Raw genomic sequence first — 57,671 nt, forward strand, 5'->3', positions numbered from 1 at the left:
TACCTGTTAGAAAACTTGGCTTCGCCAAGCCTCTGGCGAAGCCAAGTTTTCTAACACTGATAAAAAAGTATAAAAAAATTAAAGATTCAAGGAAACGAGTGTAAGTGCAACTAAGCCTCTGTCTGCGCCAAGGCTTGCCAATCGGCAAGTTTTCTAATAAATCATTTTGATCCTTAATTAAGTAACGCGGCCAGGATGCAAATAAGCGGAGATTTTCCGGTTATATGCATCCTGGCGCTTGTTTTACAGGTACATAAGGGTAATTTTTCCGCTTATGCACAGAAAAACCCTCCATTTTCACGTTTTTTGATTCGATAAGCGGACTTTCTCCGTCTATTTAAGCGATTTTTTCATTCATTTTCTAATTAAGCGGAATTTTTCCGTTTATTTCTAAGATTGGGCCCCAGTGTTAGAAATAATAGACAGAAAGAGCAACATGTTATGCAGCATGCTTCTTGTGGTAGCTTAACAAACGCATCCCGTTCATGATGACCACTAAAATGCTGACTTCATGGACGAACATGCCGCTCGCCATATAAATATAGCCAAAGATCAGACCAATCAATAAGAACGCAACGGTAGCAATGGCAATAATAATATTTTCTTTCATATTTTTTACCGTTTTCTTCGTTAATCCATAAGCATGGACAAGTTCGGTAAATCTGGACTTCATTAAAACAATATCTGAGGTTTCCACCGCAACATCGGTCCCGCTGCCCATGGCAATGCCAATATGTGCCGAGGCAAGGGAGGGGCTGTCATTGACACCATCCCCGATGAAAGCGACCGTATGACCCGCCTTCTTCAACTTTTCTACATAACCCACTTTATCTTCCGGCAACAGCTCTGCATGAACTTCATCAATACCAAGTTGCTGGCTAATCGCCTGCGCAGTCCGCACATTGTCACCCGTCAGCATAACCATTCTTTTGATGCCCATTGTTTTTAACGCTGCTAAAGCTGCTTTAACCCCGTCTCTTGGCGTATCGGCGATACCAAGCATAAGCGCCAGTTGCTGATCGACCGCAACTAAAACGGTGGATATTCCTTTCTCTTCCATCTCAGTTAATTTTCGTTCCTGTTCATGGTTCAGTTGAACCCCGGCTTCAGTTAACAGGTTACGATTACCAACCAGGACGGTCTGGTTTTCCACAACTGCCCGGATTCCCTTACCCTTAACCACTTTGGTTTGCGTCACCTTCAGATGACTGTAATCAATAGCATGCGCCTCGGCATAGGCTAAGATCGCCCGACCAAGTGGGTGATCGGATTCCTTTTCAATAGCAGCTGTATAGGCTAACCCGCGTTGCTGACCAGGCATGGCATTCATTTCTACGAGCTCAGTCTGTCCTTTCGTTAGCGTGCCCGTTTTGTCAAAGACTAACGTATCCACCTTACTGAACGTATTCATGATCTCGCCGCCTTTGATCAGAACGCCGCGTTTTGCGCCATTACCGATACCGGCGACATTGGATACCGGAGCACCGATCACTAAGGCCCCCGGGCAACCCAGGACTAAGATTGTGATGGCCAGACGGATGTCCTGCGTGATCCCCCAGACAATTATTCCCAATAAGAGAACGGCTGGCGTATAGTAGCGGGCAAAATGATCAATAAACTTTTCCGCATGTGATTTCGTATCCTGAGCTTCTTCAATCAATTCAATGATCTTACCGAATGTGGTATCCTCACCCACACGAGTTGCCTTAATGCGTAACGTTCCATTGTCTAAAAGAGTCCCGGCAAAAACGGTCGCGCCCACTGACTTATCAACAACCCGCGATTCGCCCGTGACACTGGCTTCATTCAGATAGCCGTGACCTGAGGTGATCACCCCATCCACCGGGACCTGTGCACCCGTCTTCACTAAGAGCTCATCACCCTCATTGACTTCATCACTATCCGTTTCCTGCACCTGACCATTCTCTTGATAAACCCAAGCTTTCGTCGGAGCCATTTCAGTCAGGGTTTTAATTGAGTTGCGCGTTTTCTGCAAGGTTTTCTGCTCCAGATAACTCCCGAACAAAAACAGAAAGACAACGATCGCCGATTCGTTATATTCACCAATGAAAAGGGCACCGATCACAGCGATACTGACTAACAATTCGATGCTGATGACCTTAACGCTCAAGGCCTGCCATGCATGAATCAAAACCGGTAAAAAGCCGACAAGTGTAGCCGCGATAAAGGTCGCCGTATAACCTAATTCCCATTGAAAAAGTCCTTTACTTAAAAAGCCGAGGACAATCAATGCACCGGTCAAATAGGTGATGTGTTGGTTATGTTTCTGTACCCATTTCTGGACGTTCATACAGCCTCCCCCTCCTTTTTATAACTCAAGGATAAACGAAGACCAAGGATATAAAATTGACCGCTGTCAAGAAGTAACGATTTATTGTAAATTAAATGATTCGATTTCATTCCTGAAGTTCGCGCGTACCGCTTAGCTTCTCGCAAAGCTTGAAGCGGGAGACATCTCGCCAAAATATTGTTAAAACAAGTGTTTTTTCATTATAAGATCAGTTTGTTCCTCATCACCCATATAAAAAGAGTGAGCGCCATTTTGAACAAAACCAATTTTCTTATAAAAGGCAATTGCCTTCTCATTCTTTTCCCAAACACCTAGCCAGACCATTGTTTTGTTTTGACTGCGGGCCATATCCAACGCTTGATTAATTAGATATTTTCCAAGTCCTTTTCTTTGAAACGTGCGTCTTATATAAATCCTCTCTATTTCAAGTGATTCATCGCCCATTTTTTCAGATTGGGCATCATCGGTATTGATCTTTAAATAGCCAGCAAGTTCCTGATTGAAGTAGATGAAAAAAAATTCTGAAGAGGGGTCAGACAATTCTTTTTCCAGCTGTTTCGCATTAAAAGCTCTTTCTAAATAGGCTTTCATCGTTTCAGGGGAATTCTGATCCCTAAATGTTTGGTCAAAAGTTTCAATACTTATTTCTTGGAGTATTGGTAAATCTTCACGGCAGCACTTGCTGATACTTATAGTCATTTTAAAATGGCGCTCCTTTTTTACATCAATAATTTCTCTTGTTTCCCTTTTTTACGAATTCCCAATCTTTTTCTATATTTTTCCTTACTCTTTGAAGGAGATTGAAAATAGTCTCCACCTCTGTTTCAGAATATCCGGCTAATGAAACGCCATTGGAATAGTCATTTTCTCGTTTTATAATCGGATAAATGTTTTTCCCTTTCTTTTTTGGAAAGAGTTTTTTTATTTTCTTATTCTCTTTATCGTCTTTTTTTTCAATAAAGCCATTCATTTCAAGCTTTTGAATAGCACGAGCTGCTGTTGTTCGATCCACTTTTATCATCTCAGCCAACTTTTCTTGAATGATTCCCGGGTTTTCACATATTCGCACAAGGTACAAATACTGTCCTTTTGTCAGTCCATATTCTTTAAATTCTATATTACTTATTGAATCGAGTGCCCTGGCTATCATGCCAATTTCACGAAGAATTTCCTTCATCATGAACTCCTTTGTCATATTTTTTGTTGTAAACACAACAATAAGGGTTTATATTAAATTTAACTTAATTTTGTTGTAAATGCAATAATAAGACAATTTTAATGAGGGGGAATAAAGTGAAATTTATTTTTTTCGTATTAGGCCTTTTAATCGTAACGCTTGGTATTTCTTTCACAATACAATCAAATCTTGGCGTTTCACCTTTTGATGCCCTATTGGTGGGACTATCCCAAAATGTGGGACTGACCGTAGGAAGTTGGGAAATTATAATCGCTTTACTATTAATCAGTTTGAATTCCATATTAATCAGACGAAAACCAGAAATCTTTGGGTTGTTAACATCCTTTATAACAGGGATGGGTATTGATATGTGGCTCTTTTTATTGCACCATTTGCCAGCACCGGCGTACTGGTACAGCAAAGCAGTTTGTTTTGGAATTGGTTTAGTTGCTATAGGACTAGGAACCGCCATCTATTTACATACAAATTTTGCACCAATTCCAATTGACCGATTAACATTAATTATAAAAGAATTAACGCAAACAAATATATTTTTTGCAAGAACATTGATTTACCTCTTATTCTTGATTATCGCAATCATTCTAAATGGACCAATTGGTAGCGGAACTTTGTTAACGGTTTGTTTAGGAGGACCAATACTCAATTACTTCATGTCACTAACCAAAAAAATAATAGATCTCACAAAAAACAACGTTTCGTCAAGAAAATATGAAAACCAAGGTGCACGCACGTCCCGAAAGAAATGATGCATAATTGTGTCTTATTAAATATCAATAGACATGCTAATATAATTTAAGATAAACAGATTCAAATTTAGTAAATGAAGGAGGGATTCGATGTATCTACCAAAGCAGTTTCAAATTGATGATAAAACTACGATCCATCGTCTAATCAAAGAAAATGGCTTCGCTACACTCTTTTCCCAACACAAGGGGCATCCCTATGCAACACACCTCCCCTTGACAATAAATGAAGATGGAAACTGCCTGTATGGGCATCTTGCACGGGCCAATAAGCAGTGGACAGACATAGTAGAACAGGAAGTGCTAGCCGTTTTCCAAGGTCCACACTGCTATATCTCCCCTTCTTGGTACGAAACTGATCGGGCGGTTCCAACATGGAATTACGTTGCTGTTCATGTATACGGAAAAGTCGAGATTCTTGAAGGCACGGAGTTAATGAATACCTTACGCGATTTAGTACTGAAGTATGAAGATCGAAAAAGTTCCTATAAGTATGATCAAGTGGACGTGCGATTTCTTGAAGGAATGACGAAAGGGATTGTGGGCTTTAAAATTAAGATCTCAAGTTTCGGACAAGAAAAATAGTCTTCAATACTTGGTATTAAAGGGCTGAGAACAGTTTCATTATCATGCTGCACCTATTTGAAGTAATGGATTTCGTAAATAATCAGGCAACTTGTTGAAAAATCGCTCAAAGAAGTTGTTTATTTGCTCATCCGTAAGCAGGTATTCTTCTGCCATGGTTGACCCTAATAGTTCCAAGATCGTCATCAACACCTGCGCAAATCGAAGATCTTCCATTTCATCACAGCACAAGAAGAATAGCTGCCCGATCGTTCTAGGATCCTCTTCTTCGCGCACGCTTAGAGAAAGCATCATATAACGGAGAAAAACAATGGTTGTGTGTGCAGTCATTGAATCATAGCTGCGGCACTGAAATTCTTTGGCCAACCACAGGTTGGATTTGGCCACTTTGAAAAAACACTCGATGGCCCAGCGTTTACCATAGATTCTCACTGCATCCTCTTCTGTGTGCTCAAGGTTGGTTGTTAAAAGGGCAAGCCACTTCCTGGAACGGTTGCGATCACGAACGAATACAATTCGTGCTTGGATTTCATGACCATTTTCGTCATCGTGGCCAAGACCAACAACAATGCTGGCAAGAATTTTGGCACGTCCTCGTTTTTTGCGAACCTTTTTGTACAGCTGGCTTAATGTGTATTTCTGATCTTCAAAGGTGTAGTGGATCTTAGGTGAGTTCTTGATCATACACACGGCATGCAGCGAGTAGTTTTTCACGATTTTCGATAAGATGGCCGGATAAGCGAACCAGCTATCAAAAAGAACTGTTTTCGCACCAAGCCTTTTGGGGTTGATGGAATCAAGAAGATCGAACATCGTCTCGGTACTCTTTTTCGTTGCCTCTTGACGTCTCCGATAACCAACCGTTCGCTTATCTATACTGGAATTGATATCCTGGTAACGATTTTTATCATTTTTTGAACTCAGCAACGAAAAAGCAAGCGGCATAAAAGATCCACCATCTGACCAGCCGAGTGTGAGCATACGAAATCCCTTAAAATACCTTCCCGTTGTGTGGTCCTTCACTTTGGCAAGCAGTTCGACCGCCTTACTGCGATTACGGCTGAACAAAGAATCATCAAAGATGAGCACACGATCACGATCATCAGAAGTTAAGGGGAGTAAGAATTTCGCGATAAGATATGAGCCAACACTGGCGAGAAATTTACGCCAGTTGTAGGTAGGACTTTTTAAGAATGCATAAACCGTATCCTTTTCGAAATCCTTTGGAAGGCGATCGGATTCAAGCGCTCTAGAAAAGCCCATACCATGTAGAACAAGTGTGAAGATGAATTGCACGATCAAACGCGGCGAAAATCCTTTAGCCTTATGAATATTGGCTTGATGTAGGAACGTTCCAATCTTTGCTTGCGTAAAAAATTGCAGCATACGAGAATTTGATTTTTCATTTTCTTTTTCTTTGGAGTTTGGTAAAATGGTAGACACAGAAACATCCTTTCTTTGGGTTGGTGTGATACCTTTATTTTACCAAAGAAAAGGGTGTTTTTTGTATTTTATCGATAAACATTTTGGCCTAAACTTAGATCCGACAAGGGATTAAGCGCTTTTTTTAACTCCGAAATTTGAGTTAAGATTAACAAAATCGAAGCTAAAGCAAAATTGAGCCAGAATCATTCAACGGAACGTCTCGAAGGTGTTATTCGGCAATTAAAACAATCAACAAGTGAATACAGCCAAAAAATTGCTCAACTTATGAAAGAAAGCTTAGAATAAAGAGGCAAGTGAGTTCTTGACTTTACAAGCCCTTTCTCTACCTCACCTAAAAACTACCTTTTTCAATGTACAAAGCAAAACAAGGCATGATTGACGGATTGCAAAATCGATAAAGTGGGTGATGACATGAACATTGACGTAGTGAAGCACGTTCCTTTTGAGGGGCTCGCATCTATTGAAGAATGGGGCAATAGCAAGGGCCATACCTTTCGCGTGCATAAACTTTATGAAAATCCCTCAATACCGCAGATCGATGATCTTGAATTTCTGATCATACTCGGCGGACCAATGAGTGCAAATGACCGGGATAAACATTGGATTGAAGAAGAGCGCCAATTAATCTGTAAGACCATTTCCGAGAATAAACCTGTATTTGGCGTCTGTTTAGGTGCTCAACAAATTGCTAAAGCATTAGGAGCCTCTGTTATTCAGGGGGATAAAGAGGTAGGCTGGCATCCGATACGTTCTGTTTCTTCAAGGTTACCGTTTGTACCTGAGGAACTGACTGTTTTTCACTGGCACGGGGAGCAATTTGAACTTCCCGATCGAGCTGAACGATTAGTTAGCAGCGCGGCATGTCAAAATCAGGGATTTATCTACAGTGAAAAAGTGATTGGCTTGCAATTTCATCTGGAAATGACCCCTACTAGTATTCAGGGATTACTCACCCATGACGGAGATTATATTGACCACTCACAATTCGTGCAAAGCGCTGAGGAAATAACCGACTTTGGTATTCCTGAACAAAACAAAACGGTTTTATTCAGACTTCTAGACTACCTAGTGAAGAACAAATAAATTTAAAAAGAGCTACTCCTCGTTGAAGTAACTCCTCAAAAATCCGATAGGAAAAAGCGTTAAAAACATCAGCTGAAAACCAATGATAGAAATCCTGCAGCCCTTCAGGATTTTTTATTTTGCGATCAATTCATTTAGCGATACCATTTCAAGTAATCCTTGCGCCGCTTCACTCCCCTTGTTTCCACTCTTCGTACCTGCGCGTTCAATTGCCTGTTCAATCGTTTCTGTGGTCAGTACGCCAAACATGACGGGTATATCCGAATTTAATTCGATTTGCGCTACGCCTTTGGCTACTTCATTACTTACGAGTTCATAATGTGTGGTTGCACCACGAATGACAGCACCTAAAGTAATGACCCCATCATATTTTTGAGTGGCTACTACTTTTTTGGTGATAAACGGTAATTCAAAGGCACCCGGTACCCAGTAAACATCGATGTTCTTCGCATCAACGCCGTGTCTTATCAAATTATCCTTAGCACCTGCAAGTAATTTTGATGTGATCAATTCATTAAAACGAGCAATGGTAATGGCAACCTTGACATGTTCTCCTTGATATTTTCCTTCATAAACAGTCATTATTTAATCCCCTTTTCTCGTGATAACATGTGATGAAATTTTTCTTGCTTCGTCTTTAAATAATGCTTATTTTCTTGATAAACCGTTGTTTCGAGTGGTACACGTTCGACAACTTCAATATGATGTTGCTGCAGCTCTGTTATCTTTTCCGGATTATTGGTGAGTAACTTAATTTTTGAAACCCCTTCATTTTTTAATAGCCATGCCGCTTGCTCATAGTGTCGTTCATCAGGTAAGAATCCTAAAGCGACGTTCGCTTCATAGGTATCCATGCCTTCTTCTTGAAGTTTGTATGCTTTTAGCTTATTTCGTAGGCCAATTCCCCTGCCTTCTTGACGTAAATATAAAACGGCGCCCGTTTTCGCTTCAGCAATTTGTTTCATTGCTTGATCTAATTGTTCGCCGCAGTCACAGCGATGCGAACCAAATACATCTCCAGTCAAACATTCTGAATGAACGCGAATCAAAGGGGGTTCCTTGCTCTTCTTTAAGTCGCCCATTGACAGGACCAACTGTTCTTTTCCTTCATGGTCAAGGTAGAGCGATAATTTAAATTCACCGTATTTAGTAGGTAATTTAACTGTGACATCGGCGGACTTATTTTGATGCGTTAAATAGTCACTTAACTCGGCAATAGTTATAAAATCGAGTTGCCATTTCTGAGCCAACGTTTTTAAGTCAGCCGTTCTCGCCATTTTGCCATCTTCTTTTAGAATTTCACAAATATAAGCGGACTCTTCATGAGCCAGTCTTGCTAAATCAACCGATGCTTCCGTATGGCCTCTTCTTTTCAAAACGCCCGCATTTTCAGCAACTAGCGGAAAAATATGTCCCGGGCGTAAAAAGTCGCTTGGCTCACTAGTCGGATCAGCGAGCGCCTTTATCGTTTTCGCTCGGTCAAATGCTGAAATGCCTGTAGTCGTATCTTTATGATCGACACTGATTGTAAAAGCTGTTCCAAAGGCATCGGAATTTTTAGCAGTCATCGCATGTAAATCTAACCGTTGTGCAACCCGCTTTGTTACGGGCACACAGAGTAATCCTCGAGCGTTTTTGGTCATAAAATTAACCGCTTCGGGTGTCACTTTACGCGATAACCCGATTAAATCGCCTTCAGCTTCTCTAGTGTCATCATCAGCAACAATGATTAACTTACCTGCTTTTAACGCTTCAACCGCATGTATGATCTTTTCTTCACGCATGATACCCTTCCTCGTTTAAATGAATTGTCGTTCTCAATAGTGACTTCACATATTTACCGACTACATCGGTCTCCAAATTGACGTAATCGCCTTTTACTAAACGGTCAAAATTCGTATTTTCTAAAGAATGAGGGATCAAAGATACGGCAAAGGTTCCCGGTTTGACATCATCAACCGTCAAACTCGTACCATTGATCGCAATTGAACCTTGTGGAACAATTTCACCTTGTAGTTCTGGTGGGTAATAAAAGGTTAATTTAAGTGAGTTTTCGTACTTCATTTTTTGAATTAATCGAGTGGTTCGATCAACATGCCCAGAGACGATATGCCCTTCAAATCGATCATTTGGAGACATTGCGCGCTCTAAATTAACTAAAGTGCCCTCTTTCATTTGCGAAAAAGTCGTTTTCTGAAAGGTCGCCGGCATAACATCAACTGAAAAGCTGTCCTTTTCAACAGTGGTTGCCGTTAAACAAACACCGTTAATTGCCATGCTGTCGCCAATTTTGAAACCGTTTAATCGATCCGTATCTTCTACGGATACCGTCAACTTGATGTGATGTTGCTGCTTATTCATCCGTTTTATTTTCCCGACCGTTTGAATTAACCCTGTAAACATTACTTCACCTTCTCACTGACAATTCGTAAATCCTCACCAACACGTTCGATACTTTTGAAGGTCAAATTAGTTTCACGATCGATCATTCCGTTGCCAGAAAACGCTGATAAACCGATACCGCCAATTAACTTAGGGGCGATATAAGTAATAACTTCCTCATAACAATGCGCCTGCAGAAATTCATGATGAATCTGCGCCCCGCCTTCAACATAGATGGATTGCACCCCTTGCTGGCCAATATCATCCACAATCTTTGGTATTGAGAAATCATCCGTTTGGATAATTCTCACATGATCGGGTGCCTCTTCTTGTAATGCACTTCTCGTAAAAATCCAAATCGGCTCTGGATGCTCAAATAATTTAAACGCTTCAAAATGCAACGTCTTCCCGCTTCTGTCTAAGATTATTCGAATGGGTGGATAGTCACTGTTTTCACTGGGCAATAAGATAGGATTGTCTGCTAAAACCGTTCCACTTCCGACTAGAATCGCTTGATAGCCTAGTCGCTCTTCATGCACAAATTGATTCGCCCGTTTACCAGTAATCGCCGTTCTTTTACCTTGTTCAGCTGCTATTTTTCCATCTAAACTAAGGGCTTGTTTCAACACAATATACGGTTTCTTATGCCGATAAAAATAGTTATAGTGCTTATTTAGTGATTCGGCCTCACTCGTGAGACAATTAATTTTCACGTCAATCTGATGTGCTTTTAAGATTGCTGCACCTTTATGAGCAACAATCGGATTAGGGTCAAGTTGGCCAATGACCACGCGCTTAATCCCACTGTCAATAATCGCTTGCACACACGGCGGTTGTTTTCCGTAATGTGTACAGGGTTCTAAAGTGACATATAAAGTTGAATCGTGCAGTTCTTCGGGGTGAGCGCAATGATCAATGGCCATTCTTTCCGCATGTTTTTCACCAAATTTAGCATGATAGCCGGTTGCAATAATGCGATTATTTTTCACAATAACGGCACCTACTCGTGGATTTCTATACGTGTTTCGACCACCTTTTTTAGCCAGCTCAATTGCTTTTTTCATGAACCGTTCATCCATTTGCACGTCCCCCTTTCTTTTAAAGATGCAAAAAGCCCCGTAGTAACCTACGGGGCAACACAAACTAAACTTAGTTTTATTATTTTCTAACTAGACCATAGCAAAAAAGATACAATCCTAGTTAGAATTGTAATAATACTAAATTCTTCTCCCATCCAGACTTTAACTGTCGGCTCTAGACTCTCACTAGATCCACCGCAAACTTGCGGGTCACGGACTTTAAGCTTACTTGCTTATTACCGTCGGTCGGGAATTACACCCTGCCCCGAAGAATATATTCAACTTTACTAAGTAATACTAAATCATTACATTTGATCTGTCTACTCGTTAGCTTTTTCAAATGTGCATTACGGATTGCGCATGATCGTGCATGATCTTGACTTTCAATAGTTTCGGCAAGAGACATAATCCATTGACTATTTGACCATAATAAATCCTCCTAAAGTTGAATTTGTTCGTTCACCTTAGGAGGTTCATTCACTTTCTTCACTTGTTGCACGCAATAAATCCGGAACAGGCTTGTTCAACCCCTGTAGAATCGGACTATTGTTTCAGCTCTACTTAAATGCTAATAAACATATTCATTAAAACTGGTCAATCAGCAATTGTCTTATTTCATCCAATCCCGGCTGACGTGGATTCGCCGGTGTGCACTGGTCGTTATAAATCAAATCAACCAATTTATCAAGTGCAGCGTCAAATTGCTGCTGAGTCACACCATTGGCCGACAGTTTAGGCACAACATCCAGAGCTTTCATTAAAGCCGCTATCTTATCGCAAAATGCTTCAACCAGCTCTGCATCGCTCGTTCCTTGCATGCCTAAAGAACGTGCAATGTCGGCATAGTCTTTTTGACCGCGATATACTTCGTAACGCGGGAACGGCGTCCGTTTTACTCTGCCGGAGACACCATTGAAACGAATAACATGCTGCATTGCGATTGAAATGGCCAAACCATGCGGTAATCCAAATTCCCCACCAGTTTTATGCGCAAGCGAGTGATTGATTCCAAGGAAGGCATTGGCAAACGCCATACCACCCAAAGTAGCAGCATAATGCATTTTTTCGCGTGCCTGCTCACCCGAGAGTGTCGGGTTCTTAGGATCATACTTATACGATTCTTCCAGGTTCTCAAAGACAAGCTTAATTGCCTGCAGTGACCACGGACGTGTAAATTCAGATGCCATAACTGAAACATAGGCTTCCAAAGCGTGAGACAGTGTATCCAGTCCGGACAGCGCAACGGTTCTTTTCGGAACGGTCATGACAAATTCCGGATCGACGATGGCAATTTGCGGTGTCAGTTCATAATCAGTCAATGGGTATTTAACATGTGTGTTATCGTCTGTGATTACCGCGTACGGCGTTACCTCAGACCCTGTTCCGGATGTTGTCGGGATGGCAACCAACTGGGTCTGCGTTTGATGATGGAACTTAACGATTCGTTTGCGGATATCAATGAATTTCTGTTGCAAACGCGTGAACAACTCACTGACTTTTTCGTAGCTGTCTAAGAATCCGGGTTCTTGTTCCAGTGAGTACTCATAGATAAAGCGGGCAATTTTAGACGCATCCAGCGCAGATCCACCGCCGATCGCAATGACTGTATCCGGTTGGAACTCGCTCATTTGTTTTGCAATTTCGATCGTCTGCCCCAGTGTTGGGTCAGGTCGAACGGTCCCATAGATCGACGTTTTTACCACATTATCTCGAATTTCCAACTGTTCATAAACCTTGTCAACGAAACCGAATTTAACCATTCCCGGATCCGCAACAATAAATGCCCGTGAAACTTTTTCAATGTCCTGGAGATAAGAAATTGCATTTTTTTCATAATATATTTTTTCCGGTAAACGAACCCATTGCGGACGATTACGACGTTTTGCGACGGTTTTGATATTCAATAAGTCTTCAGTTGATAAGTTATGCGACAATGAATTTTTCCCCCATGATCCTGTTCCTAAAGTCAAGCTTGCACGCAGTGCATCTGTGTAAATATCGCCAATGCCTCCGATTGAATCCGGTTGATTCACTAGAATTCGAGCGGCCTTAGTCTTTTCGCCGTACTCATTGATAAACGGATCTGCCTGTGAGCCGATTTGAATCGCTGCATTGTGTCCTGCTCCTTGGTAATCCAAAAGAGCTGCAATAATTTGAACACCTTGATCACGATCCTTAGCTTTATAAACAGACAGCAACGGAGACAGCTTCTCAGAGGAGAGTTTTTCGCCAATGTTCTTCGGGTCAAGCTCAAACAACATAACATCCTTGCCCTCCGGAAGAATGACACCTGCCTGTTCCGCAATCCATCGAGCAGGTCTGCCGGCAACCGGTCCGTTTACCCCATGGTTGTCATTGAAAACGAAATCAGCTATTTTTTGATAATCTTTCTTAGGAACAAGGTAGGCGCCTTTTTCCAGCATTCTGTTCATCCATTGATCATAGATTGGTGCTTCAACAACCACTGAGTTTTCAGTAGCGCAGATCATTCCGTTGTCAAATCGTTTCGACAACAGCAAATCTTCGACTGCCCGGTCAAGATGCGCTGTGTGGTCAACAAATATTGCCCCGTTACCGGCACCGACACCCATGGACGGATTACCTGATTGCAATGCCGCATTAACCATCCCCGGACCTCCGGTTGCTAATATAGAAGCGATTTTGGTATTGCGAATGAGCGCTGTTGTATTGTTAAGCGACGGTTTTTCAATCCATTGAATAACATCTTTAGGCGCGCCGGCGGCTACGGCTGCCTCATATACTATTTTGGCCGCATGAGCAGAGCACTTTTGCGCTTGCGGATGAAAGGCAAAAACGATTGCATTTCGTGTTTTCAATGCCAGTAATGATTTGAACATTGTCGTTGAGGTCGGATTAGTCGTTGGTACAATCCCCGCCAATACCCCCAATGGAGCCGCGATTTGAACTTCGCCGGCAACTTTATTCTCATGAATCACACCAACTGTTTTGTCATTCTTGATTGTATTGTAAACGTTTTCAGTTGCAAAACGATTTTTCGTGTCCTTATCTTCAACAACTCCGCGTCTGGTTTCATCAACTGCCTCATGTGCAAGCATCAAAGCTGCTTCTGATCCTGCCAGAGCTGCTGCAGCAACAATCTTATCAACCTGTGCCTGTGTGAACTCGGAATATGCTTTTTCTGCTTCCAAGGCTTTATCGACCAATCCGGACGTATATTTTTTCGCTTCTTCCATCAAAGCTTTTTTTTCATCATCAGACAACACTTTTTTTACCCTTGGTTTTACTTCTTGTACCATTGTAAACACTCCCTTTTTCTACTTTTTTAAAAAAATCCGCTAAATAGCAGTCTTTTTACACCTATGTTAAGATGAAAAATTCAAGACTTTTTTTCCAATTCAATAACTTTCGGTACATCAGGAGACCTTGCAAACTACTTTGATTCCAATAAGATGAAACGTGTGTGCAACAGTGCGAGATCTGAGTGATTTTCAATTTCCCTAATAAATTCATCCGTCATCAATGCATTGAGCAGAATGTTTCACTGCTCATTTCTCTGCAAGCAGATCCAATAGTTGATCCTTTAGTGATGAGCTGCTCTTAACATAAAGCCCATCTCCTTTATTGTGAATCATTTCACATGATATTGATAAAAAAATAGCTATTGCACTTACGTATGTTTTTGAAAACGTTTTCTTTACACCATCTATAATAGCCCTCAGATCCCCAAAGTCAATGCTTTTTTTAAAATCGTCAAAATTTTATTCATCATGATCTTTTTAATCTTAAATCCCGACTACTTAGCCAATCTGATCATTCAATTGTGCGATCACAGCAATCATTAATGATTGTGAAAAGTAAAAGGAGGCTGTCCCCATGTTGTCAATGCAACATAGGGACAGCCTCCTGTCATCCAGTCGATTTAATTTCTTATCTTAATCCAAGTGTCTGTGCCGTTGATGCATGGACTTCCTTGATGAGATCCGGATTTTTCGCCAATGAGATTCCATACGAAGGAATTATTTCTTTGATCTTTGCTTTCCAGCCCGGCATCTGCTCAGTGAAGCATCTCTCTAAGACATCAAGCATGACAAATACGGCTGTGGAAGCGCCGGGAGATGCACCAAGTAAAGCTGCAAGCGATCCGTCGGCACTGTTGACGACTTCCGTGCCAAATTGAAGGTTCCCCTTGCCGGCTGCCGTGTCTTTGATTACCTGCACCCGTTGACCGGCGACGACGATCTCCCAATCCTCGCTTTTGGCATTCGGAATAAATGTGCGAAGTGCTTCCATCCGTTTTTCATTGGAAAGCAGCACTTGCTGGATTAAGTATTGGGTCAGTTTTCTCTGTTTCATTCCGGCAGCCAGCATGGTCAGCACATTGCTTGGTTTGACTGAGCGAATTAGGTCCAGATTAGAACCTCTTTTTAAAAATTTCGGTGAGAAACCGGCAAATGGTCCGAACAGTAAGCTTTGTTGCCCATCAATATATCGCGTATCAAGGTGCGGAACAGACATCGGCGGTGCGCCAATCTTCGCCTTGCCATATACTTTTGCATGATGCTTGGCGACGACTTCCGGATTTCGGCAGACCATGAATAGACCGCTGACCGGGAAGCCTCCAATATGTTTGGACTCAGGAATACCGGTTTTCTGCAGCAAAGGAAGACTTCCACCGCCAGCACCGATAAAAACGAATTTTGCAGTGTGGTACTCGATTTCTCCGCTGTCCAGATCCTGAACCTTCACTTCCCATAAGCCATCGCTCATGCGTTCAATATTTTTTACTCGATGCTTGTAATTGATCGCACCCTGTTCATCCTTTAAGTGCTCAAACAGCATGCGTGTCAACGCGCCGAAATTGACATCCGTCCCCGAATCAATTTTGGTTGCCGCTATTGGTTCATTTGCTGTACGGCCCTCCATGATCAGCGGAATCCATTGCTTCAGTTTGTCCGGATCAGCGGAAAATTCCATTCCTTGAAACAAAGGATGGTTTGATAATGCCTCAAAACGCTTCTTCAGAAACGTTACATTTTTGTCTCCTTCAACGAAGCTCATATGCGGAATCGGCCGGATAAATTCCTGCGGATTTTGAATCCGTCCGCTTCTGACGAGATAGGACCAGAACTGTCGCGACAGCTGAAACTTTTCATTGACTTTGACCGCTTTCGTGATATCGATTGATCCATCCGATTTTTCAGGTGTATAGTTCAACTCGCACAGCGCCGAATGGCCCGTACCAGCGTTATTCCATTCATTCGAGCTCTCTTTTCCCGGACCGCTGAGTTTTTCAAACACGCTGATCTTCCATTCCGGGGCGAGTTCCTTCAATAGAGATGCCAATGTCGCACTCATGATACCCGCACCGATTAAAATCACATCTGTTTCTTTGTACATGCTGCTCATGATTACCTTCCTTATTTCCTATTTCGCTAAATCACTTGGCTTCGCCAAACCGCCATTCAAAGACAACGCAGCCGTTTCTATTGTTTTGCGGAACGTTGATTTCCCTCAAAATAGCCGATACTGCACATAATAATCAAAAATGGCGTCAAGCTGACCAGATAACGCGATCGCGTTTCCCAAATGATCAGGAACAAGAAGAAGCCGATCACCGTGAGCATGAACATAGTAATCATCGGATCCGACTTTTTCATCCGTACGGCAAACAGAAAAATACCTGCCATCAGGATGAGCGACTGTATCCGTGCATAGCCCTGCACGAAAAAGCCTAAGGGCTCGGCAGTCAGACGTTTAATCACATTCGGCCTGACTGGTTCTCGCTTCAGTACGAACAATGCATAATAGGTCCCGTCGGTCCAGGTCTCATTCAGTTTCTCCAAATTAAAACGTCCATTGCCGAGCCAGCCTCTTGCCATAATCCGGCGCCTGAACTCTTTCAATTGTGTCTGCTCAACCTGCTTGCGCGGTTCGTTCTTCAGCATTTCCCGTGTCCAATTGACGTCATGCATCGTATGCTTGCCGTATGTCCATGGATTTTGCCCCATCATCAGCCAATGTGTGACCGGAAAACGCTGGTTTGCCAATTCATTACTGTTGATGATCCCGCTTGTATATACACTCTGGTTGAACAGGATCTGGACGATCAGCACAATGATCACAGGAAGAAGGCTGTAAAGCTTTTTCCAACGAGGCAGAAATAAGAGCAGCACGAGCAGATAAGCAATGACAAAGACGATTAATGTCCCCTTTAGCAGCAGACAGAGCGAAAAGAAAAAGGAAACGAGTACAATGATGAACAACCGACTCTTGAACTGCCCGTTCCGATCTATCAACAGATTGATAGGGATCAGCAAGAAAAGCAGCGACAGTGTATCCGTGTAGACAATCGGCGCATAAAAAATATATGGAAAAAATAAAATGCTGATCAACAGACTAATCAGCCCAAGCGATGCTCCCGCCAGCTTCTCCGTCACGCGATAAATCAAATATTGACTGATTACAATCGCGAGGATATTACAAATCTGGTAGATGATCAGCTTTGGCGCCAGCAGCTTTCCGATCAGCGCCAGCACATAGGTAATGAAAATATTATTAGGGTACCTCAGATAGTAATCTAAAAGCCTGCCTCTTTCAATCAGATGTTGAGCTCCGTTGATCACCCAGCCGAAATCCCATGAGGGCGTCACATTTAACAAGGAGAGGGCTGTGAATTGCATAAGAATACTTATACCTAATAAAACAGCGACAGCCGCTTTTACCGGTATTCGGCCGGCTGCGTCGACTATTGACTCTCGGAATTTGATCAGCACGCAGATCATTACCACTGCCGCCAGCAAGGTGATCCATTTAAAAGAAAGCGAAGCTGTCAGACCGATCGACTGGTAGCCTCGGGTGAAAAAGATATTGATAAGGAGCAGGAAAAACGATACGCTCAAAAAAAGAGAAGCGATCATTTTCCTAAGTGAATTCAACTCGCTCTCTGCCAATCCATGCCCCTCCTGAAGTAAATCTTACGATCCTAATCTAATCAACATCATTGTGTCTATTATACAGCAAAAGCATGGCCGTCCAATGATCAGACTTATCCCATATTTTTACACCTTATACTAACAGTAGGAGTAACTAGTCAAAATCATGATTTTATAAAAGATACTTTGCTGTAACGGATTGAGAGGCACCTGAAATTCCTTCTACCGGTCCTTCGTAAATAATCTCACCACCGCGAGAACCGCCGTCCGGGCCAATATCAATAATCCAGTCGGCACTGCGCATCACGTCTGTATTATGTTCAATGACGAGAACCGTGTTTCCCTTCTCGACGAGATCATTGATAATACGAATGATATTTTCGACGTCGGATGTGTGTAACCCCGTTGTGGGCTCATCTAAAATATAGATGTTCCCTTTTTTATTCAACTCAGTTGCGATTTTCAGGCGCTGGCTCTCGCCACCGGAAAGTGTGTCCAGTGATTGTCCCAAAGAAAGATAACCTAAACCGACATTTGAGACATTCGCTAACTTGGAAGTGATTTTTGAATCATTGAAGAAGTCAAAGGCTTCCTCAATCGTCATATCCATGATCTCAACAATGTTTTTATTCTTTAACTTGTAAGACAGAACCTCAGGATCAAATCGCGTTCCGTGACAAACCGGACATTCAACCTCGGAATTGTCCATGAAGGCCAAATTCAGTTCAATGACACCCTTGCCGCCGCATTCTGGACAAGCCCCCTTCGAGTTGGAGCTGAACAACCCCGCATCAACCTGATTATGCTGAGCAAACAATTTACGAATGATATCCATAATTCCGGTGTACGTGGCAGAATTAGACCTGCTGTTGGCGTGCAAAGCGCTTTGACTGATGATCACCGTTTCTGGAAATTGTTTTGCAAAGACTTGTTCAACTAACGTACTCTTCCCAGAGCCGGCAACACCTGTGATGACGGTAAATAATCCAACCGGCACTGTTAAACTGACGTTTTTCAAATTGTGTAAGGAGCTTGGCTGACTGCTGATCAATTGCTTGGGCTGTCTTGGCGTCTTGTTAAGCGGCAATTTGTGCATTAAGTAGTTACCGGTCAACGTATCCGTTTTTAATAATTCCGGATAGCTGCCTGTGAACATAATTTCACCGCCATGAATTCCGGCTTTTGGACCCACATCCACCACGAAATCCGCGATTTTAATTACGTCAGGATCATGCTCCACGACAATGACGGTGTTGCCCTTATCGCGCAGTTTCAGGAGCAGCTCGTTGAGTCGGTGAACGTCTCTCGGGTGAAGCCCTGTACTTGGTTCATCCAAAATGTAAATCAAGTCGGTTAAACTATTGGATAAATATTTAATGGTTTTGACGCGCTGTGATTCACCGCCTGAAAGGGTCGTCGTCTCACGTGTTAAACTCAAATAGTCTAATCCAATGTCAATCAAATCGCCAATTCGCTTTTTAAGATCACTAATGATGGGCGCCATACCCTCGTCATTGAATTGATCTAAAGTTCGTGCCAGGTCATCCAATTGCATATCGGTGAGTTCAAAAATAGTCAATCCGTTTATCTTCGAAGCCAAAACCTCTTGATTATAGCGCTGACCATGACAGACATCACACGTTGCCATCTCCGCAAAGCGATCAATGGTTTTCTTTTTTGCGGGAGTCATATCCTTATTGGCCATAATGTTGAGACGCAAGAACTGCTTTTCAATCCCCTCAAAAGTGATCTTTTGTTTCGTACCCTTATAATCGACTGTAATTTTTTCCTCACCGTTAAAAAAGCGTTCCAATTCATCTTCAGAAAAGTCTTTAATGGGCTTATCGTTGTCAAACAGTCCCGAATTCATGATCATCTGAAGATAAAATGATTTCGTTGAATAGCCGGGTAATTGAATGGCGCCTTGTGTAATCGATTTTTCAAAATCAACGGCAGCGTCTCGCTTCAAAACGTAGCTTCGTCCGATTCCCTGACATTTGGGGCACATCCCCGCCGGATCGTTAAATGAAAAGGCATTACTACCGCCTCCGTAGTGTGGATGAGCAAAACGTGAGAACAACAAGCGTAAGAGCGGATTAATATCCGTTATTGTGCCCAGCGTCGATCGGGCATTACCGCCAAGAGGTTTCTGATCAATGATGATCGCAGTTGAAAGATTTTGGATGTCATCTGCATCCGGTCGCTTATAATGGGGCAGGAATGTCCGAACAAAGCTGCTATATGTACTATTCCACTGCCTTCCTGCCTCTTGAGCAATCGTATCAAAAACAATCGATGATTTTCCGGATCCGGAAACCCCAGTAAACACGGTCAGCTTGTTTTTTGGAATTTTTAAACTCACATTTTTGAGATTATTCTCGCGATCATTAACGATTTCGATAAATGGATGATTGACCATGGAAACCTCCGGTGAATTATTTTTATGACTGATCCAAAAGTTACCAGAAGCTGAACAGCAAAGCAAGCCTCAAGTCCTCATAGTAAAAAGCGCGACCTATGATCGCGCTTCAGCTTACTTTCTTACAATTGGAATCCAAATCTCACCGTTAATTTTGCCATTCGTTTCACTCGTTTTTACCGACGTGTTCGGACCGCCGACATAGGCAAAATCAGTTGCATTGGCCAAAACTTGTCCAAAAGCAGCACCTTCTAATTGACCGAATAATTGACCCGCGCTGTCTGCTGAACCGGCAATGACGAGATAGTCACCAGCGGGGAATTGAATGGTGCGGGAATCTTTTCCATCGGGCAGTTCTGCACCGCTTTGCACACCGGAATAATAGCGCATCTCACCATTAATCGCTTCATTGACTGCAAATTCTAAGTCGTTATCCGCTAAATGCTTTAATTGATCCCAGCGTCCGTCCTCCATGATCTTCTCCCACCAAGCAGCTTTAGCGGCAGGAATTTGAGCGTAATCATCAGGAAGCTTTGTACCATATGCAATTACTGTGAATGCTTCTTTTGTTTGAATTTTGTAATCGGGCATGTTTTGTGTCTCCTTTAATTTGATATACTTAGTGTAAAGCTTAATTGTGTCAAAAAATGATACCTTTAAAAGGAATTCAAAGAAATGAAACGAACGGAACGTTTAAATACCATGATGCGGTACATGAATAACCGACAATTCTTTACCATCAGCGAATTGATGCGCGAGTTTGATATTTCGCGTTCAACGGCGATACGTGATGTGCACGATATTGAAGCACTAGGAATGCCGCTCGTTGCCGAAGTCGGCCGTGACGGTGGTTATTCGATCCTGTCAAATCAATTATTGCCTGCTGTGCAATTTACCAACAATGAGCTCAAAGCATTGTTTATTGCCTTTCTAGGAACGGCGAATCAACAACTGCCCTATCTGCAAAATCGTAAAACGTTAAGTGAAAAGTTACTCGCCATTGCCTCAACCGGTCAACAAGACGAGTTAATTGAGTTAAAGCACTTGCTGCACTTTGAAAATACCAATCCAAACAATCCCGACTTGCTGGAACTAGCCGACTTTCCCACACCAATGCTTAAAACGGTACTCGAACTCGCGTTAAAGAGCCGTTATCTCATCTTTGATTACCAAAAACCGCACGATGAACCGATGATGCGGCGCGTGTATCTGCTCAATTTTTTCAATCGAAATGCAAATTGGTACGCCGCAGCCTTTGATTTTGTGCGCAAAGCGCAGCGGACATTTCGCGTTGACCGCATTCAAGCAGCGCGTATTGATAATCAACCACCAATGTCACAAAAACAGCTCACTGAGCAATTAAAAATAAATCGCCTCGAACCTAATTTGATTGTCACGTTAGGCAGACTCGCAATTAATAAGTTCAAACAGCTACACCCGCCAACACTTAGTTTGAACTATTTAGATCCTTTTCAACAAACCGCAAGATTTTCCGATTTTATCGAGGTACACAATAAGGAACGATTAGCTTATTACGCTGAGTGGCTGCTGTTTTTAGGAGATGAATTAAACGTTGTGATGATGCCCGATGAACTGCGAAACGCGATCCAGAAAAAACTGTCTAGGTGGTAAAAACACTGCACCCATGGCTTTGTCTGTTGATTCATCGTCAAAAATGAGGCCTGTGATCCACCAGCATATTATTGGAAAAATGTAACTGATCGAGAAATAATAAAGAGGAACTGTTTTTAGGGGAGCACAAAAGGGATTACAAAAGGTAATGCATGAACTCATTGAACTGGACGAGAACAGGAGGGTGAATAATGACGAAAAAAACAGCACTTATTGCCGGCGCAACCGGAGTGATTGGCCGATATCTTGTTTCCCATCTAGCAAAACGTGAAGACTGGGAGGTCATTGGGGTCTCCAGAAAAAAGCCGGAGAATTCTGATGGGGTACGCTATATTGAGGCGGATTTGCTTCAACCGGAGGAGTTAAAGGTAAAATTCAGTGATCTGAAGCATGTGACTCATTTAATCTATGCGGCGTATCAGGATCACGAATCGAATCCGGAGCAGCAAGTCGCGATCAATCTTGCCATGTTCCAGAACGTACTGAACGCGACGGAACAGGCCGCACCAGGTTTGGAACGTGTACTGTTAATGCAGGGGGTCAAGGCGTACGGCGTTCATATCGGTCCATTTAAGACCCCTGCTCAAGAAACAGATCCCCGCCATATGCCGCCTAATTTCTATTATAACCAGGAAGACTATATGCGAGAGGCACAAAAGGGAAAATCGTGGTCGTGGACGATCCTACGTCCCGACGTTGTTTGTGGATTCTCAGTCGGTAATCCGATGAATATTGCCATGGTCATCGGTACTTATGCATCAATTTCCAAAGAGCTCGGCTTGCCGCTTCGTTTCCCGGGAAAAGCCTATCCTTATCTTGCTCAAGTTACCGATGCTGAACTCCTCGCACGGTGCACGGCATGGGCAGTCACGGAAGAAAAATGTGCTTTTGAAACGTTTAATGTAACCAATGGCGACTTTTTTCGTTGGGAAAATCTGTGGCCAATCATTGCAGAACACTTCCAGATGAACGCAGCCTCACCTCAGCCGATACAACTGGCCCGAGTCATGGTAGACAAACAGCCGCTCTGGTCGGGAATCATTGATAAATATCATCTTCGTCCGATTCCTTACCAAAAATTAGCGTCCTGGGGATTTGGCGATTTCATTTTCAACTGCGATTACGATGTCATGTCGAGCACAACCAAGCTCCGAAAATTCGGTTTTCACGACGTGCAAGACAGTCAAACGATGTTTCTCCGACTTTTTACCGAATTCAAAAATGAAAAGATCCTTCCGTTCTGACCGTTTTGTGGGACGAGTAAAATAAGCGGAAATTTTCCGATTATATGCATCATGGCACTTGTTTCGCCGGTAAATAAGGGTAATTTTTCCGCTTATGCAAATCAAAACCCTACCATTTTTACGTTTTTCGATTCGATAAGCGGAATTTCTCCGCCTATTTATCAAAATTGGACGCTTACTTGATCGCCCATCCGATAAATGCGGATTGGGCATCAGCGACGTATAACCTTATCGTCGTACCAGCGGGGCAAAATCTTATACTTTCTTTACTAGTTAAAAAAAGCGCCGCTTAGGCGCTCTTTTTGATTTTCTATGTCGCTTTGAAGCGTTCACAATCGCACGGCCGAAAAGCTTTGATCGATGAGATCGTATTCATCTTTTGAGAGCTTCACTTCTGCTGATTGCACGATTCCCGGAATCTGTCCGGCATTGCGTGCACCGGGAATCACTGCAGCTAAATCAGGATTGGCTAAATACCACGCCAACACAATCTGGAGCACATCAACATGATGCCGCTGGGCGATTGGACGAAGGTTGTCAACCGCCGCCATCGTTTTTTGGAACGCTTCCCCCGTGAATTTCTCACTTTTACTACGCGGATCATTCTCAGCAAAGGTGGAATCCTTCGTGTATTTGCCGGTCAGCAGACCTGACTCAAGCGGGAAATACGGAACAAAAGAAATATTCTCGACTTTCAAATACGGGAATAAATTTTCTTCCTCATCACGATGAATTAAGCTGTAGTAATTCTCGACCACATCAACATAACCGTCTTGATTTGCTTCCTTCGTCTGCTCAAGCGTGAAATTTGAAATACCGATTGCTCGTATTTTTCCCGCTTCTCTCAGTTCCTGAAGTGCGCCGACCGCCTCGCTTTTCGGTGTCTTTTCATCAGGAAAATGAATATAGAAGATATCAATATAATCTGTTTTCAGTCGCTCTAGTGCATCTTCCACCGATTTTTTCAGAAATTGTGGTTCATTATTCAGTACCATTTCACCGCTGGAGAGATCGTGGGCCGCTTTGTCGGCAATAATCACTTGATCCCTTGGAAAATCGGCAATGACTTCGCCGATCAATTCCTCAGAGCGTCCCTTACCATACATAAATGCTGTATCGAGCAGTTGAATTCCTGATTCAAGAGCGCAACGAACGGTTTCCCGACCATCTGATTCCGATAAATTGGGAAACAAATTGTGTCCGCCGACTTTATTTGTACCGAGTCCAAGTGGTGCTGTTTCAACTTGGCTTTTTCCAATTTTAATCTTATCCATCAGCAAGCCTCCTCAAAAATTCTTATCACTATGAATATAGCATAGCAATTACTAGAAATCCGTAATTGTGTTTGCCATTAGGGACATGTATCAAGGATTGCTCGTGGTGTGAGGATACTACGAAATCTTATCCAGCTTGATTCAATCATAGGAACAGACAAGCTGATCGAGCTCTACTGATGAAGGCATCTACACTTGCATATCTGAACAAGACTCTAGTCAATCACAGCAGGACAAGTTAAACTTATAAAAACAATAATAATTGGTGAGGAGCAATGCAATGAAGGATTTAGCGAAGAACTGTCGGATCGCTTTAGTACAAGGTTCACCGGTGCTGTTCAACAAAGCCGCTACGGTTGACAAGGTTGTCTCAGAGATTCTTGCCGCCGGAGAGCAAGGTGCCGATTTAATCGTATTTCCGGAGTCTTATGTGCCCTGCTATCCTTTCGGCATGAGCTTCGGCTTCAAGGTCGGGAGCCGAAACGAAGACGGACGCAAGGATTGGAAAGTATATTATGATCACGCGATGCTGGTGCCAAGCGAGGATACCGATCGAATTGCCAAGGCTGCGCGTGATGCACACGCCTTTGTGAGTCTCGGTATCACCGAACGCGATGCAACCAATTGCTCGCTTTATTGTACGAACCTGTTTTTCTCCCCCGAAGGTGAGCTGGTCGGCAAGCATCGTAAAATTAAACCAACCGGCGCCGAGCGCTATATCTGGGCCGACTGCCATGAGCGTGAGTTTATGTTCCCTATTGTTGATACGCCTTGGGGCAACATGGGCAGCTTGATTTGTTGGGAAAATTATATGCCGCTTGCACGTGTGGCGCTTTACCAAAAGGGCGTAGCGCTGTACGTTGCGCCGAACACCAACAACAATCCCGAATGGCAAGATACGATCCGCCATATTGCCATCGAGGGCCACTGCTATGTCCTTAACTGCAATCAATATGTAACCAAAGAAATGTACCCGGACAGCCTCCACTGCCCGGATGAAATTGCACAACTCCCGCAAGAGATTTGCACCGGCGGCAGCTGTATTGTCGATCCTTACGGCCATTACGTCACCCAGCCGGTTTGGGATCAAGAAGAAATCATTTATGCGGATATCGATATGGACCAAGTGCCGATGAGCCGCATGGAATTCGACGCCACCGGCCATTACTCCAGACCGGATATTTTGGAACTGATCGTTCATGATAATTAAGTTTTAAGTAAGCCTAAAACAGTAAAAACGATGACAAACGAACATGATCCCTTCAGTGTACATGAGAGAGAAAGATACATTCTCTTAGGTATGGTGGAGGGATTTTATTTAATAGTAAAGAAAGATATGTGTTCTAAAATGGGCTAAAACTAATTAGAAATAAAACGAAAAAAACTTTTTTAAAATCCCTTAATCTGGCTCTCGCTAGTTACGTTCAGAATATAAGCACCCGATGTTACCGTATTTAGCAGCCTAACCATCTGACTCTGGGGCAAGGAGACGCATCCGGCGGTATAGCCGCCATTAGAAACATGAACGAAAAATCCTGATCCTGCCCAAGGAGTTCGAGCAGTATTATAGTTGATGACAATGGCGTACTTATACTGAACAGGATAGTCGGCTAGATGCTCACTTGGTTTATTGAAATGATCCCCTTCTTGCCAAGTGTTATAATTTGGATCATGGCTGTCTTCTACCCACCAAGATTTTGATGTAATCTTTCTAAACGGCAGCTTCGTTCCAGGATTGCTCGTACCAAATGCGAAGCCTAACGAATAAGCGCCATATGGCGTTCTCATTGATCCTTCGTGAGTCTTGCCTACTCCGTATTTCCCGACAAATCCATTTGTTTCCAAGGATTTACCCCACGTATCTCCGTTCTTTGTCCAAAGAGTTATATGGGCATGAATACCGCTGGCAACAACCGTTAAAATTTGATTGGTCCGTTTCGCCAAATTCGTTTCTGCAATGATCGGCTGATTCTGAACATTTGTCTTCTGAGACTCTGATTTTGGCGATTCCGGCTTCGTTTCTGCCTTTTTATTTTCTGCTTGATTCACACTATGATCTTCACTTTCTGAACTCTTATTACTAACGGTTTTCTTTGACGTGCTTGAATGGTTAGTGGATGAACTACCCGTTTGATTACTGCTTTTCGTGCTCTTGCTACTTGAAGCTTTTAGCGGAACCGTATTATTACTGCCATCATCTTTTTTTGCTGTCTTCTCTTTATCTTGCTTAGACTGGGTACTCTCTTTTTTCTCAACCGATGAAGCGGCCTTATCCTTATCTGATTGCTCAACTGCGCTGCTACTCTCCGGCTTGCTATTCGTAGGCTTAACAGATCCTTTGTCTGCACACGCGGTTAGTGACAGGATCAACGTGCTTAACAACAGCAGTATTAGTATTTTTTTCAATTAGTTCACCTTCGCTATTTTTCTTGTTCTATGTATGATCAATAATTAACTACACTGATTATATAGCAAAACGATTCATTGTGTCTGCTTTATTCTTTTTAAGAATCAAAGATTCAGCGGTTCATTAAAATGATTATTGAGACAGAATCACCCGGATAAGCCAACCGATCATTCGTTCCGCTTTGTTTTCCATTAATATACCGCTAATTGGGTACGATCTCGTTTACCCAGAATTGATGAGTTAAGGTTTCTCACCGTCCCTTCGGTAAAATGAATACGCTGCGGAACATGAAAAAATAAATAGTGTAGACAGCAAAGAGGTAATTTAAGTTTTTTATGCTTTTTTTTAAAATTTATCTAGTCCAAGTTGTTTTTTTACCATATGTAAGCACTAACATAAGCTCTTTTTCAGCATTTTAGTCGTTTGCAAATGATTTGCGTTTTATCTAATAATGAAGAAACAACAAAAGGAGTGATATGTATCGTTCTCAATTTTAGTCACTGTGACGCCCATTGGTCTTACGGGCTTTTTCATGAATTCAGAGAGCTGCTTGCTTCTGAAATCGGCAGGGACTTAAATAAAATGGAGGGGTTCGGCGGTACGACCCCATTCGCTGATTTCGATGATGCGATTATCCCGTTGCTAGATCATTCAGACTGCAAAGGCAGCTTGTCTTTGGAAGAATGTCAACGCGTAGCCCCGCGATTAAAGGAGCTGACCGCTCATTGGCCAGAAATAACCTTTAAACAGGAAATTCGTTCACTCATCGGCGGCATGGAACGAGCTGTAAAAGAGAACCAGCCACTGTACTTTTGCTGATTATGCCCCTGACGAACATGATTACACTTCTTTTAACTCCGATCCTCTTCCCCCTTATGATCCTTCCCCCCAAAGGAGCCATGACCGAGTGACTGATCACAATCGTCTCTTCAAAGAATTGCTGCACAACTTTTTTGACGAATTTCTTGAAGCTTTTTTCCAGGAAGTCTTCCATGCTCTCGATCTGTCGCATAAGAAGTTCTTATCTGAAGAATTATTTCCGGATCTCATTGACGGTGACAAGAAACGTGCTGATGTGATTACTGAAACTCAATTTAAGGAAAACAGTAAGAATTGCGTGCTCATTATTCATATGGAAGCACAAAATACGCATCAGGAGCACTTCCCACAACGAATGTTCACCTATTTCTCAATGATTTATCTAAAATTCAGAAAACCTGTTTTACCTATTGCCATTTTCAGCTATGATGGAGGTAGGGATGAACCCAATGAATTTGTCATCAAAACACCATTCCTTGATGCCATGACGTTTCGTTTTTTAAAGATGGAATTAGGCAAGATGAATTGGCGTGTATTCATGCACAGCAACAATCCTGTTAGTGCCGCATTGATGAGTAAAATGAATTATAAGAAAAAAGAGCGTGTAGCCGTTCGGCTTGCCTTTCTCAGACAGATGGCTGGTTTGCAGCTTGATGAAGCACGCAGCAGCATGATCAACGGTTTCTTTGAGACCTATTTAAATCTGAACGAAAATGAGGTGGATCAACTCATGAAGGAAGTCCGTGAATTGCCTAAGGATGAGCGTGAACAAGTGATCAAATGGCCGAATTCATTCTATGATCGCGGGGTGAAGAAGGGTAAAGCTGAAGGTATGGCTGAAGGTAAAACCGAGGGCAAAATTGAAGCTCAAAAAGAGATGGCGCTGCGCATGCTTCAAAAGCAAATGGATCTCCACACCATCTCCGAGTTAACTGGGTTATCAATAAAAGAAATCATCAATCTAAAGAAATAACTGCAAAATAAAGAACAGGCATCGTTCCTAAACCATGTTGGAGTGATGCTTTTTTGTTTAATTAAAAAAATTGAACGAACCACGGTGAGTGGCGCTTCCAAATCCATCCTACCGTTCAAAATATTCTGTTTCGCAGATCCTGTATCATCGTGGATGATTAGTACTCAAGGATTAGTACTCAAGGATGAATACTAGAATCGAATGGAACAATAAGCTCCAAACCTTCTATAATTAGAGTAAAGCAATTGACAATGAGGAGGAAACAAGATGGTCAGTGACTGGATAAATCATTTGCCGCTGGAGGATGTAAGACAGGTAACGCGTGTTGGCGGAGGCGATGTCAATCAAGCCTACCGAATCGATACCGGCAAGGAAAGCTATTTTCTTCTCATCCAGCCGAATCAACCGCAAAGCTTCTACGCAGGTGAAATTGCCGGTTTAAGTGCCTTTAAAGAAGCCGGCATTCAGGCTCCTCGAGTAATTGCCAACAAGCTTAGTATAAAAATTTTTTATTCTATACCTGATTTTATAATTGTATTCTACTAAAATCTAATCGAAATTCAAACGGCTTTTATTGAATATAGCTCACTGGATTAACTGCCCCTTTATGTGGTGGTGGAGTCCAAGGGCCTATATACAATTCAAAATGCAGATGAGACCCAAATGATTCGCCTGTATTACCCATTCCGCCAATCACTTGTCCCTGAGTCACTCGTTCACCTGTAGATACATTATAAGCGTTTAGGTGAGCATAGACCGTCGTATACAATTTTCCATCAATTTGATGGGAAACCATTACCGTATTTCCATAACTTGAAGATTGATACGCTCTGAAAACTACTCCGTCAGCTGCAGCCTTAACTGGTGTTCCCTCACTGTTAGCTATATCAATTCCTGGATGAAAGCTGTTATCAAATGACCGATTACCAAACCCAGATGAGATATAACCCTGAGTAGGATTAATAAAATCTGATTTGTTTAACGATAACTTTTTTAATGATAAAGTCGATGCTCTATTTTCTGCTGAACTCGTTTGAGCCTTTACAATGTCCTTTTCTTCCTTCTTATCCATTGACTTTTCTTTAATTTTGGATGCTTCTTTTCTTAATAACGCTAACTCATTTTTTTGATCTTTCTGTTTCTGAAGTAGATCATTTTCTAATTTTTTTAGATCTGCCAATCCATTTTTCAGATTTATCAGTTCTTGTTTTAGTATCTTTTGTTTTGATACTTGATCCTTCTTATCTTTCTCTTGAGCAGTCAGTATTTTGTTATCTGTTTCAGTAATCAATTTCAAGGCGAATAATCGATCCAGAAAATTTCCAAAACTATCTGCACCAAGAAGAACATCAAGATAACTGATTGCCCCTCCATTTATGTAAATGGAACGTATCCGTTCTTTTAATAATTTATCCCTAATACTGATCTGTTTGGTAAGCCGATCAATCTGATCTTTCATCGATTCGGATATTGCTTCACTTTCAACCAGTTTAGATTGTTTATCTGCTACACTTCTTTTTATCTTCTCAATCTGCTTTTCGGATGATTTAATTCTATTTATCGCTACATCTTGTTGTCTATCATTCTTCGACAACTGTTGCTCAGAAGATAAGCTTTGTTTCGTATTGAATTGACGTTCTGAAGTGGCGTGTGCGTAGCTCTCCGTATAACTCGTTATCAACAAAAACGCTGTACCCAAGATCATTGTTGTGCGTAAATATTTTCTTTTCACTACTATCTTTCCCCTTTAGCTTCTTTTCTTTTCTTTGGAGTTTTAAGGTGAAAGACCCCCGCTAGAGCCATTAATCATATCGTAACAGTTCAATATGACAAATTTCGACATGTTTCGATCTCAATATTATTTCGTTTAATTAATTAATCGCGATTTATTTTTTTATCTGAAACCTCCTCAATTTCTCTATAATGTGGTTTAGTTATTAAAATAATGATAATCAATAAATGTGTGGATTTTGTGTGGAAACTATGTAGAAACAAATTATGTTGTAAGATTTAGAACATGTTGATGAACATCACTAAATACGATGATTGATAGAAATAAATTGAGGAATAAATATGAAGGAAAGAGCTGTTCATGAATATTCGGAAATGGCAAAAAGTCATGGAAACAGATCAGGTGCTCACCCTGTCGGTGGGTGCTTCTCAGTTGATTTCCGTGATTTGTGAGAAAACCAATTTAATGAAACGATCAATCATCTGCCGGATTGGGATGAGATCCGTTCGAAAGCCTCTCTCGGCGTTCGGTCGAGCGTTGGATCACCTGCACGAGGCCGGCCCCTGGCGTGTGTATTCCACCCCTGTCTCTTTCCGCCTATCAGAAACCGGGTCTCCCGGTGTCCGGTGTCCGCAGCGATACCACATCCTATTTGTTTTAGGGCAGCTACACTTCGCCAGATGGGGCGGACGGGACACCTGCCATTACGTATGGCTACAGTAAACAGCATCATCCTGATTTGAAGCAGATCGTCATCGGGGTTATACTTTTTTAAATTATGAGAAAAAGCCGATTTCCCATTTTTAAGGAAAAATGGGAAATCGGCTTTAATTTGTTTCTTTATTATTAACATTGTTATCCTGCACAACAAGAAAGTGTAGATATATCTTTGTCAAATGTGAGTGCTGCTAACCTTAAGCCTTCGGCCATAGTGAGATAAGGCGTGAGGGTATCTTGAAGATCTTCCACAGTCATCCCAAACTTTACGGCTAATGTCGCAGCATAGATCACGTCTCCCGCATTTTCAGCAACAATATGGACGCCCAAGACCTTGAGTGTCTTTGCTTCTGCCACTAATTTAAAGACACCAGTCGTCTCTCGATTAACGATTGCTCTGGGCACGGTACTTAAAGGCAGAACAGACGTTTTTACCTTAAGGCCTTTTTTTATTGCCTGCTCTTCCGTTAATCCAACCATGGCAGTTGATGGAGTTGTAAACATAACGCTCGGTACAAAGTCTAAGTCGGTTTTTTGACCAAGTCCTCCGACGGCATTGTCTGCAGCAAGACCGCCTTGATAAGCAGCGACATAGACGAATTGCGGGCCGAGCGTGACATCCCCAGCTGCATAAATACGTGGATTGGTCGTTCTGGAAAATTCATCAATGAGGACTTCACCCCGGGTACCGACCTTAACGTTTGCTGAATACAGATTTAAGTTTGCTGTGTTCGGTTTGCGTCCTGTTGCGACAAGCAACTGCTCTGCTTCAATAACTTGTTCCTTACCCTCAGTCTTTATATGGACTTTCTTTATCTGCCCGTCTTGTTCGATACGCTTGAATTTTATTCCGGTAATAAAATGAATACCTTGTTGTGTTAAAGCTCGTGTTATGGTTTCCGATATTTCCGGATCATATTTTTTTAATAATTGATTGCTCTGCTGCATCAATGTTACTTCCGTACCTAAATGATGAAAAAGCTGACCTAATTCAAAACCTACATAACCGGAACCGATGACCGCAAGACGTTTCGGGATCTTTTTCAGTTCAAGTAAAGTTGTGCTGGTTAAGAAATCCACATGATTTAATCCGGGAATATCGGGTATGAGCGGTGAAGCACCGGTGGCGATTAAAAAACGCTTTCCCGTCAGTTGTCTGCCATTCACTTCGATCGTTTTTTCATTGACAAACTTTGCCTCTCCTTTAATAAGTTCAAAACCATAAGTTCCAATTAAATTTTCATACTTTTGGATCCGTAATGTTTCAACCAATTCATTTTTTTGCTCAACCAGTTGCGCTAAATCAGCTTCAGCTGCTGAAGTGTGCAATCCCTTGAATGGATGATTTTTTGCCTGGTTATTAATTTCCCCGGCTCTGAGCAAGGTCTTAGAAGGAACACAGCCGATATTAACACAGGTACCGCCAACTATACCTCGTTCAATCATTGCCACTCTGGCGCCATACTCTCTGGCTTTAATGGCTGAAGCAAAAGCCGCACCGCCAGAGCCAATAATAATGTAATCGTAGTCGTCTTCTTTATCAGAATCTCCTTCTGATTGGATCTGCATAAAATTTACAGGTTGATAGTGTGCTTCAACTATTGCCCGTTCCACAGTCTCCTTTTTAATACTAACCGGGAGCCCAAAAAGAGCTTCCCCACGTTGATAATTAACCTTAATGTTTCTTGCACCAATATGTTCCAGAGTACTTGCCACATGGTCTTCACACCCGGCACAAGTCATCCCCTGAACAGTCATTCGATACGTTATCATATGATTTCCTCCTCGTATTCTCACATTAAGGATTCAATAATGGGGCACTCATAAATCTCTTTATTCTCAGGACATCTTTTTTTCAGATCGACAAGCATCTTTTCAAGTTTGTTTAATTCCTCGATTTTATGCTGTATCTCACCAATCTTGTTAACGGTAAAATCATATATATCTCTGCACTTCACTTCATTGCGGTCAACAACGCCTAACAACTTGTCAATTTCATTCAATGTAAATCCTAATCTCTTCAACTTTTTAATAAAATTCACTCGGTCCACTGTTTGAGCCTTATAGATACGGTATCCTTTCGCTGTACGAGAGGGAATTGGAATTAGCCCCAGCCGTTCATAGTACCGGATCGTTTCTTTGTTGACGTAAGTTCGGCTGGCCAGCTGTCCGATTCGTAACCCCATTTGTTTCACCTCATATACAATATAAACCCTGTACCAAAGTACAGGGTCAACCTTTATTCCTAAACATAACTCCGTATCATGACGGTAATATCATTAATTGGTCTTTTAGAATGGACTCAAGTGAAAATAGAGCTTTTCAGATTCAAAAAATGGCCGTACGATTTTACTATATTGAATTTCTTGTACAGTTTGCTATAATCTCTTTTTCCTTCTAATACATCAAAAACTAAGCTTAATAACTTAGGAAAACGAGAAACAATCTTTTGCATCAATTTCGGATTTTTGTAAAATTTCCGGCCAAACTGATCCAATGTACTGAGTTCGGGCATGATTGTCAGATCAACATCTCTTTGATAGGTTAAGAATGCTTCACTATATCTATCCCTGATCGACTTTATTAAATGGTCAGAAAGTAATTCAGCACTCCACAAAGCATAGTAGATGCCCTCTCCGGCAAATGAATCGACCAGTCCGGCTGCGTCTCCGATTAATGCTGTTCGTTGCGTCATGATTGGCTGCCGGGTACCGCCAGCAGACAAAAAAGATCCCTTCGCGCTCAGCAGATCTCCACTCATTTCCTGATGGTCCAAAAATGAAAGCAAATATTTCGACATCAATTTCTGACTTAACGAGTAAGAACCGATGCCTGCCGATAGAATTCCATTTTTTGGAAATATCCATATATATCCATCGGGTACTCTGGTATAATCAATGATAACTTTGTTTTTATATTTTGCGTTTGTTGCCTGGTCACATCTGAATTCATATTCCAATGCCAGAGCTTTCCTTCGTTCCGACATTAACCCGACCTGTTTCGCAACGATACTGTTTACGCCATTGGCTCCAACCAAATACCGTCCTGAATATTTCTCATCCCTTGTGAAGACCTCGCCCCCTCCACCACACTCGACCACTTTTTTAACGAAGGAATCCTCTTTCAGTTCTACACCACAGTCAACGGCATGTTTCGCCAGTAGTTGATCCAATTCGTCTCTCATAACCATATAAATAAACGGCGTTTTATGTTTAAACTCCTGAATGTCATGATTACCTTCCACCGTGACAAATGAAGTGATCTGATCTCGAATAATCGGTGTGATAGCAGTCGGCATTTTCAGGAGGGCTCTCTTGGTAATCCCGCCTCCACATACTTTATAACGCGGAAAACTTTGCTTCTCTAAAATTAAAACATGAAGCCCTGCTTCAGCAAGCTTTGCTGCCAGTGAACTGCCACCAGGACCTGCTCCGACAATAATCACATCATAAATTTTTGAATCCATTTTGTTTCCCAACCTTTTAGCATTCAATCTTTTAGAGACTGATGCAATTCTCACATTGTGAAAATACGGACATTCCTCATAAAAATAGAAAATCACCCCATGTCTATCTGTCATTTGCTAAAAATCATTTCACCACTATTTATTCATATCACTATGATTATGGTCATGCGTGTTTATACTGCCAGGATTCTGTGTATTTGAAGGTGGCTGAATGATTGCGTTGATTGTCTGCGGTACAGCAGACAATACAATCACGATCGATAGAATTGAAGAGATGGCATAAACCCATGCGACTGGGCGTTCATGTCTCCATTTGTGTTTCGCTACGAAAATAAACCGGATTGAAATGATCAGAGAAATGATCAACAGGATGACTTTTAAAAGGGGAGGCATATTAAATAAAACTGCCCCAATCGACGTTAAGCCGACAGAAATCAATAGTATATGCAGCCAGTGATGAGATGTAGCAATAATGGCGAAAAGGACTGAACCTATGGTTTTTAGTAAGGTTTTCCCTCGATTTGACTTTTTATTTGTTGAAACTGATCCAGATTTTCTGTTCCTCATGCCGCTTCTCCTTTTCTTTATTTTCTAATTTTCTTTGTTACTCTCGATGAGCGGCTTTCATTTGTCTATAGCGTCCGATCATAAAACCGATTGCTAAGATAATCGTTGCCAAAGCCGTCAATTGAGCGACTTTTAGATTAAGTAATGTCCTTAGGCTGTCTCCTCTCCAGAACTCTAAAGTAAATCTCAATGTTGAGTAAAGTGCTAACATCTGAAGGAATAGAAACCCTTGGAATGGTTTTCTATATTTAATCAATAGCAAAAAGCCAAAGATGATCAAATCACCGATGGCCTCAAATAAGGGCATCGGCAGGACCGGCGTGCTACCAAAGATGTTGTAGACAAATGTTCCCGGGGGATAGGAAACAGCTAAGATGGAATCGCTTGGAATACCATAAGCGTCACCGGTAAGAAAATCTGAGATCCGACCAATCGCCATTCCGAGTATTAACGCTGGTGCCACGATATCGGCTACCTGCCAAACTGGCAATTTATGCTTCTTAGCGAGCAAGATTCCTACTAAAGTACCGCCGAGAATGCCACCTTGTATTGCCAGTCCCCCCATCCAAACCATAAAAATTTCTGCTGGATGAGCAGCGTAATACGGCCATTTGAAGAGAACAAACCACAATCTTGCTCCAAGAACACCACCCAATACACAATAAATAGCGAATTCCACCATGTAATCCGCTTGAATACCTTGCCTCTTGGCCTCACGATTTATCAACCATAAACCAAAGAGCGTTGCCAGAGCTACCGAAGCACCCAACGTATTAATTGGAATCGGTCCGATTCTAAATAAAACAGGTCCTGGAAACCACATGAACCTTCCTCCCTTTTAATAAAAATAATCACTTTATAAGTTGAATCCTATTGCAAAAATGTGTGGAAACGATGTGGAAACGATAAACTTCGGTTATGATTATAGAAAAATTTTTGGTGATGCATATCAATGAAGAAGGTCATGGAGATTGACCAAAGGAAAAAAAGTCATCTATCTTTTATCATCTTATTTTTCTGTAGTTAATGGCACATAATTGACATCTCTAGCACACTAAAAAAATTTATTCAAATGTACATTTGAATAAAATAAGAAATGATGTATAATATAATCAAATGAATATTTGAATGATAAGGAGGTCGCTATTAGTGGTCGAAAAAGATACATGTGAAATTTATTGCTATGACGAAGAAAAGGTCAATCGCATACAAGGCCTTTTAAAAAATGAAAATGATGGGCTATCTCGCGTTGTTCGATTGTTCAAAGCGCTTGCTGATGAAAATAGGTCAAAAATAGTCTTTGCCTTATGTCAAGATAAGGAGCTATGTGTTTGTGACGTTGCAAACATTATTGGTTCTTCCATAGCAACGGCTTCACATCACCTACGCACTCTCCGTAAGCAAGGTCTTGTAAAATATCGAAAGGACGGAAAAATGGCATTTTATTCGCTTGATGATGAACACATCAAACAATTAATTTCTATTGCAATGACGCACAGAAAAGAGGAGAAAACTCATGTCTGAACAACAAGTCAAGTCATATCGAGTTCAAGGGTTTGACTGCATGGAATGCGCGAACAAGTTTGAAAAAAATGTAAAGCGGTTAGATGGAGTGATTGAAGCTAAAGTGAATTTTGGCGCTTCTAAGATTATGGTTACTGGAAACACAACCATTGAAGCGTTAGAAAAAGCAGGAGCGTTTGAAAAATTAAAAGTCAGGGATGAAGCAGAACAAACTGTTGAACATGTACCATTTTGGAAGCAAAAAGAAAATTTTAAAGTCTACATTTCAGCCTTTCTATTGATAATCAGTTGGATTATTGGGACTCAATACGGAGAGCTGAGTCTGATTCCTACCATCGGATTTTTAGCGGCTATTATCATCGGTGGCTACTCGTTATTCATTGAAGGTTTTAAAAATCTGATTCGGCTTGACTTTGATATGGACACTCTTATGACGATTGCTATTATAGGAGCGGCCGCGATAGGTAAATGGGAAGAAGGAGCAACGGTTGTTATTCTCTTTGCGATTAGTGAAGCGTTAGAAAGTTATTCAGCAGATAAAGCGAGACAATCTATTCAATCGTTAATGAAAATTGCACCAAAAGAAACATTGATTCGTCGGAACGGTCAAGAATTGATGGTCCCTGTTGTAGATGTTCAGGTTGGTGACACAATGATTGTGAAACCAGGGCAAAAATTGGCTATGGACGGAGTTGTGACTAATGGAACATCGACTCTAAATCAAGCCGCTATTACTGGCGAGTCAGTACCAGTAACAAAAACCATTAATGACGAAGTCTTTGCTGGGACATTAAATGAAGAAGGTTTGTTGGAGGTCAAAGTTACAAAAAGAGTTGAAGATACAACTCTTTCTAAAATTATTCATTTAGTTGAAGAATCTCAAGCAGAAAAAGCACCTTCTCAGACGTTTGTTGATCGTTTTGCAAAAGTCTATACGCCAGCGATTATTATTTTCGCTGTCCTGTTGTCCGTGATTCCTCCTTTATTCATGGGAGATTCTTGGGGAGATTGGATCTATCGAGGGTTAGCCTTGCTGGTTGTCGGTTGCCCGTGTGCTCTGATCATTTCTACACCCGTAGCTATTGTCACATCGATAGGAAATGCTGCCAAAAACGGTGTAATTATCAAAGGAGGAGTTCACCTAGAAGAAGCTGGCTCCCTCAAGGTTATTGCCTTTGATAAAACCGGTACATTAACAAGAGGGATTCCAGAGGTTACAGACGTTGTAACTTTTAATAAAAACGAACAAGATATCATAACCTTAACAGCGGCTCTTGAAAAAGGATCTCAGCACCCACTCGCCTCAGCCATTGTTAGGAAGGCTGAGGAAGAAAGGCTGAAATTTAACGATATTGAGATTGAGGACTTTCAATCCATTACTGGTAAAGGTGTCAAGGCTAGAATTAACCAGAACATGTACTATGTGGGAAGCCCGAACCTTTTTGAAGAAACACTTTCTAATGGGATTAAAAAAGCTATTCATAATCAGATTGTAACCCTTCAAAAGCAAGGGAAAACAGTAATGGTTTTTGGAACGGACGGAGATATTCTTGCCCTTATCGCTGTGGCTGATAAGCTAAGAGATTCAGCGAAGAATGTTATCCAAAAACTTCATCAGTCCGGTATTGAACAAACTGTAATGTTAACAGGGGACAACAAAAGTACAGCCGAGACAATAGGAAAAGAAGTCGGTGTTTCTGATATTCAAGCAGAATTGCTACCGGAAGAAAAGCTAAATTATATTAAGTCCTATCGTGGGAAGCAAAAGGTTGCAATGGTTGGTGATGGGGTGAACGATGCCCCAGCATTGGCAGAAGCCACTGTGGGTATTGCTATGGGGGGTGCTGGAACAGATACAGCTTTAGAGACAGCCGACATTGCCCTTATGTCTGATGATTTAACAAAATTGCCCTACACAATAAAATTGAGCCGTAAAGCTTTGGCGATTATTAAACAAAACGTCACGTTCTCACTAGCTATTAAAGCTATTTCTATATTGCTTATTTTCCCAGGGTGGCTAACACTATGGATTGCTATTTTAGCTGATGTGGGAGCTACAATAATTGTCACATTGAACAGTTTACGACTCGCGAAAGTTAAAGAGTAAAAATCAAAGACAAAACCTTCGCTTGATTGGCGAAGGTTTTAGTGCTGATTATGGAAGATGGGGGGATGTGTAAGTTAGTACGTTTTGGAACAGCATTGATACACAGATAAGTTTGGTCGATTATGTGAAGCGGTCCGGTTACCATCATTGTTTGTTCAATGTTTTAATGTTTTCTCAAATTAATCACGGAGGAACACAGAGAGTGAGTAATCTACCACACTAAAATTAATGATTAAAAGAATCCATGTATAAATAGTAAAAGGATCATCTGTCAGTTTCTTTTAATTTGTTTCCTTCTTTGTGAAATTAGTTAAATGTATCTTTGGAACGAATCTAGGTACCTTTTTCATATACTCGAGATATTCCTCACCAAACTCTTGAATCATGTTCTGTTCTTCTCTTTTTGCCAGTTTCCTGTACATAATCAGTAAAGTAGGCGCCATAATGAGTGTAATTAACGTTGGCCATTGAATCAGAAAACCGATAATTGCCACTCCGAAACCGGTGTATTGAGGATGGCGAATAAATCGGTAGATCCCATCCGTGACTAATTTTCCTTCCCCTGAATGTATTTTTCTCCAACCAATCCCGATAATAATCAATCCGCCAAAAATAAACACATTGCTTAAAGGGTGAAGAATATCAAATAAAATCGGAGATCCTCCTGCTACTGCCACCCATAGATGACCATTAATATGATTGAACGGATCAAGAACTGGATAATTCTTCCCAAGGATAGATGTCAGGATATAGATGGTCAGGGGATAACCAAACATTTCGCTGAACAAAGCGACCATAAACCCTGTAAATGCCCCCAAAGTTCTCCAGTCCCGTTTTGTCGTCGGTTTAAACACGGAGTAAGCAAACAGTCCGAAGAAAACGATGTTGAATAGGACAGCACCCCATAGACCGTACGCGTATTTTCCATCAGGCATGAGCAAATCTCCTCTTCATAAATAATCTATAAACCAGCTCATTGTTTCTTGTTTTATTTTTTTAGTTTTTCACAATAATCTTTCCTCTGAACATCCCCATCTGGCAGGTAAAGTCATAGGATCCTGTTTTCATGGGAGGGAGATCAACAATAACCTTTTCTCCAGCCGGCAGCGTCGCGCTTTTCTCAAATCCAGGAAAAATAACCATTCCGTCACAGGCTCCTGTCTCTATACGGGTAAACTCAAATCGAACCGGTTTCCCGCTCTGGACAACAATACGGGACGGATTATAGCCGTTTTTAACCAGGATCTTAGCCTCCTGAAAACCGGAAGCATTCGTTTCCGCAAGGCTTCCTCCTTTTTTCGGTCCCCAGAAGTACCAGGCGATCACACCAATTAATAACAGTCCAACAACTGTAACAAACCAATTCATTTGAATCATTCTCCCCTCTTTAATTAAATTTAAGTTTCAATTGTTTCAAACGGTTCGCGTTCAGGACAACAGTTAAAGAACTGAACGCCATGGCTGCTGCGGCAACCAGCGGCGATAACAGGATGCCCGTGAAGGGATAGAGCACACCCAAGGCAATGGGAATACCGATTGCATTGTAAATAAAGGCGCCGAATAAACCTTCGTAGATGTTTTTCATCGTGGCTCGGCTGACTCTAATAGCCCTAACAACCCCCTCCAGGCTCCCGGAAATGAGTGTGATATCACTTGCTTCAATGGCGACATCCGTTCCGGTTCCAATGGCAATACCGACATCGGCCTGTGTGAGTGCCGGTGCATCGTTAATGCCGTCGCCGACCATCGCCACTTTCTTCCCTTCTTCCTGAAGCCTGCGGACATTTTCCGCCTTATGCTGAGGAAGGACCTCCGCCAGGACCTGATCAATGCCCACCTGTTTGGCGATCGCGCGGGCCGTTCGCTCGTTGTCCCCGGTAATCATCACGACTTCCAGGCCCATTGATTTCAATTCATGAATAACGGAAAGCGAGTCCTTCTTGACGATATCGGCAACCGCAACGATGCCACCGGCTTCCCCATTGATCGCCAGGAACATCGGCGTCTTTCCCTGATCGGCCATCGAGGCAGCATAAGAGTTAAAGCCGTCCAGAGGAATCCCTTTTTCCTTCATCAGTTTTAAATTACCGAAATAGATCATTTTTCCATCGACCGTTCCTTCAACTCCATGTCCCGGAATCGCATTGAAGCCCTCACTCTTAACAGGCGTCAACCCTTTCTCCTTAGCCTTTTCCACAATAGCGGATGCCAGCGGATGTTCGGATCCCTGCTCAACCGAAGCGCTGATGAGAAGGAGTTCTTCCTCAGTAAATTTTCCAAGGGGAACGATATCCGTCAGTGAAGGCTTTCCTTCCGTTATCGTGCCGGTTTTATCCATGACGATCGTCCTTAGTTTCTGTGCGATTTGCAGCGCTTCTCCGGAGCGGATTAATATCCCGTTTTCCGCTCCTTTTCCAATACCGGTCGTCAGGGACATCGGTGTTGCCATTCCCAGCGCGCATGGGCAGGCAATAATTAAGGTCGTCACTGCAACAATCAACGCATATACCCATCCCGGCTGCGGCCCGAAATCATACCAGACGATATAGCCGAGTATGGCCGCAATAATGACACCCGGAGTGAAGATTGACGAAATCTGATCGACAACTTTCTGAACGGGAATACGCGATCCCTGGGCCTGCTTCACCATTTCCACAATATTGGCTAATGCCGAGTCCTTTTGTTCTTTGGTTACTTTGAATGTAAAACTTCCTGTTTTATTCAGCGTCCCTCCGAAAACTTCATCGCTGTCATTCTTTTCCACAGGTATAGATTCTCCGGTCAGCATCGACTCATCAATAGCTGAACTTCCTGAGACAACGGTTCCGTCTATGGCGACCTTTTCACCGGGACGGACAATAATTTGATCACCGATATTTATTTCCTCTAACGGTACCTTGACTTCTTTTCCATCCCTGACAACGTTGGCTGTCTGAGGCTGAAGGGCAACCAGTTTATTAATGGCTTCGGATGAACGTCCTTTAGCTTTTACTTCCAGCGCCGATCCAAGAACAACAAGCGCCGTAACAACTGTAGTGACATCATAGTAGACATCAGCCATTTCAGGTCTCGGAAAAATTTGCGGCCAGAACAGGGCGACCAGAGAATAGAGCCACGCCGCCGAAACACCGGTTGCGATCAGCGTGTTCATATTGGCGGAGCGCTGTTTCAAGCCTTCCCAGGTGCCAACGAAGAATTGACCACCGCTTCGGATCACGACGAACAAGGCGAGTATTCCCATGATTAACCTGGCCCACCACAGTTGCTGGCTTCCCATCGGAAGCAGCTCACGTAACCCAGGAAATAAATTAGGGTAAGAAACTAAAATAACAGGAACAGATACAGTAGCTGCCAGCCACCATTTCTTCATTAGCGACCGATATTCTAATTCCTCAGTTGATTCTCCTTGCTGACCTTGTTCTGGCTTGATGTGACCGGTCATCATCCCATGCTCATGATCTTGATGTTCATGCATGTGCTGTATTTTTTCAGCTTCCATTTTCAATTCTCCCCTCCAAAGTATTTAATAAATGAAAATCTAATGCTCAGTTTGTTTTCTATACTGTTGTTTCTTAGTAAGAGATATCCCTTATGCTATACCATCATTCATGGTGTCTATTTTAAGTATTTTATATCCAATGGGACTTCCTCTTGCATAAAGTAATGTTAAATGATAATCATGTAGATTCTGAGTTGAAAACGTGTAGAAACTGTTAATATCTAAAAAAAGGTTAAATTGAGCAATTGACATCTGCCCAATTTAACCTTTTTCATTTATAACCTCATCAAAAATATTGACTTTTCGTTGGGATCACTATGTTTCTCACGAAGCGTCCATCTTAATGTAATTTTCTTAAAGAACTTTTAAAATACATACTATTTTAATACATTTTCTCGCCTTAACGATTATTTCTGGGTTCGATATATTCTCCACGTTCATACAATGCCTTAATTTGTTCGGCTTCCAGTGTTTCAACTTTCAGCAAGGTTTGCGCGATCAGCTCCAGTTTATCACGGTGTTCCACCAGCAATTCCTTACAACGTGCATATTGTCTTTTAATGATTTGCTGCACCTCGGTGTCAATTTTGTAAGCAACCCGGTCACTAATATTTTGTTCATTTTGCATCATACCTAGAAAGGGCTGACTACCGTTATTTCCAAACTGCAAAGGACCGAGCTTCTCACTCATCCCCCACTCAGTCACCATGCGTCTTGCGATATTTGTAGCTCTCTGAAAATCATTGCTAGCTCCCGTAGATACTTCACCAAATGTGATCTCTTCAGCCACACGGCCACCAAGCAGGCCGGTGATCTGTTCCAGCAGTTCCGGTTTGGTCATTAAATGGCGATCTTCTTTAGGCAAAGAAATAGTGTACCCACCTGCCTGTCCACGTGGAATAATCGTCACTTTATGCACCTCATCGGCACCGTCTAGAGCTAGACCAATGATTGTATGCCCAGATTCATGATAGGCAACAATATTTTGTTCTTTTTTGGAAATGACACGTGATTTCTTTGCGACCCCTGCTATGACACGTTCAACTGCTTCATCAATATCCTCCATATCAATGACGATCTTGTTGGCGCGTGCAGCAACCAGTGCTGCTTCATTTAACAAGTTCTCTAAATCTGCTCCGGAAAATCCTGGTGTCAACTTAGCTACCGTTTTCAAATCAATATCTTTCGATAGCGGTTTGTTTCGTGCATGAACTCGAAGTACAGCCTCACGTCCATTCAGATCTGGACGGCTAACTGGAATTTGGCGATCAAAACGGCCTGGTCTCATCAAAGCGGGATCCAGAATATCCGGCCTGTTTGTCGCTGCAATGATTATGATTCCTTCATCGGCCGCAAAACCATCCATTTCAACGAGCAGCTGATTCAAAGTCTGTTCCCGTTCATCGTTTCCTCCGCCTAGACCGGCTCCTCGCTGGCGGCCGACGGCATCAATTTCGTCAATAAAGATAATACAAGGTGAATTTTTTTTTGCCTGTTCAAATAAATCACGAACCCTTGAAGCACCGACACCCACGAACATTTCAACAAAGTCAGAGCCGCTGATTGAAAAGAAGGGAACACCCGCTTCTCCGGCAACCGCACGCGCCAGCAATGTTTTCCCTGTTCCCGGAGGTCCTTCAAGTAAAACGCCTTTTGGTATTCTTGCACCCAAAGCAACAAATTTTCTCGGTTCTTTTAGAAAATCGACAATCTCAACTAATTCCTGCTTTTCTTCATCCGCACCCGCCACATCTTTAAACGTGACTTTATGATTATCCTCTTTATAAAGTTTAGCCTTACTTTTACCAACGCTCATCATTTGGCCGCCACCACGTGTACGATTCATGAGAAAGAAAACCAGCAAGAACATGAGAACAAATGGGATCAGTGAAGTAAGAAATACGACCCAACCAGGTGTACTTGCTTCTGGTTGAATAGTCAAATTGGATTGTTCAGCCAATGAAGTGATTTGATTGATTTCCTTTTCACTTGCCGGGACATAGGCTCTAAATGTCGTATTCTTTTTTCCATTATTCAAGCGGCCTGTTGCTGTATAGACACTCCCATCCGGCTGAAGCGTCAGTTCTCTGACATCCCCTTTGGCAAGATGTTGTTGAAAGGTACTGAAAGACATCGGTTCAACAATGTTGTTTGGACTGGTCAGCCATTTGGTCACGCCTGCAACAACCAGAACGATAAAGACATAAATGATCATATTTCTATAGACGCGTTTCATCCGTCTCCTCCACTCACGCATAAGGAACCCTGTATTTCAAAAGTGAAAGTCACTCTAATTTTCACCGTTCATCATTTAATTATCTGATGGAGATGTGAATTCTTTATGTAAAGCCACATCGGTGGCAGCTCTAAGTCACAGCGATAAGAGTATTCCCTTCACTCTTATCTGCAGAGTTCAACTTAACAACACCTGATTAAAATTCAGTTCTAACGGTTCTTTTGTTAAAAAGATTCTGTTTAGATCCTCTCCGTGTTCTCATTGATTGATTTTCCTTTTCTAAAATGGGACAAACATATTCTTCTCTTATTTTTTGCTTTTGCCAAGCTAAAGTCCCCGGTTGTGCTTTTTCATCTTTTGATTTTGTCAATCTACATTTCACCTCTTTTTACTGGTTTTATTATCTGTAATGATCAATGAAATCCTTATTAAATAGAGACGAAAAACCCGATTGAGTTTTCGTCCCTATAAAGAAAAGTCGAATTGAAACTTTTTTCAAGTCAATGATGATGTCCATTACCTTTCTTCATCATAGCCGGCATCATGAACAGATGCATCAACGGGCAAATAAGTACAGCCGCGAGTATGAGCAAACTATTTGATCCTGAAAATCCGCCTGTGAAAAACAGACCAATGATCACAGCTATTGGAATAATGAGGCAGACTGCCATCATAAGGTTATGATTGTGTTGATGAGTTCCATGAGCACTATGATTTTCATTTCCCTGATTTTGATTTTCGTGACCCTGACTGTTATGATCATGATTCCCGCAACAATTCATCAAAAATCCCTCCTCAATCTCGTTATGCTTGTTTACTTTTCAGCTGCTGAAGTTCTTTCCGCAACTGATCATTCTGTTCTTTTAACGCGTCAAATTCATTCTGTTTCTCATGAATATGCTGATGTGTGCTGTGTTGATGGCTTTCAGACTGATGACCTTCATGATTGTGATTTCCGCAACAAGACATAAAAAATTCCTCCTCGTAAACTTTGATTATTAATCCTTGTTTTTAAGCTGTTGAAGCTGTTCCCGCAAAAGATTATTCTGTTCTTTCAGGTCGTTCAATTCATTCGAGCTTTTTTGATGTTCAGAATGATCCGTTTCTGAATGATTTCCCTTCATCATCATAAACATCATCGGGAGCATCATAAGGGGACAAGCGAGTAATAGTAGCCAAGACCAGTCCATTGATTTCTTCCTCCTCTCATTCTTCAATAATGATTATAGGAAAGAAATGTGTGGAATCTGTGTGGAAAACATGTAGAAGGCGAGTAATTGTTGAAAAAATAAAAAAAGATTTACATATTACTCTTTGTTCCTGTAATGGAACCATAAATACAGGCTGCCAAAGAGGATCACAGGGCAGGCGACCCACATGCAGACTTTGAAAAAAATCCTCCCAAATGCAAGAAAACTCTCATGACCAAAAGCATTGGCTGAGAAGAGAAGGCAGGTTAGTCCAACGATAATTAAAAAAAGTGAAAAGAACCAATCAATTTTCTTCATTATTTCATCCCGTCCCTTCTCTGCTTTTTTTCATGAGTAAAGATCAATGTGAAAGTAGTCCCGACGCCCATTTGGCTATCAACTCGAACCGTTCCGTCCTGCATTTCAACGTATTTTTTGACGATAGACAGGCCTAATCCAGTCCCCCCGTATTCACGCGCACGTGATTTCTCCACTCGATAAAATCGTTCAAAGATATAAGGCAACTCTTCTTTAGGAATACCAATGCCTGTGTCTGATACGGAAAGGACAGTTGCTTCTTTCTTCCCGGTCAGTCGTACAAGAACGCTGCCCTTCTCCGTATAACGGATGGCATTCTCAAGTAAATTTAACAGCACCTGTTCCATCCGTTTACGATCTCCTCGAATAAGAGGAACCTGATCTTGTAAATCCAGCTGTAAGCTTAGTCGTTTACTTTCTGCTTTAAGTTTAACTTTCTGAACAGTTGTTTTTATGGTTATCTTCAGATCCATCCATTCCATATTAAGTTTGATCTGTCCTTCCTCCATTTTCGAGAGGTCAAACAGGTCATTAATCAAATGTTCGAGACGAACGGATTCTTGATATATAATGGAAAGGTACTGTTTTTTTTCTTTATCAGAATCAACTAATCCATCTGTCAGAACTTTAGCATAACCCTGAAGATAAGTGACTGGGGTTCGAAGTTCATGTGAAATGTTTGAGAAAAACGCTCGCCGCGTATCTCGATATCTTTGCAAACTTGCAGCCAGATCATTAATGGAGTGCCCGAGCATACCGATTTCATCTCGACTCCCGACCTGAAGTCTTGTATCCCAGTTTCCTTTTGCCATTTTATCGGTCATTTGCTGCATTCGAAGCAGTGGACGAGAAAGCAGTTTACTCATGATAAGAATCATACCTAAAGCGAGAAAAAACGCGCCAAGTCCAGAAAGCACCAACAAATTTCGAAGTCTCTGCAAAGAATCGTCTATTTTTTTCATGGAAGAGACAATATAAATCGCAGACCCAGTCGTTTTCCCTATTTGTATGGGTTTACCTACAACATAAAACCGGTTTCCATGAACATCATGGTTTTGAAAAGCTACAGAATGACCGGATAGCAGGCGCCGGGTATCGCGTGACCGTATAAAAGACAGATTCGGCTGTTTCTCCCCTGGAAGCGTCAAAATCCTTCCTTCATCATTCAACCAGAAGACCTTTACATCTGAAAATTTAGCAAAAGCTCGAATCATTGATTGTGAAGAAGTATCATTGGATTCTGCCATGGTTGCAAAGTGTGCAGCAATTTCCTGTGTATTGTCCTTCATTTGAGCATCATAGAAATTTGTGAACAATCGATCAACAGCAAGACCGGAGGATACGAGAATCACAATCATCAGTACGATAACAGCCGCGCCCAATTTCAGCCCGATTCGATTGATACTCATGATTTTCCGACCTCTGCCTCAAATTTATAACCGACTCCCCAACTTGTCTGAATCGGGTTATAGACTAATCCGGATCTCTTTAATTTCTCTCTGATATTTTTAACGTGGATATCGACAACCCGCGCATCCCCTTCAAAATCATAACCCCATATTTGTTCGATCAACTGTTCACGAGACAGAACACGTCCTTTATTTTTGGCCAGCGTAGCAAAAAGGTCAAATTCTTTATGGGTTAAATCCACCGATTGATCATGAACAAAAACCTGGCGTCCGTCTCTATCAATCGTTAGTGCTGGAAAATTCAGCACATCGTTATTTGTTTTTTCGGTAGAGGTCGAGGATGCGCGGCGAATCAGCGCATGAACGCGGGCAATTAATTCCTCTGGATCAAAGGGTTTTGTCAGATAATCATCAGCCCCGAGTTCCAGCCCCTGGACCTTTTCTTTTGTCTCACCTAGAGCCGTTAACATCAGAATAGGAACGGATTGTGTCTTCCGAATCGACTGGCACACCTCCCAACCATCCATATTGGGCATCATCACGTCAAGGATGACCAAGTCAAAGGAGTGATTTTTAATTTTCAGCATCGCTTCATTGCCATCCGCTGCCTCAACGGTATTGAAACCTTCTTTAGATAAGTAGATGCGTAGCAAATTGCGCAACTTCCAGTCATCATCCACCATTAAGACTTGTAATTTCTTCATACTCATCACCTTCTCTCATCATACAGCAAATTTTCCAGATTACATATATTAACAAATTGAAATCATGCGTAGCATACATCCTAGTTTCTTTTTTAAATCCAGTGATACTTAAAAAAAAAAACTGGATCTCTTCCTATGGATTGTTTGATTAGAAAACGGACTTATTTTTCCACTTTTTTAATAACTTCCTATGACATACACTTAATAAAATCATGCCTATAACAATCCACATCAAAATAAATAAAGCGGCATGTAGAAAAAAGGCTTCCGGGAGGATCGTGATCACAGGATCTGTAACCGGATCGAACAGCCAGTAATTATTTCTAAAAAAAGCCTTGTGAAACAAAGTGAAGGATGCATCAAAGTTTAAAGTGAAAGCAGTTAAAGTAACGATAATGAAGAACAGAAGAATGAAAGACGCTTTTTTCAGAACACTGATCATTCCATGCTTAATACCGCAATACAGGCCAGCCACACTAACTAAACCTGTGATGATAAAGAGCAGCTCAATTGAAGTGAAGATCCTTTTGACATCCCCAAAATGAATTTGTCCGCGAACTGAGTAAGGCAGGGATGGAAGCTTAAAGGATTGAGGCCTTGGATCGAAAAGATATTGAATCATGTAATTATAGTTTTCCACAATTCTAGCTGTGCTGATACCCGCGATCTTGTCAATACCAAGATACCAAATATCGAAATAGTACAGAGGTTTAAAGAGCAGAGCAAGCTCTATTGACAGGAAAATAATAAACAACGCAAGATTGATGGCAAGCAGGGACTGAAATACACTGGATTTTTTGAAATGCATCCGCACACACACCCATATGAAATATTTTGATCTGAACCACATAAGCCTGAAGAAGTGTAAAAATAGTGGATTCGTATTTCTGTCAGGAAAAGGACTAAGCCTCTCTTTTACGGCTTAGTCCTGAACAGAATTTCATAGACGACCATTAAATTGAAAGCGAACCGTAGTTTTGTAATCAATTTATTGACAATCGAATTTATCTGCTTCTTCTCATGATCCTTCCAAAACTTTTGAATTTGACTTTTGGTGGAGAATTATTTTTTGGGATTGAAATTCTTGAATTTTTAGGAAAAACTTTACTCGTTCCTTGACCCGTATCTGATTTCAAGATTTTCCCCGTATTTCTCTCAACCGAATTAATCGCCTGTCCTACATCTTTTGTAACGCTATTCCTTATTCTTGAGAATGTACTTGAAAACGAGTTCGAGTTATTCCCGGAGCTGCTACGCTTAATAATCGAACCGGTTGTCTGCTTCGTTATTGGAGGGATCGTTTTCTTTTCGCTGGCGGTAGGGGGCTGATACTTTACCATTGGCCGAATTGTATTACCATCCGTATAGCCACGATAATTACCTAGAGCGCCTTTTCCCAATTGATACAATCGATCCAAGAGAACGGCAGACAGATAGCCTTTCAAAAACGACGAACTGTAATTGTTGCGAACAAATTCTTTATTACTTACTTCAATCAGGGTATTATCGGGGTTCTTTTTGTCTCTTTGAAGATCATATAATTCATCAGAATAGACAAGGAACATTTGCTGGTTGTCGTTTCTTGAGATCTGATCCGGCTTCTTTTGGTCGCTTAGTTTCTTGGCTACTTCTGGAACCGACTGTTTGTCAGCCTGATAAATATAGGACTCCTGATTTCCGTTTTTGGATACGGAGGTCAGCGGATAGCCACCGGTAACGGCTAGCTGTCCGGAGCCGGATGCGGAGCATCCGGTTAAAAGGGAAGCCCCGAGTACAATAGCCAATACAATTTTTATGCTGTTTGACAATCGCTTAATCATATTTAACGCTTCCTTTTTTTCATGACTGAATGATCCTGACGTCCATTGGCAGGACATCCTCTCCCTCATACAACATCATCTGGCCAGCCTGCCATTCGATTCGCAGTAGTTTCCAGTTATCTGATTGAAAGTCCCAAAGATAACGTTCACTAGAGGATGCAAAAGGCGTATCACCTGAAGAATGGGCTGCGCCTACCGCTTGATCTTCCATATGATACAATGCCCCTTCCATTTCAATGGTCGTTGGAATCTCATTAATATCTTCCAGACGTCCATCAATCGCTTCATAAAGAGACAGCTCCAGTTTTTCCCTCTTAGCAACCCGTAAATATTTGATCGTACTCCCATCCTTTATCGTAAAAAAAGCTTCCTGGCGTTGCGGGAATAACACTCGACCCGCAACGGTATAACTATTAAGTGAAAGATCAACAATATCACCAATAGATAAAGTGTAAGGAGTTTTTTCTTCAATCGGTGGTTCTGGCTTCTTTACTAAATTGATGATTCGATGAAATAGGGACATTTTTTATCTCCTTTCAACTTGTAAAAATAAAACCGACAGCCGTCTTTTGTAATTTTCTCGGCGTGCCGGCTCATTGATTTGCCTATTGTTATCCCTTATTTTTTATGCTGTTCGATGAGCTGTGCCAGTTCATCTTCGACCTTCTTGTCCTTCCCCAAATTTTCAAACTCTTCATCGATGGATTTTTCTTTTTTATAGACTTCCCCGCTTGCTTCCGCCTCGGCTTCTAGCTGCAATGTTTTTTCTTCCATACGTTTCAGTCCGGCCATCGCTGTATTGGAATCAAAGCCAGACATGGTGTCATTAATCTTTTTCTGCGCCTCGGCGGCGTTAACACGTGCGACAAGAGTTTCCCGTTTATCCTTCAGCTCGGCAACCTGCTTTCGCATCTCGTCTAGTTTTTGACGAAGATTTTCTGCAGACACCTGATTTTGTTCGTAGCGTTCCTTGTACTCAGTCATTTTTCGTTCAGCGTTTTGCTTATCCTCGATAACTCTTCGTGCCAGATCCAAGTCTCCTGTTTCAACAGCTAGGTGTGACTGTTCTTCACGTTTAGCCACAAGAGCTTTTTGTTCCTCGTAAAGGGCCTTGAATTTTTTTTCAAGAGCAATTTGTGCAGCGACTCCCCGTTCAGCTTCTTGTAAGTCCTCCTGCATATCACGCAGGTACTGGTCGGTCATTTTAACTGGATCTTCTGCCTTTTCGATCACAGCATAAATATTTGAAACGGTAAGGTCACGCAGTCTTTTAAATAGTGACATTCAATGAAACCTCCTGATTGTTTTTCATGTCGATATCGGATCCCCTTAAAAGGGTGACCAACACTTTTTTTACCTTATTGACAAGTACATTCGTCATTTGTTGTTTTGTATCAACTACCCCTCCTTCTCTACTGCAATAAGATTACACGTTAAATGTGTAGAAACCATGTAAAAGTGATATTTCTCTAGAAGTTGATAAATTCAAATAAAGTTGTTTACTAGGAGAACTGTGAAGTAGCATTTTTCTGGTGTATAATTAGCCATTCAAGAAAACAGTTGTTTGCTAATGTTGACATACTCGTATTTAACCACGGGTTTCATGACAAAAAACCAGCTAATATCTTGTCAAGGTATTTCTATTAAAATATAAAAGATCGTGTGAAACTGAAAATGTGTACGCCAAATAACCCTCCATATATTGGAAATATTTGGTGGTATACTTGTTTTAGGTTATATCCTGGAAGGGCTCTTTACGTTTTAATAACGCGTAAATCCAATGAGGAATCTTATTTACACAGGCTATTAAGCGACTTTATAGGACTTTCCTTCTTCTCATTTTTTCTGATAAAAGGCACTCATCTTTTTATTAAAAGAGCGTCTTAATCCGATCTGGACGGCTAAGCACAAAGCACGGCGTAGGCGCTTAGAACCTCGTTTGGTGATTCTATTGTTGTTGGCTGTGAACTTACCAGACGAATAAACGCTAGGATCTACGCCGGCAAAGGCAACAAGTTTTTTCGCATGATTAAGCCGGCCAATCTCTCCGATTTCAGATAAAATCATGGCAGCGATTTTTAGGACCAATACCGGGGATCGACTGGATAATCCGATACTCTTCGCTTTCTTGAGCGAAGATTCTGGAGCCCATTATAGACCGTTACATAAAAAGCTGATTATTCCTTCTCAAGTCAGGAACAACCAGCTTCATATATTTTTTATTTATCTTATATTTTGTTGCAGATTACACGTTTTTAATTCTTAAGACACGCATAGCGTTAAGTACTGCTAATAGGGTTACGCCGACATCTGAAAATACGGCTTCCCACATGGTCGCAATCCCCACTGCACCAAGAATAAGGAAGATTCCCTTTACTCCCATGGCAAAGATAATATTTTGCCATACAATACGACGTGTACGTTTAGCTATATTGATTGCTGTTGCAATTTTAGAAGGTTCGTCTGTCATAATAACGACGTCTGCAGCTTCAATCGCTGCATCGGACCCTAATCCTCCCATTGCTATACCTACATCAGCTCTGGCTAATACAGGAGTATCGTTAATACCATCTCCGACAAAAACAAGCTTTTCCTTCGCTGTTTTTTGTTGATCGAGTTTTTCTATCTCATCAACTTTTTGGTCAGGTAATAGTTCTGCATGTATTTCATCCAGTCCAAGCTGACGACCAACTGCCTCGCCTACGGATTTGGCATCGCCAGTCAACATAACCGTTTTCTTAATCCCTAATGCCTTTAGCTTCTGAATCGCACTGGCTGAGTCTTCTTTAACTTCATCCGAGATAACGATGTATCCCCCATATTTTTTATCAATCGCAACATGTATGAGAGTACCGACAACGGATTTTTGTTCAAAGGCAATGTGCTCTCTGTTCATGAGTTTGGCATTACCGGCTAAAATTTCTTTCCCATCGACGGTCACTTGAATACCATGGCCCGATATTTCATTGTAGTCTTGAATGCGACTTTCATTGATTTCTTTTCCATACGCTTTTTGAATCGACAGGGCGATCGGATGACTAGAGTGGATTTCTGCGAAAGCTGCATACTCTAATAATTTCTCTGCCGTAAGACCGTTCTCCGGTTGAATGTTTGTAACGTCAAAGACACCCTTAGTCAATGTTCCGGTCTTATCGAAAACGACATATTTGACATCGTTCAATGCTTCAAGATAATTGCTCCCTTTTACGAGAACACCACTTTTAGATGCTCCCCCGATACCCCCAAAGAAGCCCAAAGGTATGGAAACAACCAGGGCACATGGACAAGAGATCACTAAGAAGACAAGGGCACGATAAATCCACTCAGAGAAGGTTGCCCCTTGTATCACCAAAGGTGGAATAAAAGCTAAAGCCGCAGCCGCAATTACGACGACAGGCGTGTAATAACGAGCGAATTTCGTAATAAAGTTTTCTGTGGGTGCTTTTTTGCTGCTGGCATTTTGGACTAAGTCCAAAATTTTTGCAACGGTCGATTCACCATAAACTTTGGTTACTTCTACCGTTAAGAGACCATTTTTATTAATAAATCCACCGAGCACGTCGTTGCCTACTTCAATTTCTCTTGGAACAGATTCCCCGGTCAGAGCTGATGTATCAACCATCGAACGACCATCTATAACTTTTCCATCAAGAGGCACTTTTTCACCAGGCTTAATCATAATGACATCGCCAACGCTGATGTCCTCAGGTGCAACTTTTTTGATGTCATTATTCACTTTTAGATTAGCGTAATCCGGACGAATGTCCATTAGTGCACTGATCGACTTGCGTGAGCGATTGACAGCAATGCCCTGAAACAGTTCTCCGATTTGATAAAAGAGCATAACAGCCACACCTTCAGGAAACTGTCCAACAGCAAAAGCCCCTAGAGTCGCTATCGTCATTAAGAAATTTTCATCAAATACTTGTCCTCTGAGGATGTTTCTAAAAGCCCGATAAACGATATCGCCACCGATGATGGCATAGGCGATCACAAACAGCGAAACATCCAAAATGAAAGGAATGGGTGAGAGAGCTGCAATAGCTGTCAACGCCCCACTCACCGCTAAACGAATAATCAGTTGTTGTGTATTACTGCTCTCATGATCATGACTGTGTTCATCACTCTTACCCTTAGATCCCAAGGTAACTTTGACCTCAGGTTCAACGCGTGTTACAGTTTGCTTAATGTCATCGATCAACTTATCTGTTTTTACCGCACCTGTAGGTTCGACAAACAATTTTTGTGTTGCAAAATCAACAGTTGAAGTTTTTATTCCATTAATTTTCCCCACTGCTCTTTCAATCTTTTTAGCACAACTCGCACAATCGATGCCTTCCAAATATATTGGAGCCATTACTACCTTCTTTTCGATCCTTTTTTCAGTATCTGTAGCATTTTTATTTATTTTTGCTTCTGGTGTACTCAATTGAATTCCTCCCTTCTCCACATTATTTATTCTTTGATATGATCATAAGCCTGAACTAAAATCTGCATCACATGCTGATCTGCCAGTGAGTAGTAAACGACTTTTCCTTCTTTCCGGTTCTTGACCAATTTCGCTTGCTTAAGGATGCGTAATTGGTGAGAAATGGCAGACTGTGTCATATCCAGCAAATATGCCATATCGCAAACACACATTTCAGATTGATACAGTGCACGCAGCAGACGAATTCTCGTACGATCACCAAATATTTTAAACAGATCAGCCACATTTTCTAAGTCTTCATCGTTTGACATAGCTTTGCTTACTTTTTGAACGACGTCTTTATGAATAATGGTCTGTTCACAAATTTCCACATCAATGTTTGAACCCATTTTTGTTCTTACCACGAGAACACCACCTTTTTAATGAAATATATGAGCAACTATTCAAATGAAAGGTACAAAATTATCATTTTCTCTTTTCATATAAAGTGTTAACCAATTTTTGTTCCACATTCCTGACAAAATTTTGCACCGTTTTCAATAGGCGACTTACAACTCGGACAAACCGCTATTGATTGTAGGTTATTTCCACATTCATAACAAAACTTGGCGGTAGCACTGTTAGAAGCACCGCATTTTTGACAGACAATTACACGGGAATCATTGTGAAAAACGTTGGGTCTGTCGTTTTGGTAGGGTGGATAATCACTATAATGGTCGTTGCGACGATGGTCATGCTCTTCATCATGATGATTATCACCACGATAACCATATCTACGGCGATCGTGGTGTTTTCCATGATGATCGTCGTCGCGATCTCCAAATAAACGCTCAAAAAAATCTGACATTTTTATGCCCCCTCGTTTATTCAACTTTGTAATCACTTGCGTTAATTATCTTTAATGATCATACACATGAACGTATGATCATATGTTCAATTAAATTATATCTCATACAATTGATTTGTCAATTTCAATTGTATTTTTTCTTGTCAGACTAGCTTTCCATAAAAGGAAATGATCATTTTACAGGTTTATTAAAGCTTAAGAATGTGCCAGAACGGTCGCTATTGTTAGCGTTGGGCAACACTTTTTCATGTCAATTAATTTTGTATCATCATCAAAAATGGTTGCTGTAGACACACATGGGTTTGGGTTGTTAAGATGAACGGAATGGTTGGAAAGAAGGCGCTAACATGATACAAGAAAAATACATGAACTTAAAGCGTGGAGAACGAGGAGCAATCATCAGCATTGTTGCGTATCTCTGCTTATCAAGTTTAAAACTCTTTATCAGTTTTTCGACTGGATCACAAGCACTTAGAGCTGATGGGTTAAATAATTCAACTGACATTATTGCCTCCCTTGCTGTACTCATTGGATTGAGACTATCTCAGCGTCCAGCTGACAGCGATCATCTCTACGGTCATTGGAAAAGCGAAACCATAGCATCCATGGTCGCTTCCTTTATCATGATGGCTGTAGGATTACAAGTGTTGCTCGACGGTATTTTATCCATGTTCCAAAGGAATGAAGAAGCACCTGATATTATTGCTGCTTGGACAGGGCTGTTTTGTGCGGCTGTAATGTTTTTTGTTTATCGATATAACAAAAATCTGGCGACAAAAACAAATAGTCTATCGGTTATGGCTGCAGCAACGGATAATCTCTCAGACGCTTGGGTCAGCATCGGAACATCCGTTGGAATATTTGGTTCCCAGTTTAATCTTCCTTGGCTTGACATACTGACCGCTATTTCCGTAGGAATCCTTATTTGTAAGACAGCCTGGGATATTTTTAGAGAATCCTCCTATAACCTGTCTGATGGATTCGATGAAAAAAAGATTAACGCTTATCAAAAATCAATTTTGTCCGTTAATGGAGTTGAAGAAATTAGGAATATAAAAGCAAGAAATTACGGTAATAATGCAGTTGTTGATCTTGTCATTATCGTTGATCATAATTCTGCACTAACAGATGCTCATGAAATCTCAACCCAAGTTGAGCAGGTATTGATCAAAAAATATGGGATTTATGAGGTTAATGTCCACGTCGAACCTAAACCGATTGTAACTGGATAATTTTGAATAGGCGTCCTTATATAATTAGTCGTTTGAAAGAAGCATATACCTTTGAACCGGTTATATGGTTACTGCAGGTCGAGTCCCCAGGTTTATGTCGCAAGACAATTTAATAATGAGACAATGAAGTACGTTCCTAGACTTCATTCGTCTCAACATATACAATAAAAAGCAAGGGTAAGAAGGTGTTCATTTGGAGAATGAGCTTAGATATCATCTAATCACAGGAAAAGATGATGCAAATTTTTGTAAGAGAATTTCTAAATTGCTTGATGAAGGTTATAAATTGTATGGATCTCCATCAAGCACATTTGATGGAGAAGACGTAATTGTAGCCCAAGCTGTTATCTCACAGAAGCAAGTAATCTCTCAAACTGACGTTCCAATATGATCCACATTAACTAAATCACCATTTTCATCGTTAAGCGATCATTACACTGCATGAATCAAAAAAAGTAATCCACACGTTTGTGCTCCTGTCGTGGATTGCTTTTTTCAACAGTTCTTAGCTCAGCAAGATATATTATGCTCTTATATCAATGTAAAAAGGATATTATGTTAGACATCCTTTACTGATGCGGGTTCTCAGACGCCTTGTTATAACTTTCCAGGGAATGCAGAATCAAAGCTACCCGCTTTTTTACTTTAATTCATTGTCTTGTTTCTTTTATGGTATTAAAAAAAGTGCCGCTAACCCATTTCGGGCGAGGCACTTCTTAACAATTAATTCTGTCCGACAACATCGTATCCTTGTTCTTCAACTGCTTCCTTCATCTTACTGAACTGAATCCTTGCATCATCATATTCAACTGACGCTTTACCTTTTTCAAGATCCACAGAAACGTCAGATACACCATCTAATCCCTTTAAAGCATTTGTAACCGAGGCTTTACAATGTCCGCAATGCATACCTTTTACATCAAGTGTGGTCTTTGCCATCGTTTCAATCTCCTTTTTTATACTGAAAATTTTTTATTTAAAGATGAATGGACAGATTTAAACGTCAGTGCTGTCCAACAACATCGTATCCTTGTTCTTCGACAGCTTCTTTCATTTTGTCGTATTGTACTTTCGTTTCATCATAGTCGACAGCAGCTTCACCAGTTTTAAGATCAACAGAGACAGCAGATACCCCATCAAGACCCTTCAGTGTTTGAGTCACCAGATTCTTGCAGTGGTCTCCCATCATACCCTTAACATCAAGCTTTGTTTTTGCCATAAGTCGTCAATCTCCTTTTCATCTTTTTTGATGCTCTACAGCTTCTCAGTCAAAAAACCTTTCAATTTCAGACTTTGACCCGTTTCAGACGTAAACTGTTCGTCACGACGGATACGGAACTAAAGGCCATGGCAGCGCCGGCTACC

53 protein-coding genes, 3 pseudogenes and 1 riboswitch (1 of these 57 running past the window's edge) are annotated in these 57,671 nt (G+C 41.5%); of the genes and pseudogenes, 14 read left to right on the top strand and 42 right to left on the bottom strand.

Annotated elements, in window-relative coordinates:
- Positions 1 to 439 precede the first annotated feature (439 nt).
- The 3 genes from NOM01_RS09875 to NOM01_RS09885 form a co-directional block, all read right to left on the bottom strand.
- Positions 440 to 2,311 carry a heavy metal translocating P-type ATPase gene (locus NOM01_RS09875; RefSeq protein ID WP_255748351.1) on the bottom strand — a complete coding sequence of 624 codons (1,872 nt, stop codon included), beginning with the start codon at positions 2,309 to 2,311 and terminating at the stop codon, positions 440 to 442.
- A 180-nt stretch (positions 2,312 to 2,491) separates the two neighbouring features.
- A complete protein-coding gene (gene paiA / locus NOM01_RS09880; protein WP_255748352.1) occupies positions 2,492 to 3,010 on the bottom strand; it encodes a spermidine/spermine N(1)-acetyltransferase in 519 nt (172 codons plus the stop codon).
- Between the two features lie 25 nt (positions 3,011 to 3,035).
- On the bottom strand, positions 3,036 to 3,488 hold the full coding sequence (locus NOM01_RS09885; protein WP_255748419.1) for a MarR family winged helix-turn-helix transcriptional regulator: 453 nt from the start codon (positions 3,486 to 3,488) through the stop codon (positions 3,036 to 3,038).
- Between the two features lie 116 nt (positions 3,489 to 3,604).
- On the opposite strand from NOM01_RS09885, the gene NOM01_RS09890 reads away from it, so the two are divergent.
- On the top strand, positions 3,605 to 4,255 hold the full coding sequence (locus NOM01_RS09890; RefSeq protein WP_255748353.1) for a YczE/YyaS/YitT family protein: 651 nt from the start codon (positions 3,605 to 3,607) through the stop codon (positions 4,253 to 4,255).
- Between the two features lie 90 nt (positions 4,256 to 4,345).
- Positions 4,346 to 4,816, top strand: a pseudogene (locus NOM01_RS09895) (FMN-binding negative transcriptional regulator); the annotation flags it as partial.
- A gap of 63 nt (positions 4,817 to 4,879) precedes the next feature.
- Here NOM01_RS09895 and NOM01_RS09900 read toward each other — a convergent pair.
- Positions 4,880 to 6,280: an IS4 family transposase gene (locus NOM01_RS09900; protein ID WP_255748354.1), complete on the bottom strand. Its 1,401-nt coding sequence runs from the start codon at positions 6,278 to 6,280 to the stop codon at positions 4,880 to 4,882.
- Positions 6,281 to 6,421: 141 nt separating this feature from the next.
- Here NOM01_RS09900 and NOM01_RS09905 point away from each other — a divergent pair.
- Positions 6,422 to 6,568 (top strand): annotated as a pseudogene (locus tag NOM01_RS09905) (FMN-binding negative transcriptional regulator); the annotation flags it as partial.
- A 126-nt stretch (positions 6,569 to 6,694) separates the two neighbouring features.
- On the top strand, positions 6,695 to 7,366 hold the full coding sequence (locus NOM01_RS09910; protein ID WP_255748355.1) for a type 1 glutamine amidotransferase: 672 nt from the start codon (positions 6,695 to 6,697) through the stop codon (positions 7,364 to 7,366).
- A 114-nt stretch (positions 7,367 to 7,480) separates the two neighbouring features.
- Here NOM01_RS09910 and ribH read toward each other — a convergent pair whose 3' ends face one another.
- The 9 genes from ribH to NOM01_RS09955 form a co-directional block, all read right to left on the bottom strand.
- Positions 7,481 to 7,948, bottom strand: a complete 468-nt coding sequence (gene ribH / locus NOM01_RS09915) for a 6,7-dimethyl-8-ribityllumazine synthase (RefSeq protein WP_255748356.1) — start codon at positions 7,946 to 7,948, stop codon at positions 7,481 to 7,483.
- Positions 7,948 to 9,150: a GTP cyclohydrolase II gene (gene ribA, locus NOM01_RS09920; RefSeq protein ID WP_255748357.1), complete on the bottom strand. Its 1,203-nt coding sequence runs from the start codon at positions 9,148 to 9,150 to the stop codon at positions 7,948 to 7,950. The genes ribH and ribA overlap by 1 nt, the downstream gene beginning before the upstream one ends.
- Complete coding sequence (locus tag NOM01_RS09925) at positions 9,143 to 9,769, bottom strand: riboflavin synthase (protein ID WP_255748358.1); 627 nt, start codon at positions 9,767 to 9,769, stop codon at positions 9,143 to 9,145. The genes ribA and NOM01_RS09925 overlap by 8 nt, the downstream gene beginning before the upstream one ends.
- The gene (gene ribD / locus NOM01_RS09930) at positions 9,769 to 10,827 is read right to left on the bottom strand and encodes a bifunctional diaminohydroxyphosphoribosylaminopyrimidine deaminase/5-amino-6-(5-phosphoribosylamino)uracil reductase RibD (RefSeq protein ID WP_255748359.1); all 1,059 of its coding nucleotides are present in this window, start codon (positions 10,825 to 10,827) and stop codon (positions 9,769 to 9,771) included. The genes NOM01_RS09925 and ribD overlap by 1 nt, the downstream gene beginning before the upstream one ends.
- Before the next feature lie 139 nt (positions 10,828 to 10,966).
- A riboswitch (FMN riboswitch) is annotated at positions 10,967 to 11,104 on the bottom strand.
- Positions 11,105 to 11,411: 307 nt separating this feature from the next.
- Positions 11,412 to 14,105, bottom strand: coding sequence for a bifunctional acetaldehyde-CoA/alcohol dehydrogenase (gene adhE / locus NOM01_RS09935; RefSeq protein WP_255748360.1), 2,694 nt, complete (start codon positions 14,103 to 14,105; stop codon positions 11,412 to 11,414).
- 631 nt (positions 14,106 to 14,736) lie between these two features.
- Entirely contained in the window at positions 14,737 to 16,215 is a 1,479-nt protein-coding gene (locus NOM01_RS09940; RefSeq protein WP_255748361.1) for a malate:quinone oxidoreductase, read from the bottom strand.
- Between the two features lie 77 nt (positions 16,216 to 16,292).
- Positions 16,293 to 17,759, bottom strand: a complete 1,467-nt coding sequence (locus tag NOM01_RS09945) for a glycosyltransferase family protein (protein WP_255748362.1) — start codon at positions 17,757 to 17,759, stop codon at positions 16,293 to 16,295.
- A 154-nt stretch (positions 17,760 to 17,913) separates the two neighbouring features.
- Positions 17,914 to 20,160, bottom strand: a complete 2,247-nt coding sequence (locus NOM01_RS09950) for an ATP-binding cassette domain-containing protein (protein WP_255748363.1) — start codon at positions 20,158 to 20,160, stop codon at positions 17,914 to 17,916.
- Between the two features lie 114 nt (positions 20,161 to 20,274).
- Positions 20,275 to 20,751 carry a GyrI-like domain-containing protein gene (locus tag NOM01_RS09955; RefSeq protein WP_255748364.1) on the bottom strand — a complete coding sequence of 159 codons (477 nt, stop codon included), beginning with the start codon at positions 20,749 to 20,751 and terminating at the stop codon, positions 20,275 to 20,277.
- Between the two features lie 84 nt (positions 20,752 to 20,835).
- Between NOM01_RS09955 and NOM01_RS09960 the strand changes: the two genes are divergently transcribed.
- Both NOM01_RS09960 and NOM01_RS09965 read left to right on the top strand, forming a co-directional pair.
- On the top strand, positions 20,836 to 21,792 hold the full coding sequence (locus NOM01_RS09960) for a helix-turn-helix transcriptional regulator (protein WP_255748365.1): 957 nt from the start codon (positions 20,836 to 20,838) through the stop codon (positions 21,790 to 21,792).
- Between the two features lie 191 nt (positions 21,793 to 21,983).
- The gene (locus tag NOM01_RS09965; protein ID WP_255748366.1) at positions 21,984 to 23,036 is read left to right on the top strand and encodes an SDR family oxidoreductase; all 1,053 of its coding nucleotides are present in this window, start codon (positions 21,984 to 21,986) and stop codon (positions 23,034 to 23,036) included.
- 329 nt (positions 23,037 to 23,365) lie between these two features.
- Here NOM01_RS09965 and NOM01_RS09970 read toward each other — a convergent pair whose 3' ends face one another.
- On the bottom strand, positions 23,366 to 24,310 hold the full coding sequence (locus NOM01_RS09970; protein WP_255748367.1) for an aldo/keto reductase: 945 nt from the start codon (positions 24,308 to 24,310) through the stop codon (positions 23,366 to 23,368).
- A 280-nt stretch (positions 24,311 to 24,590) separates the two neighbouring features.
- Between NOM01_RS09970 and NOM01_RS09975 the strand changes: the two genes are divergently transcribed.
- Positions 24,591 to 25,520 carry a carbon-nitrogen hydrolase family protein gene (locus NOM01_RS09975; protein WP_255748369.1) on the top strand — a complete coding sequence of 310 codons (930 nt, stop codon included), beginning with the start codon at positions 24,591 to 24,593 and terminating at the stop codon, positions 25,518 to 25,520.
- 179 nt (positions 25,521 to 25,699) lie between these two features.
- Here NOM01_RS09975 and NOM01_RS09980 read toward each other — a convergent pair whose 3' ends face one another.
- On the bottom strand, positions 25,700 to 26,716 hold the full coding sequence (locus NOM01_RS09980; protein ID WP_255748370.1) for a L,D-transpeptidase family protein: 1,017 nt from the start codon (positions 26,714 to 26,716) through the stop codon (positions 25,700 to 25,702).
- Positions 26,717 to 27,146: 430 nt separating this feature from the next.
- Between NOM01_RS09980 and NOM01_RS09985 the strand changes: the two genes are divergently transcribed.
- From NOM01_RS09985 to NOM01_RS09995, 3 genes are all read left to right on the top strand, one after another.
- A complete protein-coding gene (locus tag NOM01_RS09985) occupies positions 27,147 to 27,536 on the top strand; it encodes an LSm family protein (protein WP_255748371.1) in 390 nt (129 codons plus the stop codon).
- 88 nt (positions 27,537 to 27,624) lie between these two features.
- Positions 27,625 to 28,509 carry an RpnC/YadD family protein gene (locus tag NOM01_RS09990; protein WP_255748372.1) on the top strand — a complete coding sequence of 295 codons (885 nt, stop codon included), beginning with the start codon at positions 27,625 to 27,627 and terminating at the stop codon, positions 28,507 to 28,509.
- A gap of 267 nt (positions 28,510 to 28,776) precedes the next feature.
- Positions 28,777 to 29,055: a fructosamine kinase family protein gene (locus NOM01_RS09995; RefSeq protein ID WP_255748373.1), complete on the top strand. Its 279-nt coding sequence runs from the start codon at positions 28,777 to 28,779 to the stop codon at positions 29,053 to 29,055.
- 25 nt (positions 29,056 to 29,080) lie between these two features.
- Here NOM01_RS09995 and NOM01_RS17240 read toward each other — a convergent pair whose 3' ends face one another.
- From NOM01_RS17240 to lgt, 6 genes are all read right to left on the bottom strand, one after another.
- Complete coding sequence (locus NOM01_RS17240; RefSeq protein WP_010024625.1) at positions 29,081 to 30,241, bottom strand: murein hydrolase activator EnvC family protein; 1,161 nt, start codon at positions 30,239 to 30,241, stop codon at positions 29,081 to 29,083.
- Between the two features lie 855 nt (positions 30,242 to 31,096).
- Positions 31,097 to 32,731 carry a mercury(II) reductase gene (gene merA / locus NOM01_RS10005; protein WP_010023127.1) on the bottom strand — a complete coding sequence of 545 codons (1,635 nt, stop codon included), beginning with the start codon at positions 32,729 to 32,731 and terminating at the stop codon, positions 31,097 to 31,099.
- A gap of 20 nt (positions 32,732 to 32,751) precedes the next feature.
- Positions 32,752 to 33,144: a mercury resistance transcriptional regulator MerR gene (merR, locus tag NOM01_RS10010; RefSeq protein WP_010023125.1), complete on the bottom strand. Its 393-nt coding sequence runs from the start codon at positions 33,142 to 33,144 to the stop codon at positions 32,752 to 32,754.
- Between the two features lie 116 nt (positions 33,145 to 33,260).
- Complete coding sequence (locus NOM01_RS10015) at positions 33,261 to 34,424, bottom strand: geranylgeranyl reductase family protein (RefSeq protein WP_255748375.1); 1,164 nt, start codon at positions 34,422 to 34,424, stop codon at positions 33,261 to 33,263.
- Positions 34,425 to 34,559: 135 nt separating this feature from the next.
- The gene (locus NOM01_RS10020; RefSeq protein ID WP_177184748.1) at positions 34,560 to 34,991 is read right to left on the bottom strand and encodes a hypothetical protein; all 432 of its coding nucleotides are present in this window, start codon (positions 34,989 to 34,991) and stop codon (positions 34,560 to 34,562) included.
- Positions 34,992 to 35,028: 37 nt separating this feature from the next.
- A complete protein-coding gene (gene lgt / locus NOM01_RS10025) occupies positions 35,029 to 35,814 on the bottom strand; it encodes a prolipoprotein diacylglyceryl transferase (RefSeq protein WP_255748376.1) in 786 nt (261 codons plus the stop codon).
- Between the two features lie 326 nt (positions 35,815 to 36,140).
- Between lgt and NOM01_RS10030 the strand changes: the two genes are divergently transcribed.
- Both NOM01_RS10030 and NOM01_RS10035 read left to right on the top strand, forming a co-directional pair.
- Positions 36,141 to 36,515, top strand: coding sequence for an ArsR/SmtB family transcription factor (locus NOM01_RS10030; protein ID WP_093672797.1), 375 nt, complete (start codon positions 36,141 to 36,143; stop codon positions 36,513 to 36,515).
- Positions 36,508 to 38,622 (top strand): heavy metal translocating P-type ATPase, encoded by a 2,115-nt coding sequence (locus NOM01_RS10035; RefSeq protein ID WP_093672795.1) that lies wholly within the window; start codon positions 36,508 to 36,510, stop codon positions 38,620 to 38,622. The genes NOM01_RS10030 and NOM01_RS10035 overlap by 8 nt, the downstream gene beginning before the upstream one ends.
- Before the next feature lie 281 nt (positions 38,623 to 38,903).
- On the opposite strand, the gene NOM01_RS10040 is transcribed toward NOM01_RS10035, so the two are convergent.
- The 18 genes and pseudogenes from NOM01_RS10040 to NOM01_RS10125 all read right to left on the bottom strand — a co-directional run bounded on the left by NOM01_RS10040 (position 38,904) and on the right by NOM01_RS10125 (position 55,074).
- Positions 38,904 to 39,557 carry a methyltransferase family protein gene (locus NOM01_RS10040; RefSeq protein ID WP_010027497.1) on the bottom strand — a complete coding sequence of 218 codons (654 nt, stop codon included), beginning with the start codon at positions 39,555 to 39,557 and terminating at the stop codon, positions 38,904 to 38,906.
- A gap of 61 nt (positions 39,558 to 39,618) precedes the next feature.
- A complete protein-coding gene (locus NOM01_RS10045; protein ID WP_010026851.1) occupies positions 39,619 to 39,990 on the bottom strand; it encodes a cupredoxin domain-containing protein in 372 nt (123 codons plus the stop codon).
- Positions 39,991 to 40,009: 19 nt separating this feature from the next.
- On the bottom strand, positions 40,010 to 42,121 hold the full coding sequence (locus NOM01_RS10050; protein ID WP_255748377.1) for a copper-translocating P-type ATPase: 2,112 nt from the start codon (positions 42,119 to 42,121) through the stop codon (positions 40,010 to 40,012).
- Positions 42,122 to 42,521: 400 nt separating this feature from the next.
- Complete coding sequence (gene ftsH, locus NOM01_RS10055) at positions 42,522 to 44,357, bottom strand: ATP-dependent zinc metalloprotease FtsH (protein WP_188804639.1); 1,836 nt, start codon at positions 44,355 to 44,357, stop codon at positions 42,522 to 42,524.
- A 196-nt stretch (positions 44,358 to 44,553) separates the two neighbouring features.
- A complete protein-coding gene (locus NOM01_RS10060) occupies positions 44,554 to 44,727 on the bottom strand; it encodes a hypothetical protein (RefSeq protein ID WP_157800384.1) in 174 nt (57 codons plus the stop codon).
- A 130-nt stretch (positions 44,728 to 44,857) separates the two neighbouring features.
- Positions 44,858 to 45,139: a DUF2933 domain-containing protein gene (locus NOM01_RS10065; RefSeq protein ID WP_010025840.1), complete on the bottom strand. Its 282-nt coding sequence runs from the start codon at positions 45,137 to 45,139 to the stop codon at positions 44,858 to 44,860.
- Between the two features lie 22 nt (positions 45,140 to 45,161).
- Positions 45,162 to 45,326, bottom strand: coding sequence for a hypothetical protein (locus tag NOM01_RS10070; RefSeq protein WP_010025839.1), 165 nt, complete (start codon positions 45,324 to 45,326; stop codon positions 45,162 to 45,164).
- Between the two features lie 29 nt (positions 45,327 to 45,355).
- Complete coding sequence (locus NOM01_RS10075; RefSeq protein ID WP_010025838.1) at positions 45,356 to 45,547, bottom strand: hypothetical protein; 192 nt, start codon at positions 45,545 to 45,547, stop codon at positions 45,356 to 45,358.
- Between the two features lie 317 nt (positions 45,548 to 45,864).
- A complete protein-coding gene (locus tag NOM01_RS10080) occupies positions 45,865 to 47,274 on the bottom strand; it encodes a sensor histidine kinase (RefSeq protein ID WP_010025835.1) in 1,410 nt (469 codons plus the stop codon).
- Entirely contained in the window at positions 47,271 to 47,978 is a 708-nt protein-coding gene (locus NOM01_RS10085) for a response regulator transcription factor (RefSeq protein ID WP_370646039.1), read from the bottom strand. Before NOM01_RS10085 ends, NOM01_RS10080 begins: the two co-directional genes overlap by 4 nt.
- 148 nt (positions 47,979 to 48,126) lie before the next feature.
- Positions 48,127 to 48,786, bottom strand: a complete 660-nt coding sequence (locus NOM01_RS10090; protein ID WP_255748378.1) for a TIGR01906 family membrane protein — start codon at positions 48,784 to 48,786, stop codon at positions 48,127 to 48,129.
- A 196-nt stretch (positions 48,787 to 48,982) separates the two neighbouring features.
- On the bottom strand, positions 48,983 to 49,855 hold the full coding sequence (locus NOM01_RS10095) for a DUF4247 domain-containing protein (protein WP_255748379.1): 873 nt from the start codon (positions 49,853 to 49,855) through the stop codon (positions 48,983 to 48,985).
- On the bottom strand, positions 49,818 to 50,321 hold the full coding sequence (locus NOM01_RS10100; protein ID WP_010025831.1) for a DUF4178 domain-containing protein: 504 nt from the start codon (positions 50,319 to 50,321) through the stop codon (positions 49,818 to 49,820). The genes NOM01_RS10095 and NOM01_RS10100 overlap by 38 nt, the downstream gene beginning before the upstream one ends.
- A 95-nt stretch (positions 50,322 to 50,416) precedes the next feature.
- Positions 50,417 to 51,082: a PspA/IM30 family protein gene (locus NOM01_RS10105; RefSeq protein WP_010025830.1), complete on the bottom strand. Its 666-nt coding sequence runs from the start codon at positions 51,080 to 51,082 to the stop codon at positions 50,417 to 50,419.
- Between the two features lie 445 nt (positions 51,083 to 51,527).
- Positions 51,528 to 51,932 (bottom strand): annotated as a pseudogene (locus NOM01_RS10110) (transposase); the annotation flags it as partial.
- A 111-nt stretch (positions 51,933 to 52,043) separates the two neighbouring features.
- Positions 52,044 to 54,173 (bottom strand): heavy metal translocating P-type ATPase, encoded by a 2,130-nt coding sequence (locus NOM01_RS10115; RefSeq protein ID WP_370646049.1) that lies wholly within the window; start codon positions 54,171 to 54,173, stop codon positions 52,044 to 52,046.
- An 80-nt stretch (positions 54,174 to 54,253) separates the two neighbouring features.
- Positions 54,254 to 54,616 carry an ArsR/SmtB family transcription factor gene (locus tag NOM01_RS10120; RefSeq protein WP_029548228.1) on the bottom strand — a complete coding sequence of 121 codons (363 nt, stop codon included), beginning with the start codon at positions 54,614 to 54,616 and terminating at the stop codon, positions 54,254 to 54,256.
- Positions 54,617 to 54,717: 101 nt separating this feature from the next.
- Positions 54,718 to 55,074 carry a zinc ribbon domain-containing protein gene (locus NOM01_RS10125; RefSeq protein ID WP_010025826.1) on the bottom strand — a complete coding sequence of 119 codons (357 nt, stop codon included), beginning with the start codon at positions 55,072 to 55,074 and terminating at the stop codon, positions 54,718 to 54,720.
- Between the two features lie 347 nt (positions 55,075 to 55,421).
- Between NOM01_RS10125 and NOM01_RS10130 the strand changes: the two genes are divergently transcribed.
- Positions 55,422 to 56,306 carry a cation diffusion facilitator family transporter gene (locus NOM01_RS10130; protein WP_010025825.1) on the top strand — a complete coding sequence of 295 codons (885 nt, stop codon included), beginning with the start codon at positions 55,422 to 55,424 and terminating at the stop codon, positions 56,304 to 56,306.
- 193 nt (positions 56,307 to 56,499) lie between these two features.
- Positions 56,500 to 56,697: a DUF1737 domain-containing protein gene (locus NOM01_RS10135; protein ID WP_010025824.1), complete on the top strand. Its 198-nt coding sequence runs from the start codon at positions 56,500 to 56,502 to the stop codon at positions 56,695 to 56,697.
- Positions 56,698 to 57,029: 332 nt separating this feature from the next.
- Here the strand turns inward: NOM01_RS10135 and copZ are convergent, their stop codons facing one another.
- The 3 genes from copZ to NOM01_RS10150 all read right to left on the bottom strand — a co-directional run.
- A complete protein-coding gene (gene copZ / locus NOM01_RS10140) occupies positions 57,030 to 57,245 on the bottom strand; it encodes a copper chaperone CopZ (RefSeq protein ID WP_100489390.1) in 216 nt (71 codons plus the stop codon).
- Between the two features lie 64 nt (positions 57,246 to 57,309).
- The gene (locus NOM01_RS10145; RefSeq protein WP_100489391.1) at positions 57,310 to 57,525 is read right to left on the bottom strand and encodes a cation transporter; all 216 of its coding nucleotides are present in this window, start codon (positions 57,523 to 57,525) and stop codon (positions 57,310 to 57,312) included.
- A 67-nt stretch (positions 57,526 to 57,592) separates the two neighbouring features.
- Positions 57,593 to 57,671, bottom strand: the end of a protein-coding gene (locus NOM01_RS10150) for a heavy metal translocating P-type ATPase (RefSeq protein ID WP_139692311.1). It continues 2,321 nt past the right edge of the window; the window shows 79 of its 2,400 coding nt (coding positions 2,322-2,400); the start codon falls outside the window, past its right edge — the gene reads right to left on this strand; it ends in the stop codon at positions 57,593 to 57,595.

It is taken from the genome of Sporolactobacillus sp. STSJ-5 (assembly GCF_024385605.1).
Lineage (GTDB): Bacteria > Bacillota > Bacilli > Bacillales > Sporolactobacillaceae > Sporolactobacillus.

Bases quoted from the DNA above. Each gene is read 5' to 3' on its own strand.
- NOM01_RS09875 (WP_255748351.1), bottom strand. From the start codon at position 2,311: ATGAACGTCCAGAAATGGGTACAGAAACATAACCAACACATCACCTAT.
- paiA (WP_255748352.1), bottom strand. From the start codon at position 3,010: ATGACTATAAGTATCAGCAAGTGCTGCCGTGAAGATTTACCAATACTC.
- NOM01_RS09885 (WP_255748419.1), bottom strand. From the start codon at position 3,488: ATGAAGGAAATTCTTCGTGAAATTGGCATGATAGCCAGGGCACTCGAT.
- NOM01_RS09910 (WP_255748355.1), top strand. From the start codon at position 6,695: ATGAACATTGACGTAGTGAAGCACGTTCCTTTTGAGGGGCTCGCATCT.
- ribH (WP_255748356.1), bottom strand. From the start codon at position 7,948: ATGACTGTTTATGAAGGAAAATATCAAGGAGAACATGTCAAGGTTGCC.
- ribA (WP_255748357.1), bottom strand. From the start codon at position 9,150: ATGCGTGAAGAAAAGATCATACATGCGGTTGAAGCGTTAAAAGCAGGT.
- NOM01_RS09925 (WP_255748358.1), bottom strand. From the start codon at position 9,769: ATGTTTACAGGGTTAATTCAAACGGTCGGGAAAATAAAACGGATGAAT.
- ribD (WP_255748359.1), bottom strand. From the start codon at position 10,827: ATGGATGAACGGTTCATGAAAAAAGCAATTGAGCTGGCTAAAAAAGGT.
- adhE (WP_255748360.1), bottom strand. From the start codon at position 14,105: ATGGTACAAGAAGTAAAACCAAGGGTAAAAAAAGTGTTGTCTGATGAT.
- NOM01_RS09940 (WP_255748361.1), bottom strand. From the start codon at position 16,215: ATGAGCAGCATGTACAAAGAAACAGATGTGATTTTAATCGGTGCGGGT.
- NOM01_RS09950 (WP_255748363.1), bottom strand. From the start codon at position 20,160: ATGGTCAATCATCCATTTATCGAAATCGTTAATGATCGCGAGAATAAT.
- NOM01_RS09955 (WP_255748364.1), bottom strand. From the start codon at position 20,751: ATGCCCGATTACAAAATTCAAACAAAAGAAGCATTCACAGTAATTGCA.
- NOM01_RS09960 (WP_255748365.1), top strand. From the start codon at position 20,836: ATGAAACGAACGGAACGTTTAAATACCATGATGCGGTACATGAATAAC.
- NOM01_RS09965 (WP_255748366.1), top strand. From the start codon at position 21,984: ATGACGAAAAAAACAGCACTTATTGCCGGCGCAACCGGAGTGATTGGC.
- NOM01_RS09970 (WP_255748367.1), bottom strand. From the start codon at position 24,310: ATGGATAAGATTAAAATTGGAAAAAGCCAAGTTGAAACAGCACCACTT.
- NOM01_RS09975 (WP_255748369.1), top strand. From the start codon at position 24,591: ATGAAGGATTTAGCGAAGAACTGTCGGATCGCTTTAGTACAAGGTTCA.
- NOM01_RS09985 (WP_255748371.1), top strand. From the start codon at position 27,147: ATGATTTGCGTTTTATCTAATAATGAAGAAACAACAAAAGGAGTGATA.
- NOM01_RS09995 (WP_255748373.1), top strand. From the start codon at position 28,777: ATGGTCAGTGACTGGATAAATCATTTGCCGCTGGAGGATGTAAGACAG.
- merA (WP_010023127.1), bottom strand. From the start codon at position 32,731: ATGATAACGTATCGAATGACTGTTCAGGGGATGACTTGTGCCGGGTGT.
- merR (WP_010023125.1), bottom strand. From the start codon at position 33,144: ATGGGGTTACGAATCGGACAGCTGGCCAGCCGAACTTACGTCAACAAA.
- NOM01_RS10015 (WP_255748375.1), bottom strand. From the start codon at position 34,424: ATGGATTCAAAAATTTATGATGTGATTATTGTCGGAGCAGGTCCTGGT.
- NOM01_RS10020 (WP_177184748.1), bottom strand. From the start codon at position 34,991: ATGAGGAACAGAAAATCTGGATCAGTTTCAACAAATAAAAAGTCAAAT.
- lgt (WP_255748376.1), bottom strand. From the start codon at position 35,814: ATGTGGTTTCCAGGACCTGTTTTATTTAGAATCGGACCGATTCCAATT.
- NOM01_RS10035 (WP_093672795.1), top strand. From the start codon at position 36,508: ATGTCTGAACAACAAGTCAAGTCATATCGAGTTCAAGGGTTTGACTGC.
- NOM01_RS10040 (WP_010027497.1), bottom strand. From the start codon at position 39,557: ATGCCTGATGGAAAATACGCGTACGGTCTATGGGGTGCTGTCCTATTC.
- NOM01_RS10045 (WP_010026851.1), bottom strand. From the start codon at position 39,990: ATGAATTGGTTTGTTACAGTTGTTGGACTGTTATTAATTGGTGTGATC.
- NOM01_RS10050 (WP_255748377.1), bottom strand. From the start codon at position 42,121: ATGGAAGCTGAAAAAATACAGCACATGCATGAACATCAAGATCATGAG.
- ftsH (WP_188804639.1), bottom strand. From the start codon at position 44,357: ATGAAACGCGTCTATAGAAATATGATCATTTATGTCTTTATCGTTCTG.
- NOM01_RS10065 (WP_010025840.1), bottom strand. From the start codon at position 45,139: ATGAATTGTTGCGGGAATCATGATCATAACAGTCAGGGTCACGAAAAT.
- NOM01_RS10070 (WP_010025839.1), bottom strand. From the start codon at position 45,326: ATGTCTTGTTGCGGAAATCACAATCATGAAGGTCATCAGTCTGAAAGC.
- NOM01_RS10075 (WP_010025838.1), bottom strand. From the start codon at position 45,547: ATGGACTGGTCTTGGCTACTATTACTCGCTTGTCCCCTTATGATGCTC.
- NOM01_RS10080 (WP_010025835.1), bottom strand. From the start codon at position 47,274: ATGAGTATCAATCGAATCGGGCTGAAATTGGGCGCGGCTGTTATCGTA.
- NOM01_RS10085 (WP_370646039.1), bottom strand. From the start codon at position 47,978: ATGAAGAAATTACAAGTCTTAATGGTGGATGATGACTGGAAGTTGCGC.
- NOM01_RS10090 (WP_255748378.1), bottom strand. From the start codon at position 48,786: ATGCATTTCAAAAAATCCAGTGTATTTCAGTCCCTGCTTGCCATCAAT.
- NOM01_RS10095 (WP_255748379.1), bottom strand. From the start codon at position 49,855: ATGTCCTGCCAATGGACGTCAGGATCATTCAGTCATGAAAAAAAGGAA.
- NOM01_RS10100 (WP_010025831.1), bottom strand. From the start codon at position 50,321: ATGTCCCTATTTCATCGAATCATCAATTTAGTAAAGAAGCCAGAACCA.
- NOM01_RS10105 (WP_010025830.1), bottom strand. From the start codon at position 51,082: ATGTCACTATTTAAAAGACTGCGTGACCTTACCGTTTCAAATATTTAT.
- NOM01_RS10120 (WP_029548228.1), bottom strand. From the start codon at position 54,616: ATGGGTTCAAACATTGATGTGGAAATTTGTGAACAGACCATTATTCAT.
- NOM01_RS10125 (WP_010025826.1), bottom strand. From the start codon at position 55,074: ATGTCAGATTTTTTTGAGCGTTTATTTGGAGATCGCGACGACGATCAT.
- NOM01_RS10130 (WP_010025825.1), top strand. From the start codon at position 55,422: ATGATACAAGAAAAATACATGAACTTAAAGCGTGGAGAACGAGGAGCA.
- copZ (WP_100489390.1), bottom strand. From the start codon at position 57,245: ATGGCAAAGACCACACTTGATGTAAAAGGTATGCATTGCGGACATTGT.
- NOM01_RS10145 (WP_100489391.1), bottom strand. From the start codon at position 57,525: ATGGCAAAAACAAAGCTTGATGTTAAGGGTATGATGGGAGACCACTGC.